This window comes from Streptomyces arenae, assembly GCF_022343545.1.
Taxonomy (GTDB): domain Bacteria; phylum Actinomycetota; class Actinomycetes; order Streptomycetales; family Streptomycetaceae; genus Streptomyces; species Streptomyces humi.
On record NZ_JAKQYH010000043.1, the window covers coordinates 1 to 56,966 of the forward strand.

Annotated in this window: 49 protein-coding genes, 1 tRNA gene and 2 pseudogenes (1 of these 52 running past the window's edge); 29 read left to right on the top strand and 23 right to left on the bottom strand. The window is 72.2% G+C overall.

The annotated features are described in order from the left end of the window. Positions 1 to 29: 29 nt before the first annotated feature. Positions 30 to 824 (bottom strand): hypothetical protein, encoded by a 795-nt coding sequence (locus MB828_RS18120; RefSeq protein ID WP_301649137.1) that lies wholly within the window; start codon positions 822 to 824, stop codon positions 30 to 32. Positions 825 to 826: 2 nt separating this feature from the next. Beyond that, on the bottom strand, positions 827 to 1,354 hold the full coding sequence (locus MB828_RS18125; protein ID WP_133021893.1) for an RNA polymerase sigma factor: 528 nt from the start codon (positions 1,352 to 1,354) through the stop codon (positions 827 to 829). A 297-nt stretch (positions 1,355 to 1,651) separates the two neighbouring features. On the opposite strand from MB828_RS18125, the gene MB828_RS18130 reads away from it, so the two are divergent. The 3 genes from MB828_RS18130 to MB828_RS18140 all read left to right on the top strand — a co-directional run bounded on the left by MB828_RS18130 (position 1,652) and on the right by MB828_RS18140 (position 6,147). Then, entirely contained in the window at positions 1,652 to 2,668 is a 1,017-nt protein-coding gene (locus MB828_RS18130) for an aspartate-semialdehyde dehydrogenase (protein ID WP_301649138.1), read from the top strand. A gap of 180 nt (positions 2,669 to 2,848) precedes the next feature. Continuing rightward, entirely contained in the window at positions 2,849 to 5,422 is a 2,574-nt protein-coding gene (pepN, locus tag MB828_RS18135; RefSeq protein WP_301649139.1) for an aminopeptidase N, read from the top strand. 266 nt (positions 5,423 to 5,688) lie between these two features. After that, positions 5,689 to 6,147 carry a DUF5707 domain-containing protein gene (locus tag MB828_RS18140; protein ID WP_301649140.1) on the top strand — a complete coding sequence of 153 codons (459 nt, stop codon included), beginning with the start codon at positions 5,689 to 5,691 and terminating at the stop codon, positions 6,145 to 6,147. A 36-nt stretch (positions 6,148 to 6,183) separates the two neighbouring features. Here MB828_RS18140 and MB828_RS18145 read toward each other — a convergent pair whose 3' ends face one another. Further along, the gene (locus MB828_RS18145) at positions 6,184 to 7,617 is read right to left on the bottom strand and encodes an FAD-dependent monooxygenase (RefSeq protein ID WP_301649141.1); all 1,434 of its coding nucleotides are present in this window, start codon (positions 7,615 to 7,617) and stop codon (positions 6,184 to 6,186) included. Between the two features lie 254 nt (positions 7,618 to 7,871). Here MB828_RS18145 and MB828_RS18150 point away from each other — a divergent pair, with 254 nt between their 5' ends. After that, positions 7,872 to 8,471 carry a TetR family transcriptional regulator gene (locus tag MB828_RS18150; protein ID WP_301649142.1) on the top strand — a complete coding sequence of 200 codons (600 nt, stop codon included), beginning with the start codon at positions 7,872 to 7,874 and terminating at the stop codon, positions 8,469 to 8,471. 133 nt (positions 8,472 to 8,604) lie between these two features. Here the strand turns inward: MB828_RS18150 and MB828_RS18155 are convergent, their stop codons facing one another. The 3 genes from MB828_RS18155 to MB828_RS18165 all read right to left on the bottom strand — a co-directional run bounded on the left by MB828_RS18155 (position 8,605) and on the right by MB828_RS18165 (position 11,403). Beyond that, positions 8,605 to 8,871 (bottom strand): hypothetical protein, encoded by a 267-nt coding sequence (locus tag MB828_RS18155; RefSeq protein ID WP_046734661.1) that lies wholly within the window; start codon positions 8,869 to 8,871, stop codon positions 8,605 to 8,607. Positions 8,872 to 9,105: 234 nt separating this feature from the next. Then, positions 9,106 to 11,193, bottom strand: a complete 2,088-nt coding sequence (gene malQ, locus MB828_RS18160) for a 4-alpha-glucanotransferase (RefSeq protein WP_301649143.1) — start codon at positions 11,191 to 11,193, stop codon at positions 9,106 to 9,108. Next, positions 11,194 to 11,403, bottom strand: coding sequence for a hypothetical protein (locus MB828_RS18165; RefSeq protein WP_133021886.1), 210 nt, complete (start codon positions 11,401 to 11,403; stop codon positions 11,194 to 11,196). Positions 11,404 to 11,607: 204 nt separating this feature from the next. Between MB828_RS18165 and MB828_RS18170 the strand changes: the two genes are divergently transcribed. From MB828_RS18170 to MB828_RS18180, 3 genes are read left to right on the top strand one after another with little or no spacing between them, the layout of a single operon-like run. After that, on the top strand, positions 11,608 to 12,141 hold the full coding sequence (locus MB828_RS18170) for a PadR family transcriptional regulator (protein WP_301649144.1): 534 nt from the start codon (positions 11,608 to 11,610) through the stop codon (positions 12,139 to 12,141). After that, positions 12,138 to 12,836 (top strand): ABC transporter ATP-binding protein, encoded by a 699-nt coding sequence (locus MB828_RS18175; RefSeq protein ID WP_301649145.1) that lies wholly within the window; start codon positions 12,138 to 12,140, stop codon positions 12,834 to 12,836. The genes MB828_RS18170 and MB828_RS18175 overlap by 4 nt, the downstream gene beginning before the upstream one ends. Further along, complete coding sequence (locus tag MB828_RS18180; RefSeq protein WP_301649146.1) at positions 12,833 to 14,191, top strand: FtsX-like permease family protein; 1,359 nt, start codon at positions 12,833 to 12,835, stop codon at positions 14,189 to 14,191. Before MB828_RS18175 ends, MB828_RS18180 begins: the two co-directional genes overlap by 4 nt. An 87-nt stretch (positions 14,192 to 14,278) precedes the next feature. Here MB828_RS18180 and MB828_RS18185 read toward each other — a convergent pair whose 3' ends face one another. After that, positions 14,279 to 14,815 (bottom strand): HNH endonuclease, encoded by a 537-nt coding sequence (locus MB828_RS18185; RefSeq protein ID WP_046734416.1) that lies wholly within the window; start codon positions 14,813 to 14,815, stop codon positions 14,279 to 14,281. Positions 14,816 to 15,179: 364 nt separating this feature from the next. Between MB828_RS18185 and MB828_RS18190 the strand changes: the two genes are divergently transcribed. The 15 genes from MB828_RS18190 to MB828_RS18260 all read left to right on the top strand — a co-directional run bounded on the left by MB828_RS18190 (position 15,180) and on the right by MB828_RS18260 (position 35,631). Continuing rightward, positions 15,180 to 16,283: a mechanosensitive ion channel family protein gene (locus MB828_RS18190; RefSeq protein ID WP_301649147.1), complete on the top strand. Its 1,104-nt coding sequence runs from the start codon at positions 15,180 to 15,182 to the stop codon at positions 16,281 to 16,283. A 279-nt stretch (positions 16,284 to 16,562) separates the two neighbouring features. Beyond that, positions 16,563 to 17,393 carry a hypothetical protein gene (locus MB828_RS18195; RefSeq protein WP_301649148.1) on the top strand — a complete coding sequence of 277 codons (831 nt, stop codon included), beginning with the start codon at positions 16,563 to 16,565 and terminating at the stop codon, positions 17,391 to 17,393. Positions 17,394 to 17,657: 264 nt separating this feature from the next. Beyond that, on the top strand, positions 17,658 to 18,869 hold the full coding sequence (locus MB828_RS18200; RefSeq protein ID WP_133021881.1) for an ROK family transcriptional regulator: 1,212 nt from the start codon (positions 17,658 to 17,660) through the stop codon (positions 18,867 to 18,869). A gap of 57 nt (positions 18,870 to 18,926) precedes the next feature. Beyond that, positions 18,927 to 20,279 carry an ABC transporter substrate-binding protein gene (locus MB828_RS18205; protein WP_301649149.1) on the top strand — a complete coding sequence of 451 codons (1,353 nt, stop codon included), beginning with the start codon at positions 18,927 to 18,929 and terminating at the stop codon, positions 20,277 to 20,279. Between the two features lie 2 nt (positions 20,280 to 20,281). Further along, entirely contained in the window at positions 20,282 to 21,223 is a 942-nt protein-coding gene (locus tag MB828_RS18210; protein WP_301649150.1) for a carbohydrate ABC transporter permease, read from the top strand. A gap of 2 nt (positions 21,224 to 21,225) precedes the next feature. Then, positions 21,226 to 22,122, top strand: coding sequence for a carbohydrate ABC transporter permease (locus MB828_RS18215; RefSeq protein WP_133021878.1), 897 nt, complete (start codon positions 21,226 to 21,228; stop codon positions 22,120 to 22,122). Positions 22,123 to 22,128: 6 nt separating this feature from the next. Beyond that, positions 22,129 to 23,397: a 6-phospho-beta-glucosidase gene (locus tag MB828_RS18220; protein ID WP_301649151.1), complete on the top strand. Its 1,269-nt coding sequence runs from the start codon at positions 22,129 to 22,131 to the stop codon at positions 23,395 to 23,397. After that, positions 23,388 to 24,359, top strand: a complete 972-nt coding sequence (locus MB828_RS18225) for an N-acetylglucosamine kinase (protein WP_301649152.1) — start codon at positions 23,388 to 23,390, stop codon at positions 24,357 to 24,359. Before MB828_RS18220 ends, MB828_RS18225 begins: the two co-directional genes overlap by 10 nt. Before the next feature lie 289 nt (positions 24,360 to 24,648). Further along, positions 24,649 to 26,061 carry a hypothetical protein gene (locus tag MB828_RS18230; RefSeq protein ID WP_301649153.1) on the top strand — a complete coding sequence of 471 codons (1,413 nt, stop codon included), beginning with the start codon at positions 24,649 to 24,651 and terminating at the stop codon, positions 26,059 to 26,061. Positions 26,062 to 26,075: 14 nt separating this feature from the next. After that, positions 26,076 to 27,113, top strand: a complete 1,038-nt coding sequence (locus MB828_RS18235) for a glutamate ABC transporter substrate-binding protein (protein WP_301649154.1) — start codon at positions 26,076 to 26,078, stop codon at positions 27,111 to 27,113. Between the two features lie 47 nt (positions 27,114 to 27,160). Then, on the top strand, positions 27,161 to 28,492 hold the full coding sequence (locus tag MB828_RS18240; RefSeq protein WP_301649155.1) for a hypothetical protein: 1,332 nt from the start codon (positions 27,161 to 27,163) through the stop codon (positions 28,490 to 28,492). Beyond that, complete coding sequence (locus MB828_RS18245; RefSeq protein WP_301649156.1) at positions 28,489 to 30,993, top strand: serine/threonine-protein kinase; 2,505 nt, start codon at positions 28,489 to 28,491, stop codon at positions 30,991 to 30,993. The genes MB828_RS18240 and MB828_RS18245 overlap by 4 nt, the downstream gene beginning before the upstream one ends. A gap of 3 nt (positions 30,994 to 30,996) precedes the next feature. Next, positions 30,997 to 32,493: a PP2C family protein-serine/threonine phosphatase gene (locus MB828_RS18250; RefSeq protein WP_301649157.1), complete on the top strand. Its 1,497-nt coding sequence runs from the start codon at positions 30,997 to 30,999 to the stop codon at positions 32,491 to 32,493. Between the two features lie 136 nt (positions 32,494 to 32,629). Continuing rightward, complete coding sequence (locus MB828_RS18255) at positions 32,630 to 33,970, top strand: vWA domain-containing protein (protein WP_301649158.1); 1,341 nt, start codon at positions 32,630 to 32,632, stop codon at positions 33,968 to 33,970. A gap of 77 nt (positions 33,971 to 34,047) precedes the next feature. After that, positions 34,048 to 35,631 carry an FHA domain-containing protein gene (locus tag MB828_RS18260; protein ID WP_301649159.1) on the top strand — a complete coding sequence of 528 codons (1,584 nt, stop codon included), beginning with the start codon at positions 34,048 to 34,050 and terminating at the stop codon, positions 35,629 to 35,631. 197 nt (positions 35,632 to 35,828) lie between these two features. On the opposite strand, the gene MB828_RS18265 is transcribed toward MB828_RS18260, so the two are convergent. After that, positions 35,829 to 36,815: a methyltransferase domain-containing protein gene (locus tag MB828_RS18265; RefSeq protein ID WP_301649160.1), complete on the bottom strand. Its 987-nt coding sequence runs from the start codon at positions 36,813 to 36,815 to the stop codon at positions 35,829 to 35,831. A 77-nt stretch (positions 36,816 to 36,892) separates the two neighbouring features. Here MB828_RS18265 and MB828_RS18270 point away from each other — a divergent pair, with 77 nt between their 5' ends. After that, positions 36,893 to 37,297 (top strand): globin, encoded by a 405-nt coding sequence (locus tag MB828_RS18270; protein ID WP_301649161.1) that lies wholly within the window; start codon positions 36,893 to 36,895, stop codon positions 37,295 to 37,297. A 31-nt stretch (positions 37,298 to 37,328) separates the two neighbouring features. Here MB828_RS18270 and MB828_RS18275 read toward each other — a convergent pair whose 3' ends face one another. From MB828_RS18275 to ettA, 3 genes are read right to left on the bottom strand one after another with little or no spacing between them, the layout of a single operon-like run. Beyond that, a complete protein-coding gene (locus tag MB828_RS18275; protein ID WP_301649162.1) occupies positions 37,329 to 38,054 on the bottom strand; it encodes a hypothetical protein in 726 nt (241 codons plus the stop codon). Continuing rightward, positions 38,051 to 38,464, bottom strand: a complete 414-nt coding sequence (locus MB828_RS18280) for an acyl-CoA thioesterase (RefSeq protein ID WP_046731534.1) — start codon at positions 38,462 to 38,464, stop codon at positions 38,051 to 38,053. The genes MB828_RS18275 and MB828_RS18280 overlap by 4 nt, the downstream gene beginning before the upstream one ends. Positions 38,465 to 38,470: 6 nt before the next feature. Further along, positions 38,471 to 40,135: an energy-dependent translational throttle protein EttA gene (gene ettA, locus MB828_RS18285; protein ID WP_133021866.1), complete on the bottom strand. Its 1,665-nt coding sequence runs from the start codon at positions 40,133 to 40,135 to the stop codon at positions 38,471 to 38,473. 239 nt (positions 40,136 to 40,374) lie between these two features. On the opposite strand from ettA, the gene MB828_RS18290 reads away from it, so the two are divergent. Continuing rightward, on the top strand, positions 40,375 to 40,899 hold the full coding sequence (locus MB828_RS18290) for an HAD domain-containing protein (RefSeq protein ID WP_301649163.1): 525 nt from the start codon (positions 40,375 to 40,377) through the stop codon (positions 40,897 to 40,899). Here MB828_RS18290 and MB828_RS18295 read toward each other — a convergent pair. Further along, positions 40,889 to 41,273, bottom strand: a pseudogene (locus tag MB828_RS18295) (GntR family transcriptional regulator); the annotation flags it as partial. The gene MB828_RS18290 and the pseudogene MB828_RS18295 sit on opposite strands and share 11 nt — an antisense overlap. A 10-nt stretch (positions 41,274 to 41,283) precedes the next feature. On the opposite strand from MB828_RS18295, the pseudogene MB828_RS18300 reads away from it, so the two are divergent. The 3 genes and pseudogenes from MB828_RS18300 to MB828_RS18310 all read left to right on the top strand — a co-directional run. Further along, positions 41,284 to 41,487: pseudogene (locus MB828_RS18300) on the top strand (IS5/IS1182 family transposase); the annotation flags it as partial. A 165-nt stretch (positions 41,488 to 41,652) separates the two neighbouring features. Continuing rightward, positions 41,653 to 42,153 (top strand): hypothetical protein, encoded by a 501-nt coding sequence (locus MB828_RS18305; protein WP_301649164.1) that lies wholly within the window; start codon positions 41,653 to 41,655, stop codon positions 42,151 to 42,153. Positions 42,154 to 42,394: 241 nt separating this feature from the next. Next, on the top strand, positions 42,395 to 43,222 hold the full coding sequence (locus MB828_RS18310; RefSeq protein WP_301649165.1) for a hypothetical protein: 828 nt from the start codon (positions 42,395 to 42,397) through the stop codon (positions 43,220 to 43,222). A gap of 106 nt (positions 43,223 to 43,328) precedes the next feature. Here MB828_RS18310 and MB828_RS18315 read toward each other — a convergent pair whose 3' ends face one another. The 5 genes from MB828_RS18315 to MB828_RS18335 form a co-directional block, all read right to left on the bottom strand. Next, positions 43,329 to 43,694 (bottom strand): hypothetical protein, encoded by a 366-nt coding sequence (locus MB828_RS18315; protein ID WP_301649166.1) that lies wholly within the window; start codon positions 43,692 to 43,694, stop codon positions 43,329 to 43,331. Between the two features lie 31 nt (positions 43,695 to 43,725). After that, entirely contained in the window at positions 43,726 to 45,075 is a 1,350-nt protein-coding gene (locus tag MB828_RS18320) for a Cys-Gln thioester bond-forming surface protein (protein ID WP_301649167.1), read from the bottom strand. Positions 45,076 to 45,479: 404 nt separating this feature from the next. Next, the gene (locus tag MB828_RS18325; protein ID WP_301649168.1) at positions 45,480 to 45,947 is read right to left on the bottom strand and encodes a single-stranded DNA-binding protein; all 468 of its coding nucleotides are present in this window, start codon (positions 45,945 to 45,947) and stop codon (positions 45,480 to 45,482) included. Between the two features lie 239 nt (positions 45,948 to 46,186). Continuing rightward, positions 46,187 to 48,295, bottom strand: a complete 2,109-nt coding sequence (locus MB828_RS18330) for a YfjP family GTPase (RefSeq protein WP_301649169.1) — start codon at positions 48,293 to 48,295, stop codon at positions 46,187 to 46,189. A gap of 453 nt (positions 48,296 to 48,748) precedes the next feature. Then, on the bottom strand, positions 48,749 to 50,356 hold the full coding sequence (locus tag MB828_RS18335) for a dynamin family protein (RefSeq protein WP_133021862.1): 1,608 nt from the start codon (positions 50,354 to 50,356) through the stop codon (positions 48,749 to 48,751). Positions 50,357 to 50,677: 321 nt separating this feature from the next. Between MB828_RS18335 and MB828_RS18340 the strand changes: the two genes are divergently transcribed. Next, positions 50,678 to 50,750 (top strand) — tRNA-Arg (locus MB828_RS18340). A gap of 242 nt (positions 50,751 to 50,992) precedes the next feature. Here MB828_RS18340 and MB828_RS18345 read toward each other — a convergent pair. Both MB828_RS18345 and MB828_RS18350 read right to left on the bottom strand, forming a co-directional pair. Continuing rightward, positions 50,993 to 53,194 (bottom strand): ATP-binding SpoIIE family protein phosphatase, encoded by a 2,202-nt coding sequence (locus tag MB828_RS18345; RefSeq protein ID WP_301649170.1) that lies wholly within the window; start codon positions 53,192 to 53,194, stop codon positions 50,993 to 50,995. 164 nt (positions 53,195 to 53,358) lie between these two features. Beyond that, positions 53,359 to 54,048 carry a GAF and ANTAR domain-containing protein gene (locus MB828_RS18350; protein WP_301649171.1) on the bottom strand — a complete coding sequence of 230 codons (690 nt, stop codon included), beginning with the start codon at positions 54,046 to 54,048 and terminating at the stop codon, positions 53,359 to 53,361. Between the two features lie 230 nt (positions 54,049 to 54,278). Between MB828_RS18350 and MB828_RS18355 the strand changes: the two genes are divergently transcribed. Then, positions 54,279 to 54,563, top strand: a complete 285-nt coding sequence (locus tag MB828_RS18355) for a chaplin (RefSeq protein ID WP_133021859.1) — start codon at positions 54,279 to 54,281, stop codon at positions 54,561 to 54,563. 105 nt (positions 54,564 to 54,668) lie between these two features. Here MB828_RS18355 and MB828_RS18360 read toward each other — a convergent pair whose 3' ends face one another. The 4 genes from MB828_RS18360 to MB828_RS18375 form a co-directional block, all read right to left on the bottom strand. After that, the gene (locus tag MB828_RS18360; protein WP_301649172.1) at positions 54,669 to 55,535 is read right to left on the bottom strand and encodes a tyrosinase family protein; all 867 of its coding nucleotides are present in this window, start codon (positions 55,533 to 55,535) and stop codon (positions 54,669 to 54,671) included. Next, positions 55,519 to 56,028, bottom strand: a complete 510-nt coding sequence (locus MB828_RS18365; RefSeq protein ID WP_301649173.1) for a tyrosinase family oxidase copper chaperone — start codon at positions 56,026 to 56,028, stop codon at positions 55,519 to 55,521. The genes MB828_RS18360 and MB828_RS18365 overlap by 17 nt, the downstream gene beginning before the upstream one ends. A gap of 129 nt (positions 56,029 to 56,157) precedes the next feature. Continuing rightward, on the bottom strand, positions 56,158 to 56,673 hold the full coding sequence (locus tag MB828_RS18370) for a hypothetical protein (protein WP_301649174.1): 516 nt from the start codon (positions 56,671 to 56,673) through the stop codon (positions 56,158 to 56,160). A gap of 140 nt (positions 56,674 to 56,813) precedes the next feature. After that, a protein-coding gene (locus MB828_RS18375) for a vitamin K epoxide reductase family protein (RefSeq protein WP_133021855.1) crosses the window boundary here: on the bottom strand, positions 56,814 to 56,966 show its final stretch. The gene runs 432 nt beyond the window's last position; only the last 153 of its 585 coding nucleotides appear in the window; its start codon lies off the right edge, out of view; the stop codon is at positions 56,814 to 56,816.

Genomic DNA, 56,966 nt, shown 5'->3' on the forward strand with positions numbered 1-56,966 from the left:
GGGCGGGCCGGGGGCTGGGGGGCGGGTGTTCAGTTCTGGCAGGGCTGGGTGCGGGATGTGGGGAGGTCGCGGATGATCCAGGTCCGCTCCGGGGCGATCTCCGACTCCCCCACCGCCAACCGGTCGGGGGTCTGCTGTCCCCGCGTGATGCCGACGAGGAGACGGACGCCCACCCGGATCCGGGTGTCGGTGCCGGAGGCGAGCGGGAACCGCACCTCCTCGGCGGTCTTCGCCGGCTTATAGGCGCGGGTCACGCGCAGGGTGACCCGCGCCTCGCCGACGTCCGGGATCTCCCGTACCGCGGTCACCGTGCCCTCCACGACCAGCCGGGCGCAGGCGAGGTAGCCGGGGCCGCCGGCCTGCTCCTGACCCTTGGCCCCGGACGCGCTGCCGGCCGCGGCGTCACTGCTCGCCCCCTTCGACATGGACTCCGAGCCGCTGTGCGACGCGAGCCACCCGATGCCGAACACGGCCGACGCGAACGCGGCGGCGAGGGCACCGGCCAGGCCCAGCGCACGCACACCGGGGTGCAGCCGGGGACGCGGACGCCCGACCGGACGCGACTGCGGTTGCGGGGGCTGCGGCGGAACCGCGAGGGCGTCCCCCAGGATCCCGAGCCGCGCCCGCAGCAGGGCCACGTCGGCGGCGGCGGCACGATGCTCGGCCATGAAGACGGGGTCGGCACGCTGCACATCGCTGAGCTCCCCGTCCATGAGCACGGCAAGCAAGGCATCGTCCTCGACACCCCGCCCGCTGCCGCCGTCGTGGTCACCCACGTCGCCCCGGCTGTCGTGCCGCTCGTGTCCGTCGTGTTCGGCGGGCATGGTCACACCACCTCGTCCTCGTGCAGGCGGGCGCGCAGGGCCCGTACCGCCGTGTGCAGCCGGCTCTTGACGGTGCCTTCGGGGATGCCGAGCCGCTCGGCTATCCCCCGTACCGGCAGGTCGGCGTAGAAGCGCAGGACGAGTATCTGACGCTGGGCGTCGGGCAGTTCGTCCAGGCCGCGGGCGACGGCGGCGGAGAGCAGGCTGCTGTCGTCGCCCACGGCGTGGTCGGGCCCGCGGAGGGCGGCCAGCCGTTCGCCGAGGCGTTCCTGGCGGCGCTTGGCACGATGCCAGTCCATGGCGAGGTTGGAGGCGACCACCGCCGCCCACGCCGAGACGTCCCGCGGTGCCTCCCGGCCGCCCGCGGCCCGCTCCAGCAACCGCAGCCGTACCTGCTGTACCCCGTCCGGCAGGTCCGCCTGCGGTACCCCGCCCAGCGCGAGCACCGCCCGCACCCGGCGTTCCTGGTCCGCGTCCAGGGGGTCACCGTGCTGATCCCCCTCGACGCGGCGGGCCTTTCTGCGCAGCACGACCCACCCCCCTCACGCGTTTCCCCTACGACGCCGCGGGCCCCGGAAACGTTCGGCCGGAGCCGGGATTTGTTTTCCGAGGCGTACGTCACACCAGCGCGCCGCGCAGCACAGCTTGCGGCACGACGGCCACGTGGAGGTAATTTCTGCAGCTCAGCGCGGGTGCGGGCGGGAGTTCCACAGGCCGGTTGATCCGGTCGGCGGGTATGCCGCGCAAAGAATTGGACAGGCTGACCCGGGTCGGCCGCATGATGGAAAGGCCGCAGACACACGTCAACGTACGCAGAGGGAGTCACCGTGAGGGTCGGAATCGTCGGAGCCACCGGTCAGGTGGGCACGGTCATGCGCAGGATCCTCACGGAGCGCGACTTCCCGGTGACCGAGCTGCGCCTGTTCGCCTCGGCGCGTTCCGCCGGCACCGTGCTCGACGACGTGACGGTGGAGGACGCGGCGACCGCCGACTACACCGGCCTCGACATCGTGCTGTTCTCGGCGGGCGGCGCCACCTCGAAGGCGCTGGCCGAGAAGGTCGCCTCGCAGGGTGCCGTCGTGATCGACAACTCCTCCGCCTGGCGCAGGGACCCCGAGGTGCCGCTGGTCGTCTCCGAGGTCAACCCGCACGCGATCGCCGACCGCCCCAAGGGCATCATCGCCAACCCGAACTGCACCACGATGGCCGCGATGCCGGTCCTGAAGGTGCTGGACCGGGAGGCCGGTCTCCAGGCCCTGGTCGCCACCACCTACCAGGCGGTCTCCGGCTCCGGTCTCGCGGGCGTCGCCGAGCTGCACGGCCAGGTGCAGAAGGTGGCCGCCGACGCGGAGAAGCTGACCCACGACGGTTCGGCGGTCGACTTCCCCGAGCCGCAGGTCTACAAGCGGCCCATCGCCTTCAACGTGCTGCCCTTCGCCGGCAACCTCGTCGACGACGGTCTGAACGAGACCGACGAGGAGCAGAAGCTGCGCAACGAGTCCCGCAAGATCCTGGAGCTCCCCGAGCTGAAGGTCTCCGGCACCTGCGTGCGCGTCCCGGTGTTCTCCGGCCACTCCCTCCAGATCAACGCGCGGTTCGCCCGGCCGCTCTCGCCGGAGCGGGCGACCGAGCTGCTGTCCGACGCGCCCGGCGTCGAGCTGTCCGACATCCCGACCCCGCTGCAGGCGGCCGGCCAGGACCCCTCGTACGTCGGCCGGATCCGCCGGGACGAGACCGTCGAGAACGGGCTGGCGCTGTTCGTCTCCAACGACAACCTCCGCAAGGGGGCCGCGCTGAACGCCGTCCAGATCGCGGAGCTGGTGGCGGCGGAGCTGTCGAAGTAAGGCCGTGCGCCTCAGGGGGGCCGCAGTCTGCCGTCGAGCGGGTGCGGGTGCGTGGGGGGCTGGTCGCGCAGTTCCCCGCGCCCCTACGGGGCAGGGCAATCTCTCGGGTTTTCCCTCGACGCCCCGGGCACTGTCCCATGGAAGGATGGCGCAACCCACACATAACGAGGAGATGACCGCGTGCCTGGCACAAACCTGACTCGCGAAGAGGCACAGCAGCGGGCGAAGCTGCTCACCGTTGACTCGTACGAGATCGATCTCGACCTCTCGGGCGCGCAGGAGGGCGGTACCTACCGGTCCGTGACCACGGTGCGCTTCGACGTCGCCGAAAGCGGCGCCGCGTCCTTCATCGACCTGGTGGCCCCGGCGGTCCACGAGGTCACCCTGAACGGTGACTCGCTGGACCCCGCCGAGGTCTTCGCGGACTCCCGGATCGCGCTGCCGGGCCTGCTGGCGGGCCGCAACATCCTCCGGGTGGTCGCGGACTGCGCCTACACCAACACGGGTGAGGGTCTGCACCGGTTCGTCGACCCGGTCGACGAGCAGGCCTACCTCTACACCCAGTTCGAGGTGCCGGACGCCCGCCGGGTCTTCGCCTCCTTCGAGCAGCCGGACCTCAAGGCGACCTTCCAGTTCACGGTCAAGGCGCCCAGCGGCTGGACGGTGATCTCCAACTCGCCGACGCCCGAGCCCAAGGACGACACCTGGGTCTTCGAGCCGACGCCGCGCATCTCGTCGTACATCACCGCGCTGATCGTCGGCCCGTACCACTCCGTGCACAGCGTGTACGAGAAGGACGGCCAGTCGGTCCCCCTCGGCATCTACTGCCGCCCCTCGCTGGCCGAGTTCCTCGACTCGGACGCGATCTTCGCGGTGACCCGGCAGGGCTTCGAGTGGTTCCAGGAGAAGTTCGACTACGACTACCCGTTCAAGAAGTACGACCAGCTGTTCGTGCCGGAGTTCAACGCGGGCGCGATGGAGAACGCGGGCGCGGTGACCATCCGTGACCAGTACGTCTTCCGGTCCAAGGTGACCGACGCGGCGTACGAGACGCGTGCCGAGACCATCCTGCACGAGCTGGCCCACATGTGGTTCGGCGACCTGGTCACCATGGAGTGGTGGAACGACCTGTGGCTGAACGAGTCGTTCGCCACGTACACCTCCATCGCCTGCCAGGCGTACGCGCCCGGGTCGCGCTGGCCGCACTCGTGGACCACCTTCGCCAACTCCATGAAGACCTGGGCGTACCGGCAGGACCAGCTGCCCTCCACGCACCCGATCATGGCCGAGATCCGCGACCTGGACGACGTCCTCGTCAACTTCGACGGCATCACGTACGCCAAGGGCGCGTCCGTCCTGAAGCAGCTGGTCGCGTACGTCGGCATGGACGAGTTCTTCACCGGCGTGCAGGCGTACTTCAAGCGGCACGCGTACGGCAACACCCGCCTGGCCGACCTGCTGGGCGCCCTGGAGGAGACCTCCGGGCGCGACCTGAGCACCTGGGCGCGGAAGTGGCTCCAGACGGCGGGCATCAACATCCTGCGCCCGGAGGTGGAGACGGACGGCGACGGTGTCGTCACCTCCTTCGCCGTCCGTCAGGAGGCCCCGGCGTTGCCGGCCGGCGCCAAGGGCGAGCCGACGCTGCGTCCGCACCGGATCGCGATCGGCCTGTACGACCTCGACGAGGCGAGCGGCAAGCTGGTGCGCACCGACCGGATCGAGCTGGACGTGGACGGCGAGCTGACGGCCGTACCGCAGCTGGCCGGCCGGCCCCGCCCGGCGGTGTTCCTGCTCAACGACGACGACCTGTCGTACGCCAAGGTCCGCCTCGACGAGGAGTCCCTGCGGTTCGTCACCGAGCACCTGGGCGACTTCGAGTCCTCGCTGCCCCGCGCGCTGTGCTGGGCGTCCGCCTGGGACATGACCCGGGACGCCGAACTCCCCGCCCGCGACTACCTGTCCCTCGTGCTGTCCGGTATCGGCAAGGAGTCCGACATCGGTGTCGTGCAGTCTCTGCAGCGGCAGGTGAAGCTGGCCGTCGAGCTGTACGCCGACCCGGCCGCCCGCGAGGCGCTGCTCACCCGCTGGACCGACGCCACGCTGGCCCACCTGCGGGCGGCCGCGCCGGCGAGCGACCACCAGCTGGCCTGGGCCCGCGCGTTCGCGGCGACCGCCCGCACGCCGGAGCAGCTGGACCTCCTGGACGGCCTGCTGGACGGCACCCAGACCGTCGAGGGTCTGGCCGTCGACACGGAGCTGCGCTGGGCGTTCGTGGAGCGGCTGGCCGCGGTCGGCCGGTTCGACGAGGCGGACATCGCGGCCGAGTACGAGCGGGACCGGACCGCCGCCGGTGAGCGCCACGCGGCCACCGCCCGCGCCGCCCGGCCGACCGAGGAGGCGAAGGCCGAGGCGTGGGCGTCGGTCGTCGACTCCGACAAGCTGCCGAACGCCGTGCAGGAGGCGGTGATCGGGGGCTTCGTCCAGACCGACCAGCGTGACCTGCTGGCCCCGTACACCGACAAGTACTTCGAGATCCTGAAGTCGGTGTGGGACTCCCGGTCGCACGAGATCGCCCAGCAGATCGCGATCGGTCTCTACCCGTCCCTCCAGGTCTCCGCGGAGACCCTCACGAAGACGGACGCCTGGCTGGCCTCGGCCCAGCCGAACGCGGCCCTGGCCCGTCTCGTCTCGGAGTCCCGCGCGGGCGTCGAGCGCGCCCTGAAGGCCCAGGCGGCGGACGCGGCCGCGCAGTAGCGGCCGGTACGACAGGGAGGGCGCCCGGTGTCCGGCACCGGGCGCCCTCCGTGGTTCTCCCTGGTTCTCCCTGGTTCTCCGTGGTCCCCCTGGTTCTCTGTGGTTCTCCGCCAGGTACGTGTCTTCCGCCCCCCATCACCCAGGCGGAGTTGAGTATCCGTGCTCAGTTCCGGGGTGCCCGCGAGTTGCGAGCATCGTTGCGACGGCGCGGAACGGAGCGCCGGCCCTTCCAGCCGCAGCACTCAGACACTTACGGAGAACCTGCCATGTCCCGTCGTATCGCACTGTCCGTCGTCGCCGGCGTCGTCGTTCTGGGAGGTGCCGGCGCCTTCGCTCTCGCCTACGCCGGGGACCAGGACAAGGCGCCGGTGCTGGCACACAGCTCCGCCCGCTACACCGCCCCCGCCGGCGGCCACGGCGGCTCGCTCTCCTTCACCACCGAGGTCACGGCGTCCTCCGGGGTGAAGAGCCTGAAGGTGCTGGCCTGGCCGGAGAAGTCCGAGCTGGCCGGGAAGCTGCCGACGGCCAAGGAGATGACCGAGGTGGAGTCGGCGACCTGCACGCCGGCCGGCGGGCACACCGCGCGGTGCGTGTACGAGGTGGCGGTGCCGGCCGCCGACGCCGCGTCGTCGCCGCACGGCGCCTGGCACGTCGCGGTCCTCGCCACCGCGGTGGACGGCAGCACCACCCTGGACCACAAGGCCGCCGGCTTCACCGTGCGCTGAGCCGGAGCCGGGGCCGGAGCCGGGCGGCGCGGACGGTCAGCCGACGTGGGCGGCCAGCGCCCGCTCGACGTCCGCCGCCCGCGCGTCCTCGGCCGCCCAGGCCGCGTAGCCGTCGGGGCGGACCAGGAGGGTCGTCCGGCGGTCGCTCGCCCAGTGGGCCGCCGTCAGACGGTCCGCACGCGCCGGGTCCACCTCGTACGGCCCCGGGGTGACCAGGACGAACCGGCCGCCGCGCAGGGCCTCGTGGAGGCGGCCGCCGCCGGCCAGCGCGAGGTCGGGGACGCGGGCGCCGGTGAGGGGGTGGGCGCCCCTGGGGGCCCGGTACCGGTAGCCGATGCCGGTGACCTGGCCGATCGCCCGGCGGCGGGCCGGCGGGAGGTGGTTCAGGGCGGTCGCGAGCGCCGCCCGCACCGGCAGCTGCCAGCCCTTCGCCATCGCGAGGCGGACGATCGCGCCGCTGCTGCGCAGGACCGTCCTGCCCACGGGGTGGCGTTCGCTCTGGTAGGTGTCGAGCAGGGCGGGGGCCGCGTGCCCGCGCAGGACGGCGGCGAGCTTCCAGCTGAGGTTGGCCGCGTCCTGGAGGCCGGTGTTCATGCCCTGGCCGCCGGCCGGGGTGTGCACGTGCGCGGCGTCACCGGCCAGGAAGACCCGGCCGACCCGGTACTCCGGGACCTGGCGCTCGTCGCTGTGGAAGCGGGACATCCAGCGGGCGTCGTGCATCCCGTAGTCCCGGCCCAGCGCCAGCCGGGTGATCTCCTTGATCTCGTCGAGTCCGACCGGCTCGTGGTCGGGGACGTCACGGCCGCGGTGCCAGCAGATCACCCGGTGGTAGCCGTCGCCGAACGGCACGAGGAACGCGAACGCGTCGCCGACCGCGGCGGCCGTGAGCACCGTCTCGGGCTGCTCGGCGAGCAGCACGTCGGCGAGGACGACGGACCGGATCGCCGACCGCCCCGGGAACGGCATCCCGACCGCCTCCCGCACCGCGCTGCGCATCCCGTCGGCGCCGACGACGTACGCGGCACGCAGGCTGTCGGCACCCCTGACGTGCACGGTGACCCCGTCGGCGTCCTGGGTCAGGCCGGTCACCTCGCACTCGTTGCGGAAGTCGACGCCCGCCGCCACCGCCCGGCGCTCCAGCACCTTCTCGACCTCGTACTGCGGGAGGACGAGGACGTGGGGGAACCGGGAGGGGAGCGCGCCGAGGTCGAGGGTGAGGCCGTCGAAGAGGTTCAGGCGGGTGATCGGGCGGCCCACCGCCTCGAGCTCGTCGGCGGCTCCGCGGGCGTCGAGCTGCTCCAGGGCGCGGGCGTGCAGGACGAAGGCGCGGGAGAGGTTGCTGATGCCGTGCGGGCGTTTTTCGAGGAGGGTGACCGGAATGCCGGCGACGGCGAGGTCACCGGCCAGGAGCAGCCCGGTGGGGCCGGAGCCGACGACGATCACGCGCGGCGGTTCGGTGGTGCCGTTCATGAGGACCTCCTGGGTACCGGCACTTGCGGGCCAACGGGTGTTGGCGAACGCTTGTGGGCCAACGGGCGTTGGTCAACGTCCGCAGGTCAACGCTTGTTGGTCAACGCCTGTTGGCAAGCGTAGGTCGACGCGACGGCGTGAGTCAACACCTGTTGGCCCACACTCGTTGACCCACATCCGTTGGCCCACGCCGGTGGCCCACACCTGTTGGCCCACACTTGTTGGCCCACGAATGTTGGCCTACGCTCGTTGGCATGACCGGCACCTCCAGTAGAGACACCGCGCCCGTGGGCGGCTCGGCGGCGCGCCGCTCCGATGCCAGCCGCTCCGCCATCCTGGCCGCCGCCCGCGAGCGCTTCGCCGCCGACGGATACGAGCGCGCCACCATCCGGGCCATCGCCAGGGACGCGCACATCGACCCCTCCATGGTCATGCGCTACTTCGGCAACAAGGACGGCCTGTTCGCCGCCGCCGTCACGCTCGACCTGCGGATGCCCGACCTGTCACAGGTACCGCGTACCGAGGTCGGGCACGCGCTGGTGGGGCACTTCCTGGCCCTCTGGGAGGAGAACGAGGAGCTCACCGCGGTGCTGCGGGTCGGCATCACCAACGCGGCGGGGGCCGAGCGGCTCCAGGGCATCTTCCGGAACCAGGTGGTGCCGGTGGCCCAGCGGGTGTGTCCCGATCCCGAGCAGGTGCAGACGCGGGCGGGGCTGTGTGCCGCGCAGCTGATGGGGCTCGCCCTCACCCGCTATGTGCTGCGGCTGCCGCCGGTCGTGGCGCTGGGCCGGCCGGAGATCCTGGCGTGGCTCGGGCCGACCGTCCAGCGGTATCTGACGGCACCGAGCCCCTGAGAGGGCCGGGACCGGCCGGGACCGGCCGGGGAAGCACTGAGGGCGCGGGCCGGCTCCCGTACGCCGCGTCGCGGTCCGTACGGAAGGCGGCCTGCGCCCTCGGTGGAGAAGTGGGGAAGTGGAGAAGCCGAGGTCAGACCTTGGCCTTGGCCTTCGCCGAGCCGGGCTTGACGACCCGCACCGTGGACTTGTCCAGCACCATCACCAGGCCGGCGATGACCGCGAACAGCACGAGCGGGGCCAGGACGTAGAGGCCCAGCGTCTCGATGACGCTCAGGCCGTTGCCGGGGTCGTCACCGTCGTCGCGCGTGAGCGCGAGCGCGGGGGACGACATGAGCAGCATCATCAGCGTCGTACCGGCAGCCAGGGCGCCGGCGCGCAGGGCGTTCTTCTTGTCCACGATCCCCAAGTTAGCGGGCCGACTTCGGGGACGCGCGCCCGGGGTCCCCCTAGCCGCCTCCGGACGCCGGGCCGACGGACGCGGAAACCTCCGCCCCCGCCCTCACCGACCGCCTCCCGCCACCTCCTGCCGTCCCCAGCCCCCCTGCCGTCCCCGACCCCTCCTCCGTCCCCGACCTCTTCCGCCGCCGACCGACCGTCCCCGTCCGTCACCGGCCGCTCCTGGACCCCGGCGTCACTCGGGCCCGGTCCGCCCCTCCTGCCCGCGGTCCTCGGACGGGTCGCTCTCCCGGAGCACCTCCAGCATTGCCCGTACCCTCCGCGATCCCCGCAGTTCCTCCAGCGTCACCGGCCGGCCCTTCGCGTCGGCGATCGGCAGGCGCCAGTTCGGGTACTGGTCCCAGGTGCCGGGCAGGTTCTGCGGGCGGCGGTCGCCGATGGTGTCGGGGAGCCAGACGCCGATCATGCGGGCCGGGGTGCGGAGCAGGAAGCGGTGCACGGCCCGGATCTCGGCCTCCTCGTCGCCGACGTCGGTCCCGGCGAGCATGCCGAGGCTGATCAGCAGGGCCAGCCACTCCGCCGTGTCGGCCTTCGCGTCCGCCAGTTCCTGTGCCGCCGGCCGGGTCAGCAGGCCCAGCCGGTCGCGGAGTTCGACGTGTTCGCCGGTGAGGCGGGCGGCGGTGGGCGGCAGGTCGTGGGTGGTGGCGGTGGCGAGGCAGTCGGCGCGCCAGCGTTCCGGGGGCAGGGGGCGGCTGTCGCCGTCCCAGTCCCGTTCGAACCAGAGGACGGACGTGCCGAGCACCCCGTGGCGCTGGAGCGTCTCGCGGACGCCCGGTTCCACGGTCCCCAGGTCCTCCCCGATCACCACCGCGCCCGCCCGGGTCGCCTCCAGGGCCAGCAGGGCGAGCATGGCCTCGGCGTCGTAGCGGACGTAGGTGCCCTCGGTCGGCGGGCCGCCCTGGGGGACCCACCAGAGCCGGAACAGGCCCATCACGTGGTCGATGCGCAGGGCGCCGGCGTAGCGGAAGAGGGCGCGCAGCAGGTCCCGGTAGGGGGCGTGGCCGGAGGCGGCGAGGCGGTCGGGACGCCAGGGCGGCAGGCCCCAGTCCTGGCCGCGGGCGTTGAAGGCGTCGGGAGGGGCGCCGACGGACATCCCGGCGGCGAAGAAGTCGCGCTGCGCCCAGGCGTCCGCGCCCTGGGGGTGCACGCCGACGGCGAGGTCGTGCACGATCCCGACGGGCATCCCGGCCGCGCGGGCGGCCCGCTGGGCGGCGGTGAGCTGGGTGTCGGTGAGCCAGGCGAGCCGGGTGTGGAAGGCGACCCGGTCGGCGAGTTCGGTACGGGCGCGGGCGGTCTCGGGCGAGCGGGGGTCGCGCAGCGCCTCGGGCCAGTGGTGCCAGTCGGAGCCGTGCCGTTCGGCGAGCGCGTACCAGGTGGCGTGGTCCTCCAGGGCCTGGCCCTGTTCGGTGCGGAAGGCGTCGTAGGCGGCCTGCCGTGCGGGGTCGAGCGGGACGGCGGCCGCCTCCTCCAGCGCCTCGCGCTTCAGTGCCCACACCGCGTCCCGGTCGATGAGCGCGCCCTGGTCGAGGACGGCGGAGCGCAGCTGGGCGGCCCGTTCCGCGAAGGCGGCCCCGTGGCCGTACTCGGGGACGGCCTCAGGTCGCAGGTGGACCGGGTCGGGGAAGCGGCGGGACGAGGGGCGGTACGGGGACGGGTCGGTGGGGGCGCCGGGCACGGCCGCGTGCAGCGGGTTGACCTGCACGAATCCTGCGCCGGCGGTGCGTCCGGCCCAGTCGGCGAGGTCGGCGAGGTCACCGAGGTCGCCCATGCCCCAGGAGCGCTCGGACAGGAGCGAGTAGAGCTGGACGAGGAGTCCGTAGGAGCGGTCGGCGGGCGTGGGCAGCCGGTCGGGGGCGACGACGAGGTGGCAGCGGCCGCTGCGGCCGTCGGGCGCGGTGGCGGTCAACAGGTGCACGCCGGCCGGCAGGTCCTGTACGTCGCCGCGGGTCTGCCCGTCCTCCGTGCGCACCTCGACGCGGGTGCCGGCGGGCAGGCCGAGGGCGATGTCGCCGCTGCCCGTCCAGTGGACGAGGGTCGGCGGCAGCAGTCGTTCGGCGAGGTGGCGCTCACGGTCGGCGAGGGCGGCGCGGACGGCCCGCGGATCGCTCGCGTCGACGCCCAGGGCGCCCAGCACGGCGATCACGGCGGAGGCCGAGGCGGGGACCGTGCGGTCCGGGGAGGGGCTGTAGGAGGTGGCGACGCCGTGCAGCTCCGCCAGCCGGGACAGCTCCCCGTCGAGGGGAGCGTCGAGGGCTCCGCTCATCTACAACCCCGGCTCGCTGGTCAGCGGGGCGGCGTCGGCGAGCGGCGGTTCGCTGGTCAGGGGTTCGGCGTCGGGCAGCGGCGGCTCGCTGGTCAGCGGCGCCTCGACGCGGACGGCCTCGGCGCTGAACACGCACGGGCAGAGTTCGTCCACGGTCTCCACCAGGGGTTTGAACTGGGCCGGGATCGGATGATGAACCGTTGCGGCCACGGTGGCCTCCTTGTCGGTACGTCGGGTAACGGCGGTCTCGGCCGGATCGGCGGTGTCCGGTTGACGGTGTCCGATCGGCGGTGTCCGCCGGACCGGCGCTGTCCGCCGGTCGGGAGAGGCCTACCCAGTGAACCGGACCGCACGCGTGGCGGAATCCGAACTGACTATTCACTCGGTACATATATTCAGTGCATACTGATCTCCATGAGCACCCGGCACATCCTCCTGGGGCTGCTCGAGGCCGGGCCGAGTCATGGCTACGACCTCAAGCGGCGCCACGACGAGCGCTTCCCACAGGCCCGGCCGCTGGCCTACGGGCAGGTCTACACGACCCTGCAACGCCTGGTCCGCGACGGCCTGGCGGAGGTCGAGGGGACCGACGCCGACGGCGGACCGGAGCGGACCCGCTACCGCTCGACGGAGGCGGGCGCGCGCGAACTGGCCGGATGGGCGGGCGCGGTCACCCCGCCGGCGCCCTTCGTGGCGAACGAGATCTTCGTCAAGGTCGTGGTGTCGATCCTCGCCGGCGGTGACCCGGCCGCCTACCTCGGCGCCCAGCGCGCCGCGCACATGGAACGGATGCGGGAGCTCACCGCCGTCAAGACGGCTCCGACCGCCGATCTGACGACCGTGCTCTCGGCGGATTTCGCCCTCAACCACCTCGACGCCGACCTCCGTTGGATGAACACGACGGCGGCCCGGCTCACCACTCTGACCGCGGAGGTCGACTCAGCATGAGCAACCAGGGGGGCACCCCGCCACCGCTGCTGGCGGGCCGGGACCTGGCCAAGGCACACGGCAGGACCGAGGCCCTGCGCGGAGCCTCGGTCGGGCTGCGCGCCGGCGAGATCCTCGCCGTGACCGGCACCAGCGGCAGCGGCAAGTCCACGCTGCTGCACTGCCTCGCCGGGATCGTCCGGCCGGACGCGGGCTCGGTGACATACGCCGGGGAGCGGCTGGACCGGCTGCCGGAGAAGCGGCTGAGCGAGCTGCGGCGGACCGACTTCGGGGTGATCTTCCAGTTCGGGCAGCTGATCCCGGAGCTCACGGCGCTGGACAACGTGGCGCTGCCGCTGATGCTCGCGGGAGCGACGCGCGCGGACGCCCGGACGCGGGCCGGGGAGTGGCTGGAGCGGTTCGGGGTGCGTGGCCAGGGGGAGCTGCGGCCGGGCGAGATGAGCGGCGGGCAGGCCCAGCGGGCCGCGCTGGCCCGGGCGCTGGTGACCGGCCCGAAGGTGGTCTTCGCGGACGAGCCGACCGGGGCACTGGACTCGCTGGCGACCGAGCAGGTGATGACCGCGCTGGCGCACACGGCCCGGGAGGCGGGCACGGCCGTCCTGCTGGTCACGCACGACGCCCAGGTGGCGGCGTACGCGGACCGCGAGGTGCGGCTGAGCGACGGGGCCGTGCTGCCTTCGGAGGTGACCGCGTGAGGGCCGATGCCCGGCTCGCCTGGCTGCTGACGCGGGGGTCGGACCGGCGGGAGTGGTGGCGGATCGCGCTGACCGCGCTCGGGGCCGGACTCGCGACCGGGTTCGCGCTGGCGGCCGTCGCCCTGGCCGCGGTGCACGGCACCTACGACATCGGGCTGGCGCACGGCCTGCTGGACCGGCCCGGGGAGCGTTCCGGGGTGGTGTTCAGCCTGCTCCTGCTGCTGATCCCGGTGCTCGGCTTCCTCGGCCAGAGCGCGCGGATCGGTGCCGTCCACCGTGACCGGCGGCTGGCCGGGCTGCGGCTGGCCGGCGCCACGTCCTGGCAGGTCCGCCGGATCGCCGCGCTGGAGACGGGCCTGGTCTGTCTGCTGGGCTCCGGGCTCGCCACCGTGGTCGCGGTCCCGGTCCTGCTGTCCCTGTGGTCGCGGCCGACCGCACTCGCCTGGGCGGGGATCGTCCTGGTCGCCCTGGGTGTGCCGGTGCTGGGGGCGGCGGCGAGCGCGCTGGCGCTGCGCCGGGTGGTGGCCTCGCCGCTCGGCCAGGTCCGCCGGACGCGGTCCGCGCGGCCCCCGGGGCGGCTGTTCCTGGTGGTGACCGGTCTGAGCACGGTCCTGGTGCTGCTGACCGTCCTGACCCCCGACAACGGCGACCGTCTCGCCTCCTCCCCGGCCCGGCTGCTGGTCTTCGCGCTGATCGCGCTGGCCGGTGTCGCCGTGGTGTGGCTGCCGGGCTGGTGGTCGGGGCTGCTGGGCCGGGTGCTCGCGGACCGCGCGGGCCGGCCCGCGCTGCTCATCGCGGCCGAACGGCTGCGCGACGACCCCTGGGCGGCGGCCCGCACGAACGCGGCCGTGCTGCTGGTGACGCTCGTGGGCACGGGCTTCGCCGGGATACGTCAGGTGCTGCTCGCCGATCTGCACGCCATGCGCCGCGACGGCTCGCTCGGCACGGACCTGTCCTTCTACACGACGGGGATCGACCTGACGGGCGCCGCGCTGCTCGTCGCCCTGGCGATCGTCCTCTCCGGTCTCGCCGTCGGCACCGCGGAGTCCGTGGCCGCCCGGCGCCGTGGACTGGCCGCGCAGACCGCCGCCGGGGTGCCGCGCGGGGTGCTGGTCCGGGCGCTGCTGTGGGAGACCGCGCTGCCGCTGGCCCCCGGTGTCGTGCTGGCGGGCGCGGGCGGGACCGCGATCGGTGTCTGGTACGCGGCGCTCGCCACGCAGCACACCGCCGTGGGGGTGCCGTACACGGCGCTGCTGGTCCCGGTGGCCGTGTACGCCTGCTGTCTGCTCGCGGCGGCCACCTCGCTGCCTCTGCTGCGCCGCTCGGTGCGCCCGGCCGAACTGCGCTACGCGTGACGGCCGGCTGAGCGTCCGGTCCCGGGGGCGCAGGGGACTCCCGGGGCCGGGGCCCACGTGTGCTCGGGTATGCGAAGGCCCGGGTCGTCAGGCGGAGATGCCGTCGATCCGGGCCAGGGCGTCGTCCGCGCCGTACGGCTGCAAGTAGGGCAGCCAGCGCGGGTCCCTATGGCCGGTGCCGATGATCCGCCAGGCCAGGCCGGTGGGTGGGGCGGGCTTGTGCCGCAGCCGCCAGCCGATCTCGACGAGATGGCGGTCGGCCTTGACGTGGTTGCAGCGGCGGCAGGACGCCACCACGTTGTCCCAGACGTGCTGACCCCCGCGACTGCGCGGGATGACGTGGTCGACGCTGGTTGCGACGCCACCGCAGTACATGCACCGGCCCCCGTCGCGCGCGAAGAGCGCCCTGCGGGTGAGAGGAACGGGCCCCCGGTAGGGAACCCGTACGAATCGCTTGAGCCGGACCACGCTGGGTGCGGGGACTGTGACGGTCGCGCTGTGCATATAGGCGCCGGAATCCTCCAAGGCGACTGCCTTGTTCTCCAGGACGAGGACGAGCGCGCGGCGGAGCGGTACGACGCCGAGCGGCTCGTACGACGCGTTGAGGACCAGGACATGCGGCACGGGTGCCTCCTTGGGCGTCGGCGGCGCGTGGCTCGCGCCGGGACGATCTGTGGCCAGTCTCCCCTCTTGGCTGGTGGCCGCGCCACCATGTCCGCGTAACGGGCTGGGAGTGTTTTCGACCACATCGCATTCATCCCCCGGTCACCCCCCTCTTCAAGCGGGCTGTTCATGCGGGCTGTTCATGGGGGCTGTCCGAGCGGGAGTGAGCGCGGTCTCTCCTTCACGTTTCGGTGCGGTGCGCACACGATGCGCCGTTAGTGTGGTGATCCTGCCCGTCCGGTGACCTTTTCGTGACCTTGACCGCCGTATCCGACCGTGATCGCCGTGCCGGAGGGCAGCACCGCACCGCCTGGAGGTACCCGCCGTGTCCTTGCCCGCCGTCCTACTGGCCGCCGGTTCGTCGCCGTCGCCGACCCCCTCGGGATCGTCGACCCCGGCGGTGCCCACGCTCCAGGACGCCCAGGAGAGCGCCACCAACGCCGCGAGCTGGGTCGAGCAGAACTGGTCGACCTGGCTGGCGATAGGGCTGAAGGTGCTGCTGATCCTGGTGATCGCGGTGGTGCTCAGAAGGGTCGTGCTGCGGGCGATAACGAAGCTCATCGACCGGATGAACCGGACGGCCGAGTCCGCGGAGGGCACCACCCTGGGCGGGCTGCTGGTCAACGCGGAGCGGCGGCGGCAGCGGTCGCAGGCGATCGGGTCCGTGCTGCGTTCGGTGGCGAGCTTCGTGATCCTCGGCACGGCCGCGCTGACCGTGCTGTCCGCCTTCCAGATCAACCTGGCACCGCTGCTGGCCTCGGCCGGTGTCGCCGGTGTGGCGATCGGTTTCGGCGCCCGCAACCTGGTCACGGACTTCCTGTCCGGCGTCTTCATGATCCTGGAGGACCAGTACGGCGTCGGTGACACGATCGACGCGGGGGTGGCCTCCGGCGAGGTGATCGAGGTCGGTCTGCGGGTGACCAAGCTGCGCGGCGACAACGGCGAGATCTGGTACGTCCGCAACGGCGAGGTCAAGCGCATCGGCAACCTCTCGCAGGGCTGGGCCACCGCCGGGGTCGACGTCACCCTGCGGGCCAGCGAGGACCTGGACCAGGTCCGGGCCACGCTCGACGAGGTCGCCGAGAAGATGGCGAAGGAGGAGCCCTGGAACGAGCTGCTGTGGAGCCCGATCCAGATCCTCGGCCTGGACTCCGTCCTCATCGACTCGATGGTGGTGCGGCTCTCCGCCAGGACCATGCCGGGCAAGGCGCTGACCGTGGAGCGCGAGCTGCGCTGGCGGATCAAGCGGGCCTTCGACGCGGCGGACATCCGGATCGTCGGCGGGGCCCCGACCGCCCTCTCCGAGGAGGAGGCCGCGGATCCGGTGGCGGCGGTGGCGGCTCCGGCGGCCTTCGCCGACGCGGACTCCCCGCAGGTGGCGGCGACGACGCCGATACCGCCGCAGCGCTCGACGACCCCCGGGAAGTAGCGGACCGTTCAGCACACTCGTTCGAGTGAGGGGTGGGGCATGCCGGCGCGGGCAGCGCGCCGGGTGCCCTCGACACCGCCCCGTTCCTGGCCGACCGACCGGGGTTCGCCACGAGGGGGCCGTCGGCCGGGATTCAGAAGACCTTCGGATTCAGAAGGAAGACCTTCACAGGTCCTCCGCATGTCCGGCGCACCCCGTGATCATCTAGGGTCGCCCCACCACGGGTCCTTGTTCTGGAGCGCGACGCCGCCCGGGGACCCGTGGCGAATGTGGGGACACATGAGAAAGCCCGCCATAGGCACCGCCGCCCTGTCCGGTGCCCTGGCCCTGGCCGGCCTCGCGGCGCCCGCCGCCTCCGCGGCCACTCCGAACCTGGTCTTCTCCGACGTGACGGTGAACAAGGGCAAGGCGATCGTCGTCGGCACCACCAGGACGGTGGACGTGCCGGTGACGTACACCCTGACCCGGCCCGCCGGCCTGGTCCTCGACAACAGGAAGACGTTCGCCGCGGTGATGCTCTACCGCGGCACGCTGAAGTCGCTCGCCAACGAGCTGGACCCGGACATCATGCCCACCTGCACGACGACCGCCACCACGGACACCACGGTCACCGAGAGCTGCACCGAGACCATCCCGGTCGACCCGAGCAACTCCCTGTACGAGGCCGCGGACGCCACCACGTGGAAGGCCGCCGGCCTGTACGCCCACGTCGACAGCACCGTCTCGGACGACTTCCTCAGCTCCGAGACCGACGTCGCCATCTGGGGCAACCTCGGCACCGCGAAGGCGCAGCGGGCGGCCAAGCTGACCGCCGACGCCTCGCCGGAGCCGGTGGCCAAGGGCAGGACGATCACCGTCAAGGGCAAGCTGACCCGCGCGGACTGGGACCTCACCCGTTACAAGGGCTACCCGGACCAGAAGGCCGTCCTGCAGTTCCGTCCCGCGGGCAGCAGCACGTACGCGAACGTCAAGGGCATCACCTCCGGCACCGGCGGCGCCCTGTCCACCACGGTGAAGGCGTCGAAGAGCGGCTACTACCGCTACGTCTTCGCCGGTACGACGACCACCGCGGCCACGAAGGCCACGGGCGACTACATCAAGGTGAAGTAGCCCCGAGGCCGCCCCCGCGGTCCCCGCGCCGACAGGCCCGCCCGGTCTCCCGGGCGGGCCTTTCGCATGTCCGTGTCCAGGTAACGACTGGGTTGCCGCACCGGCGGGCTATTGACGCCCTTCTCCCGGCGGCCTACTTTTCCAGCCAACAGGAAACTTTCCTAACAGTGATCAAGGGAAGCCGGTCCGGTCGTCCCACCCGGCTGGACCGATCACCCGGGTCACTGGGAAACTGAGCGGCTGGAAAGGCAGGTGTCGAACCACATGGCAGGAACCGCCGGTACGCCGGGCACCCCTCGCGTGCTGCGCGCCATGAACGACCGCGCCGCACTGGACCTGCTGCTGGAGCACGGCCCGCTGTCCCGCACCCGGATCGGCAAGCTGACCGGCCTCTCCAAGCCCACCGCCTCCCAGCTGCTGGCCCGCCTGGAGGCGGCCGGACTGGTCCTGGCGACCGGCACCAGCGAGGGCCGACCCGGCCCCAACGCCCAGCTGTACGCGGTGAACCCGGCCGCCGCGCACGCCGCCGGACTCGACGTCAGCCCCGACCGGATCCGGGCCGCCGTCGCGGACATCACCGGCCGCACCGTCGGCGAGTACGAACTCCCCACCCCGGGACGGCGCTCCGCCCACCCCGTCGTACGCCAGGTCACCGACGCGCTCGACGGCGCGGTGAAGGCGGCCGGGCTGGCCAGGGACGACGTCCGCCGGCTGGTCATCGGCACCCCGGGCGCCTTCGACCCGAACACCGGCCGCCTGCGCTACGCCTCGCACCTGCCCGGCTGGCACTCCCCCGCGCTGCTCGACGAACTCGCCGCCGCGCTCCCGATGCCGGTCGAGTACGAGAACGACGTCAACCTCGTCGCCATCGCCGAGCAACGGCTCGGCGCGGCCCGCGGCCACGGCGACTTCGTCCTGCTGTGGAACGAGGAGGGCCTCGGCGCCGCCCTGGTCCTCGGCGGCCGGCTGCACCGCGGCTGGACCGGCGGCGCCGGCGAGGTCGGCTTCCTGCCGGTGCCCGGCACCCCGCTGGTGCGCCAGGTCACCAAGGCCAACAGCGGCGGCTACCAGGCCCTCGCCGGCTCCCAGGTGCTGCCCGGGCTGGCCGCGGAGCTGGGCATCGACGACGTGCCCACCGGGTCGCGCGCCGAGGCCGGTGCCGCCCTCGTGGCCCGTGCCGCCGACCACGGCACCGGACCGCACCGCGAACTCCTGAAGACCTACGCGACCCGGCTCGCCACCGGTCTCGCCTCCCTCGTCTCCGTCCTCGACCCCGAACTCATCGTCCTCAGCGGCACCGTGCTGACCTCCGGCGGCGAGGTGCTGCGCGCCCTCGTCCAGGCCGAACTGGAGGAGCTGGCGGCCGCCCGGCCGCGGCTCGTCGTCGGCGACGTCCGTGAACACCCCGTGCTGCGCGGCGCGCTGGAGAGCGCCCTCGCGACCACCCGCGACGAGGTCTTCGACACCTCGCGCTGACCGGTTCCTGGTTCCTCCCCTTCCGTATCCCACCGCCCGCCCCTGGGAGATCCCGTCATGCCCACACGCACGTCCCCGACCGCCCGAAAGACGGCTTTTGCACTGACCGTCCTGACCAGTTCACTGGTCCTGCTCACCACCGCCTGCACCGGGCAGTCCTCCTCCGGCGCCTCCGACGACGCCTCCGCGGACACCACCATCAACTTCTGGCACGCCTGGAGCGCCCCCAACGAGGTGAAGGCGGTCGACGCGCTGATCGCCGGCTTCGAGAAGGCGCACCCCAACATCCACGTCAAGGTCGTCAGCAACATGACCGACGACAAGATCAACCAGGCGCTGCGCTCGGGCGGCGACAAGGCCCCGGACGTCATCTCGTCGTTCACCACCAACAACGTGGGCAAGTTCTGTTCCTCGGGCGCGCTGGTCGACCTCAACCCGTTCTTCAAGAAGTCGGGCATCGATCCGCAGACGACGTTCCCGAAGGCGATGAACGAGTACACCCAGTTCGAGGGCGACCGCTGTTCGGTGCCGCTGCTCGGGGACGCGTACGGGCTCTACTACAACAAGACGGCGTTCAAGGCGGCCGGCATCACCAGCCCGCCGAAGACCTGGTCCGAGTTCGAGGCCGACGCGAAGAAGCTGACGATCACCCAGGGCGACAGCTACAAGCAGCTCGGTTTCATGCCGGACTACCACGGCTGGGAGACCACGACCGAGCACTACCTCGGTCAGTTCTCGCCGACGTACTTCGACAGCAAGGGCACGTCGGAAGTGGCGAAGGACCCGGCGTTCGAGAAGGCGTTCACGCTCCAGAAGCAGTTGGTCGACCAACTCGGCGGCTACCAGAAGCTGGAGAGGTTCCGGGCCACCCTGGGCGACGAGTGGGGCCCCAAGCACCCCTTCCAGACCGGGCAGGTCGCCATGCAGCTCGACGGTGAGTGGCGGCTCGGGATGGCCCTGGACGCCAAGCCGAAGTTCGACATAGGCGTCGCCCCGCTGCCGGTCCCGGACGACCAGGCCGCCCAGTACGGCAAGGGCTACATCACCGGCACCATCGCCGGTGTCGCCGCCACCAGCAAGAAGCAGAACGCGGCCTGGGAGTTCGTGAAGTACATCAGCACCGACACGGACGCGGTGGTGAACTTCTCCAACGCCATCCACAACGTGCCCTCCACGCTGGCCGCCCTCAAGTCGCCGAAGCTGAAGTACGACCCGCGGTTCAAGACGTTCCTGGACATCGCCGCGAACCCGGACTCCACCACGGCGCCGGCCTCCGTCAACGGCGGTGTGTACCTGACGACGATCCAGCAGCTCGGCTACGACTACGAGAGCGGCAAGGTCACCGACCTGAAGGCGGGCCTGAAGCAGGCCGCCGCGCAGATCGACACGGACATCGCGCAGGCCAAGTAGCGATGAGCACCGTCACATTGGCGTCGAAGCGCCGCCGGTCGGCGCTTCGTACGGCCGCCTTCATGTCGCCCTGGCTGATCGGCTTCGCGGTGTTCTTCGCGTATCCGCTGATCTCGACGGTCTATTTCTCGTTCATGCACTACGACGGTTTCCGGCCGCCGACGTGGAGCGGCACGAAAAACTGGACGTACGTCTTCGAGCACTATCCGTTCTTCTGGCCCGCGATGCGCAACACCCTGTGGCTCGTCGTCGTGATGGTCTCGCTGCGGGTCGTCTTCGGACTCGGCATCGGGATGCTCATCACGAAGATAAAGACGGGTACCGGTGTCTTCCGCACCCTCTTCTACCTGCCCTACCTGGCTCCGCCGGTCGCGGCGACCATGGCGTTCGCCTTCCTCCTCAACCCCGGTACCGGCCCGGTCAACTCGATCCTCGAAAAGGTCGGCATCCCGGCCCCCGGCTGGTTCAACGACCCCACCTGGTCGAAGCCGGCGCTGACCCTGCTGGCCCTGTGGGGTGTCGGCGACCTGATGGTCATCTTCATGGCCGCGCTGCTCGACGTACCCACCGAGCAGTACGAGGCGGCGGAACTGGACGGCGCGTCGGCGTGGCAGCGGTTCCGGTTCGTCACCCTGCCGAACATCTCACCGATCGTGATGTTCGCGGTCGTCACGGGTGTCATCCAGACGATGCAGTACTACACACAGCCGTTGATCGCCGGAAAGGTCGCCTCGGGCGTCATCCAGGGCGCGGGAACGCAGTTCGAGCCCGGTTATCCGGAGAAGTCGACGCTCACCCTCCCGCAGCTCGTCTACAACCTCGGTTTCCAGCGCTTCGACTACGGCTCCGCGTGCGTCGTCGCCCTCGTCCTCTTCGCCCTGTCCATGGCGTTCACCGCTCTCCTGATGCGGCGCCGGGGCGGTCTCATCCAGGCAGGTGACTGATGATGACCCAAGTGCTGGACCGGCCGGCCGAACTGGCCCCCGAGCCGCTGTCGGCGGCCGAACGCACCGCCCGCCGCAAGGCGTTGCTGAACTGGGTGGCGGTGCACTCCCTCGGCGTCGCCGCCGCCCTGTTCTTCACGCTCCCCTTCGTGTTCGTGTTCCTGACCTCGCTGATGAGCGACACCCAGGCACTGAGCCGGGACCTGATCCCGCACACCTGGGAGTGGGGCAACTACCGGAAGGTCTTCGACACCCCGGGCTTCCTGACCTGGTGGAAGAACACCCTGCTCTACGCGGGCCTGGGCACCGTCCTGACCGTGGTCTCCTCGCTGCCGGTGGCGTACGCGCTCGCCAAGTTCCGCTTCCGGGGCCGCAATCTCTCCCTGATGCTGGTGATCTCGATGATGATGCTGCCGCCGCAGGTGGTCGTCATCCCGATGTACCTCTTCTGGGCGAAGCAGCTGGACCTGTCGGGCACCCTGTGGCCGCTGATCGTGCCCATGGCGTTCGGTGACGCGTTCTCCATCTTCCTGCTGCGCCAGTTTCTGATGACGATCCCGAACGAGTACCTGGACGCGGCGAAGGTGGACGGCTGCGGGGACCTCAGGACCCTGCTGCGGGTGGTGCTCCCGATGGCGAAACCCGGTATCGCCGCGGTGGCGTTGTTCCAGTTCTTCTACGCCTGGAACGACTACTTCGGTCCCCAGATCTACGCCTCGGAGAACCCGGGCGCCTGGACCCTCTCCTACGGCCTGGAGTCGTTCAAGGGCATGCACCACACCGACTGGAACCTCACCATGGCCGCGACCGTACTGGTCATGGCCCCCGTGATCCTCGTGTTCTTCTTCGCCCAGAAGGCGTTCGTCGAGGGCGTCACGCTCACCGGAGTGAAGGGTTAACCAAGCATGAAACTCACTGTGGTCGGCGGAGGCTCGACCTACACCCCCGAACTCGTCGACGGCTTCGCGCGGCTCAGGGACACCCTGCCCGTCGAGGAACTGGTGCTGGTCGACCCGGCCGCCGAACGCCTGGGACTGGTGGGCGGACTGGCCCGCCGCATCTTCGCCAAGCAGGGTCACGGCGGCCGTGTCGTCACCACCTCGGACCTGGACGCGGGCGTGGAGGGCGCCGACGCGGTACTGCTCCAGCTGCGCGTCGGCGGGCAGGCGGCCCGGCAGCAGGACGAGACGTGGCCGCTGGAGTGCGGCTGCATCGGCCAGGAGACCACCGGCGCGGGCGGCCTGGCCAAGGCGCTGCGCACGGTCCCGGTCGTCCTGGACATCGCAGAACGGGTCCGCCGTACCAACCCGAACGCCTGGATCATCGACTTCACCAACCCGGTGGGGATCGTGACCCGCGCCCTGCTCCAGGCCGGCCACAAGGCGGTCGGGCTGTGCAACGTGGCGATCGGCTTCCAGCGGAAGTTCGCGAACCTGCTCGGGGTCACGCCGTCCGACATCCACCTCGACCACCTGGGCCTGAACCACCTCACCTGGGAGACCGCGGTCCGCCTCGGCGGCCCCGAGGGCGAGAACGTGCTGCCCAAGCTGCTCGCGGAGCACGGCGGGACGATCGCCGCGGACCTGAAGCTGCCGTCGGCCCTCCTCGACCGCCTGGGGGGCGTGATCCCCTCGTACTACCTGCGCTACTACTACGCGCACGACGAGGTGGTGCGGGAGCTGCGCACCAAGCCGTCCCGCGCCGCCGAAGTGGCCGCGATGGAGGAGCGGTTGCTGGAGATGTACGGCGACCCGACGCTCGACGAGAAGCCGGAGCTGCTCGCGAAGCGGGGCGGCGCCTACTACTCGGAGGCGGCGGTGGACCTGACGGCGGCGCTGCTGGGCGGTGCCGGGAACCCCTACCAGGTGGTGAACACGTACAACGGCGGCACGCTGCCCTTCCTGCCCGACGACGCGGTGATCGAGGTGCAGGCGGCGGTCGGCGCGAGCGGCCCGGTGCCGTTGCCCGTCCCGGACGTCGACCCGCTGTTCGCGGGCCTGGTGGCGAACGTGACCGCGTACGAGGAGCTGGCGCTGGAGGCGGCGCTGCGCGGCGGCCGGGACCGGGTCTTCCGGGCCCTGCTCGCCCACCCCCTGGTCGGCCAGTACGAGTACGCCGACGCCCTGACCGACCGACTGATCGCGCACAACCGGGAGCACCTCGCGTGGGCCTGACCGCAAGTGTCCTCGCCATCGACGCGGGCAACAGCAAGACCGACGTCGCGGTGGTGGCGGCGGACGGCGAGGTCCTCGCCACGGCCCGGGCCGGCGGCTTCCGGCCGCCGGTGGTGGGTGTGGAGCAGGCCGTGGACGAGGTGGCCGGGGCGGTCGGCGAGGCGTACGCCGCCGCCGGGGTCACCTCGGTCGCCCATGTCTCCGCCTGCCTCGCCAACGCCGATCTGCCGGTCGAGGAGGAGCAGTTGGCCGCCGCGCTGGCGGCCCGTGGCTGGGGCGGCTCGGTGACCGTCCGCAACGACACCTTCGCCATCCTGCGGGCGGGCGTCGCCGAGCCGCGGGGCGTCGCCGTGGTGTGCGGCGCGGGCATCAACTGCGTCGGCATGCGCCCCGACGGCCGTACCGCCCGCTTCCCGGCGATAGGGCGGATCTCCGGTGACTGGGGCGGCGGTTGGGGCCTGGCCGAGGAGGCGCTGTGGCACGCGGCACGGGCGGAGGACGGCCGGGGGGAGCCGACGGCCCTGGCCCGCACCCTGCCCGCGCACTTCGGACTGACGTCCATGTACGCGCTGATCGAGGCGCTCCACCTGGAGCACGTCGGGCACGGCCGCCGGCACGAGCTGACGCCGGTGCTGTTCGCGACGGCGGCGGAGGGTGATCCGGTGGCGCGGGCGGTCGTGGACCGGCTGGCGCAGGAGGTGGTGACCATGGCGACGGTGGCCCTGACCCGGCTGGAACTCCTCGAAGAGGAGACGCCCGTGCTGCTGGGCGGCGGGGTCCTGACCGGCGGCCACCCCCAACTGGACGACGGCGTGCGGGAGCTGCTGGCGGCCCGCGCCCCGAAAGCGGTCCCGAGGGTGGTGACGGCCCGCCCGGTCCTGGGCGCCGCGCTGCTGGGCCTGGACACGACAGGAGCAGGACCGGACGCGCAGGAAAGGGTCCGGGCCCACTTCGAAGGCTGACGACGAGCTGACGCGCCCCGTCAGGGGCGCTGGGGGTGCCCCCGGCCGAAGGCCGGGGGAGGAACTGCGCGAGCACCCCCCACCCACCCGCGCCCCGCCACGAACCGTCACCACCCCTCCCCGGCCCGAACAACCCCACACCACCCCTCCGGAACCGAACCGAATCCCCCGGCGTATTCATGGGCAGGGGTTCCGCTGCGATCCGATCAAGATCCAGTGAACGCCGGTGCCGAATGTCAGTCCGGGCGGCGATACTGGGCGGCGACCGGATGACCATGGGGGAGGTCGAGTGACACACCCGCCGACAAGCAGTACGGCACCGCCAGGAGCAGGCCCCGCCCTGCCCGTCCCGGCCCCCCGGACCACCCCGGCTCCCCAGCCCGCCCCGCGCCGCTCCGCGTTCGTGGAGGGCGCCGACCGCCTGCGGGCCGCCGCCACCACGGAGCCCGGCCGGCTGCGCCTCATCGGCGCCGTGCTCGCCGCGCTGATCGTCGCGTTCGGTGCCGTCACCGCCTGGCAGATGAGCGACCGCGCGGCCGCCGCCGACGACGTGCTGCACCGCAGCCAGCCGCTCAGTTCGAGCGCGGCGGACATCTACCGTTCCCTGGCGGACGCCAACACGGCGGCCTCCAGCGGCTTCCTGGCCGGCGGCCAGGAGACGGCGGCCTCCCGCACCACCTACGAGCAGGACATCCGGAACGCCGCCGAAGGACTGGTCAACGCCGCCGCCAACTCCGAGCCCGGCTCGCCCTCCGAGGCGGCCGTGGCGAAGCTGAACAGACTGCTGCCGGAGTACAAGGGGCTCGTGGAGCGGGCCAGGGTCTACAACCGGCAGGGCTACCCGGTCGGCGGCGCCTACCTGCGCTACGCGAACGACAAGATGCAGCACGAGATGCTCCCGGCGGCCCAGCAGCTGTACACGAAGGAGAACGCGCGGCTCGCCTCGGACTACTCGGACGCGACGCCGTACCCCTGGGCGGCGATCGCCCTCGGGCTGCTGGCGCTCGCCGCGCTCGCCTGGGCCCAGCTGCGCCACTACCGCCGTACCAACCGGGTGCTGAACCACGGCCTGGTCGCGGCCTCCGCGGCGACCGTCGTCACGCTGCTGTGGCTGGTCGTCGGCCACAGCATCGCGCGCGCCGGCCTGGACGACTCCTACGACCACGGCGTCCGCTCGCTGAACGTGCTCCAGGACGCCCGGATCGCCTCCCTGAAGGCCCGGGGCAACGAGAACCTGAGCCTGGTGGCGCGCGGCGCCGAGACCGTCAAGGTCGGCGACCAGACGTACGACACGTACTACTACGACTTCGACAAGGACATGGACGCCCTCGGCAAGGGCCTCGCCCGGGCGGCGGCGCTCGCGGACGACCCGGGTGGCCGCAAGCCCGTGGTGGCGGCCCAGGGGAACATGAAGGTGTGGAAGGAGCGGCACGCCGGCGCCCGCCACTCGGACGAGGACGGCGACTACGCGGCGGCGCTGGCCAAGGTGATCGGCCCGAAGGACGCGACCGGCGAGTGCTTCGACAGCGTCGACGCCAACCTGAAGACCGCCCTGGACCACGAGCAGCGCGAGTTCCAGCAGCAGGCCGCCGACGGGCGGGACGCGATGTCCGGGCTGCCGATCGGTACCGCCATGCTGGGGGTCGCGGCGGCGGCGGGCGCGCTGTCCGGCATCGGGCGCAGGCTTTCGGAGTACCGGTGAGAGGGGGCGTGGCGATGTTCGTACGAAGGCTGCGGTTGGCCCTGCGCGGCTGGGGCGGGGTGGGCGCGATGGCGGTCGGCTGCGTGCTGGCGCTGGCGTTCGTGCTGCTGCTGCCGCTCACCCAGTCGCACGGAGAGGACGGCGGCGACAGCGCGTCCGGCGGCGGGAAACTGGCCACCGGCCGCCAGGCGCGCGCCGGCGACTGCGTGGACTCGCAGGTGCAGAACGACACCTGGGCGCCGTCGGGCGCCGACGGCGTGACGATCGAGGCCATCAAGGCCCGTAAGGGCTCCGCGCGGAAGCTGGTCGTGGGCGTCGACCAGAACAGCTACCGCTGGGGCTACCGCAACCCGAACAACTCGGATGCGGACCTGGAGGGTTTCGACATCGACCTGGCGCACCGGATAGCCAAGGACATCCTCGGCGACGCGAAGGACGTGACGTTCAAGGCGATCCCGACGAGCCAGCGGATACCGGCGCTCCAGCAGGGCCGGGTCGACATGGTGGTGCGCACCATGACCATCACCTGCAAGCGGCTGGACGACGTCGCGTTCTCCGCGCCCTACTTCAGGACCGGGCAGCAGGTGCTGGCTCCCAAGTCGTCCGCGATCAGCGGGTACAACACGACGCTCGCGGACAAGCGGGTGTGCGTGGCCGCCAGTTCGACGGCTCTCGACGACGTGACCGCCGACCGGCAGTCCGGCAAGGTGCCCTCCTCGGTCAGGATCACCGTCGTCCCCAACCAGCTGGACTGCCTGGTGCGGTTGCAGCTCGGCGAGGTCGACGCGGTCATCACCGACGGCGCGCTCGCCGCCAGCCAGGCCGCGCAGGACCCGACGGTCGCGCTCAAGGGTCCGGCGTTCACCACCGAGTACTACGGCGTGGCGATGAACAAGAACGCGACCGATCTGGTACGCCGGGTCAACCAGGTCCTCGTGGACTACCGGTCCGACGGCTGGCAGGACTCGTACACCAAGTGGTTGTCGGCGACACTGGGAGAGCGCTCGACGGCGTCGGAACCGCCCGCGCCGCAGTACCTGCGCAAGAGCTGACCCGCATCCGCGCGGCCATGCCCCGACGAACGAGCGAGAGGTGATCGATGGGCGTCACGGACCCCGCCGGGCCGGTGATGGACCGGGACGAGGTGGACCGTGCGCTGGCGCGGCTCGGCGCGGAGCACGAGGCGATCGAGACCTCGCTGCTCGCCCTTCAGGACCACGCGGGCCGCAGACTCCTCGAAGGCGCCGAGCTGACCGGGACGACCCGGGAGCGGTGGACCACCGCCGAGGCGTCGATCAGCCTGCTGTGGGCGTACTTCGACGCGTACTCGGACGCGTTGCGCGGCGCCCGGGAGATCCGGGCCCGCCGCCGCTGGTCCAGCCGTGAGGACCTGGTGGAGCTGACCGAGCTGCTGCGCGGCGAGTCGGTGACGGTGGCCGGCAGCGCCACGGCGACGGCGAACGCGCCGACGCTGCTGTCGGCGGCGGGCCGGCTCAGCGAGCGTTTCTCGCTGGCGGCCCTGGTCGACCGGATGAACGAGCTGTACGCGACCTCGCTGGACATGGTCGTGACCGCGGACGCGGTCTGGTCGGCGCTGCCCGCGCGGATCGATTTACTCGCCGCGGAGCTGCAGCGCACCCGCAAGCTGGCGCACTCGGTGGGGGTGCGCCCGGGCGAGCACCCGGCCGGTGACGACCTGGAGCGGATCACCCGGATACTGACGAAGCTGCGTGCGGACGTGGTCTCGGACCCGCTGGGCTTCTGGGTTCCCGCGCAGGGCAGTTCGGCCCCGGGCGGCGGCCGTCCGGACACCACGGTGTACGACCGGGAGGCACGGGCGCTGGAGGAGGTGCGGCGCGAGATCGACGCCGTGCTGACGGTGCGGCAGGACGCCGAGGCCCGGCTGATCAAGCTGCGGGACGTGCTGTCCCGCGCGGACCGCACGCTCGCCGAGGCGCGCACCGCGCGCGGTGAGGTGCTGGCGAAGATCGCGGCGACCGAGGTGCCGGTGGTCAGCGGTCCGCCGACCGCGCTGCAGGAGCAGCTGGCGACGGCCGCCGAGTACCGCAGGCAGGCGCAGTGGCACCGGCTGTCGCCGCTCCTGGAGTCGCTGGAGCAGCAGGCGGACGACGAACTGCTGCGCGCCCGCGAGTCGTTGACGGCGGTCACCGCGCCGCTCGCGGTGCGCGCGGAGCTGCGCGGCCGGCTGGACGCGTACAAGGCGAAGGTGGCCCGGCACGGGCTGGCCGAGGACCCGTTCCTGATCGAGCGGTACGACGCGGCGCGCCGGATGCTGTGGAGCGCGCCCTGCGACCTCAGGGTCGCGGAGCAGGCGGTGCTGCGCTACCAGCGGGCGGCGGCCGAGGCGCTGGGGGCGCCGCGGGTGCCGCAGCAGGGCGGGCCCGAGGACCGGAGGGGGGAACAGGTATGAGCCAGGCGGGACAGACGTGCCAGCGGCCGGGCTGCGAGGGGTCGTACGAGGACGTCGGCGGCGGCGAGCTGTACTGCGACACCTGCGGTCTCGCGCCGGTCGTCTCGGCGAAGGGGACGCTCGACTCGCCGCCCACCGGGATCACGGCCGGCGGCCGGGACTCGGCGGGCAGCGGGAGTTCGCGCGCCACCGGCCGCAGTTCGCGTACGTCGTCGCAGTCGTCGAAGTCGCGGCGCTCGGTCTCCGGGCGGCTGTCGCGGTCCCTGTCGGGCCGGTCGACGGGGCGTTCGGTGTCGGTGCGCAGTTCGGGTTCGTCGGCCGGCACGTCCGGGCGCAGCAGGCTGGGCGCGGGCCTGGTGGCGGTGCCGCAGGTGCCGAGGCCGGACCCGCGCGAGATGGTCCTGGACAACCCGGAGGTGCCCGAGCGCAAGCGGTTCTGCTCGCGCTCGGACTGCGGGGCGCCGGTGGGGCGGGCCCGGGGCGAGCGGCCGGGGCGGACCGAGGGGTTCTGCACCAAGTGCGGCAACCCGTACTCGTTCGTGCCCAAGCTCAAGGCCGGTGACGTGGTGCACGGCCAGTACGAGGTGGCGGGCTGTCTGGCGCACGGCGGCCTGGGCTGGATCTACCTCGCCGTGGACAAGGCGGTGGCGGACCGCTGGGTGGTGCTCAAGGGCCTCCTGGACACGGGTGACCAGGACGCGATGGCCGCCGCGATCTCCGAGCGGCGGTTCCTCGCGGAGATCGAGCACGCCAACATCGTGCGGATCTACAACTTCGTCGAGCACCTCGACAAGCGCACCGGTTCCCTCGACGGCTACATCGTCATGGAGTACGTCGGCGGCAAGTCCCTCAAGGAGATCGCCAACGCCCGGCGCACCCCGGCGGGCCGCCGTGACCCGCTGCCGGTGGAGCAGGCCTGCGCGTACGGCATCGAGGCCCTGGAGGCGCTCGGCCATCTGCACAGCCGCAACCTCCTGTACTGCGACTTCAAGGTCGACAACGCGATCCAGACCGAGGACCAGCTCAAGCTGATCGACATGGGCGCGGTGCGCCGGATGGACGACGAGGAGTCGGCGATCTACGGCACGGTCGGCTACCAGGCCCCGGAGGTCGCCGAGGTCGGCCCGTCGGTCGCCTCCGACCTGTACACCGTGGGCCGCACGCTGGCCGTGCTCACCTTCGACTTCCAGGGCTACACGACGGTGTTCGTGGACTCGCTGCCCGACCCGGACAACATCGAGGTCTTCCGGCAGTACGAGTCCTTCTACCGGCTGCTGGTGCGGGCCACCGACCCGGACCCGGCCCGCCGGTTCGCCTCCGCGCAGGAGATGGCCGAGCAGCTGACGGGGGTGCTGCGGGAGGTCGTGTCGGTGCAGACCGGCCGGGCCAGGCCCGCCCTGTCGACGCTGTTCGGGCCGGAGGTGAAGGTCACGGACACGGAGTTGTTCCCGAAGCTGGACGGGGAGGTGTCCCGGCTGGGCGGCCGGGCGGTGGCCTCCAGAACGCTCGCGCTGGAGCCGCCGGGCGGGTCGGCCTCCGCCGGCACCGCGCCCTCCCTCGTGAAGGGTGTCGCCACCCCGGCCGCCGGGCTCGCCCTGCCCGTCCCGCTGGTCGACCAGAGCGATCCGAACGCGGGTCTGCTTGCCGGTCTGATGATGACCGCGGCGCCGGGCGAGCTGCTCGGGGCGCTGGCCGCGGCGCCCACGCAGACCGTGGAGACCCGGCTGCGGGGGATCCGGGCCCGGCTGGAGGGCGGCGAGCACGAGGCCGCGCTGACCGCGCTGGGCGAGCTGGAGGGCGAGCGGCCCGACGACTGGCGGGTGGTCTGGTACCGGGGGGTGGCCGCGCTGGTCACCGGTGACTTCGAGGGCGCGGCGCTGTCCTTCGACGCGATCTACGACGCGTTCCCCGGCGAGAGCGCGCCCAAGCTGGCGCTCGGCCTGTGCGCGGAGGTGCTGGGCCAGCTGGACAACGCGGCCGAGTACTACCGGCTGGTGTGGGCGACCGACCCGAGTTTCGTGAGCGCGGCCTTCGGGCTGGCCCGGGTGCAGCTGGCGGCCGGCGACCGGCGGGGTGCCGTGAAGACGCTGGAGTCGGTGCCTGAGGCCTCGATCCACTACACGGCGGCCCGGGTGGCGGCCGTCCGGGCGCGGTTGCGGCACCGGACGGCGGCGCTGGACGACACCCCGTTCCTGGACGATCTGACGGCCGCCGCCGGGCAGATCGAGGGGCTGGACGCGTACGGTCTGGATCCGGCCCGGCGCGAGCAGTTGTCGGCGGAAGTCCTCGGCTGCGCGCTGGACTGGATACTCTCCGGGGGCCAGGGCGTACAGCCCGCCACCGGTGGCCGGGTGCTGCTCGGCAGCGGTCTGGACGAACGGGGCCTCCGCTTCGGCCTGGAACGCTCGTACCGCACGCTGGCCAGACTGGCGACCGGCGGTGAGGAGAGGATCGACCTGGTGGAACGGGCCAACCGTTACCGCCCCCGGACGTGGGTGTAGTTGATGTCGCAGATGCCCCAGCAGGCCGCACCGGCGAAGTGCCCGAGCTGCGCGGAGCCGCTCGAATCGGGTGACCTGTTCTGCGGTGCGTGCGGGTACGACCTGTCGGCCGTGCCCGCCGCGCCGCAGGACCACCCGACCCTCACCATGGGCGCCCCCGGTGTGGGACCCTCCGGTGTGGACTGGCCCCCGCCCGAGCCGGAGAGCTCCTCGACGCCCGCTTCCCCGCATCTGCCGACCGATCTGCCCGGCACCGACTCGGGCGGCAAGCCGCTGCCCGCTTCGGCACCGCACGGCTCACCGGTACCGCCCGGTTCACCGGCGCCGCACGGTTCACCGGTACCGCCCGGTTCACCGGTACCGCCCGGTTCTCCGGCGCAGCACGGCTCGCCGGTGCCGTCGGCGGCCGGGGTGCGGTTCGACCGGCCGCCGGCGCCCGACGACGACTACGCGTTGCAGGCGCCGGACCCGCGGGTGGCCGCCTCCGCCGGCGGGAACGCCGAGGACGCCGGGAACGCGGCGGGCGCCGGGGAGGCAGCGGGCGCCGGGAACGCGACGGGCGCCGAGAGCACCGGGTCCGGTGCGGCGCAGGTGTGCGTGGCCTGCCGGGCGGGCCGGGTCGATGACGACGGCTACTGCGAGAACTGCGGGCACGCCCAGCCCCGCGAGCGCGACCACATGGAGCAGGAGTCGGGGCCGGTGGCCGCCGTCAGCGACCGCGGGCTGCGCCACCACCGCAACGAGGACGCGTTCGCCGTCGGCCACACCGCGCTGCCCGACGGCACCCCGGCGGTGCTCGCGGTCGTCTGCGACGGGGTCTCCTCGGCGACCCGTCCCGACGAGGCCTCGATGGCCGCCTCCCGGGCCGCCAACGAGGCGCTGCTCGCCGCGCTGCCGCAGGGCACCCATCCGCAGGCGGCGCTGCACGAGGCGATCGTCGCCGCGTCCCACGCCGTCAACGCGCTGGCCGACGAACCCACTTCGGCCCGTGAGCACACTCCGCACCAGAACGCGCCGGCCTGCACGATCGTCGGTTCGGTCGTCACCTCGGGCCTGCTGGTCGTCGGCTGGGTCGGCGACAGCCGCGCCTACTGGGTGCCGGCGGACCGCAGTTCACCGCCGGCCCGGCTCACCGAGGACGACTCCTGGGCCGCGCAGATGGTGGCCGCGGGGCTGATGAGCGAGGCGGAGGCGTACGCCGACGAGCGGGCCCACGCGATCACCGGCTGGCTCGGCGCGGACGCCTACGAACTGGAGCCGCACACCGCCTCCTTCAAGCCGGACCGGCCCGGTGTGGTGGTGGTGTGCACGGACGGCCTGTGGAACTACGCGGAGACGGCCGAGGAGATGTCCGAGATCGTGCCCGCGGACGTGGCGCTGCGACCGCTGCACGCGGCCCGCGTCCTGGTCGGCCACGCCCTGGACGGCGGGGGCCACGACAACGTAACAGTGGCGCTGCTCCCGTTCCCGGCGCCGCCGCAGGGGGCAGGATCCGCCTGAGGCCGCCGCAAAACGGCCGTAAACGGGAGAGCGGAACGGGGCAGGGGAAGCACAGGGGAAGCAGAAGCGGACCGGAGGGGACCGGTCCGCACATCGTCAGCACCCGTCACGCGGGTGGAGGGGGACCGGAGCAGTCATGGCCAATTTCTCGAAGTCGAACGTGCCGCAGTTCTCGGTGGACGTGTACCAGAACGAGTACCTGCCGGACGGCGGCCGCGAGGTCAACGCGATCGTCACGGTGACCTCGACCGGCGGAGGCACCGTCGGGACCGCGGTCGGGGCGTCGTACGCACCCGGGCAGGGGCCGTCGGCCGGTGTGGTGGTCATGGTCGACTGCTCGGGCTCGATGGACTACCCGCCCACCAAGATGCGCAACGCCCGGGACGCCACGGCGGCCGCGGTCGACACCCTGCGCGACGGCACCCACTTCGCGGTGGTCGGCGGCACGCACGTGGCCAAGGAGGTCTATCCGGGCGGCGGGCGGCTCGCGGTGGCCGACCGCACCACCCGGGAGCAGGCCAAGCAGGCGCTGCGGAGACTGAGCGCGGGCGGCGGCACGGCGATCGGCACCTGGCTGCGCCTGGCCGACCGGCTGCTCTCCTCCGGGGACGTCACGATCCGGCACGGCATCCTGCTCACCGACGGCCGCAACGAGCACGAGTCGCCGGAGGACCTGAGGGGCGCCCTGGACTCCTGCGCCGGACGGTTCACCTGTGACGCCCGCGGTGTGGGCACGGACTGGGAAGTGAAAGAAGTCACAGGGATAGCCTCCGCGCTCCTCGGCACCGCCGACATCGTCGCCGATCCCACGGGTTTGGCCGCCGACTTCACGCAGATGATGGAGACGGCGATGGGCAAGGAGGTCGCGGACGTGGCGCTGCGGCTGTGGACCCCGGTCGGCACGACCATCAAGTTCGTCAAGCAAGTGGCGCCCACGGTGGAGCAGTTGACCGACCGGCGCACCGAGGCCGGGCCGCGCGCCGGGGACTACCCGACCGGCTCCTGGGGAGACGAGTCGCGCGACTACCACGTCTGCGTGGAGGTCCCCTCGGCCGGTCTCGGCCAGGAAATGCTCGCCGCCCGGGTCTCGTTGGTGGTCCCGCAGCCCGACGGCAGCGCCCAGAACCTGGGTGCGCAAGGCCTGATCAGGGCGGTCTGGACGGACGACATGGCGGCCTCGACCTCCATCAACCCGCAGGTCGCCCACTACACAGGCCAGGCCGAACTGGCACAAGCCATCCAACAGGGTCTCGATCTGCGCAAAGCGGGCGATATGGACGGAGCAACCGCCAAACTGGGTCGGGCCGTTCAGTTGGCAAGCGCTTCCGGGAACGCGGATACTGCGAAACTGCTTGCGAAGGTGGTGGACGTGGTCGACGCCGCGACAGGTACTGTGCGACTGAAAGCGAAGGTTGCGGAGGCCGACGAGATGACTCTCGAGACAAGGTCCACAAAGACTGTTCGTGTAAAGAAGTGACCTGAGAACGGACCCAGCAGTACCGCAGGACACCCAGACAGGCTCAGGACGAACCTGACAGAGAGGGAAGCGCCGACATGCCGACCTGCCCGAACGGACACCAGTCGGGTTCCGACGACTGGTGCGAGGTGTGCGGTCACCGCATGGCCGGTGCCGTACCTCCTCCGCCGCCCCCGCCGACCGCCGGCGGCGGCTACGGCTTCCCGCCGCCCGCGCCCGGCGCCCCGGCCGGCGGCCCCGGGGGCGGCCCCGGTGGCCGTCACCTCTCGGCCGTGCCGAACGGCTCCGAGGCGGAGCTGTGCCCGCAGTGCCGTACGCCCCGGGAGGGCGGTGCGCCGTTCTGCGAGGAGTGCCGCTGGAACTTCCTGACCAACACGGCCACCTCGTACACCCCGGCCGCGCCGCGTCCGCCAGCGCCCGGTGCGGGGCCGCCCACCTTCCGGCCGCCCGCCCCGCCGTCGTACGGCGGCAACACCGACTCGTACGAGTACCAGGGCTCGCGGCCCTCGCAGATGAACCGCCCCGCCGAGCCGATCCCCTCCTTCGGCAGCGAGCCCTCGGGCCCGACGCCGTTCGGGGGCGAACGCGGCGGCCGCCCGGCGGGCCCCCCGTCCCCTCCGGCGTTCGGCGGCGAACGCGGTCAGTCCGGTCCCCCGCCCTTCGGCGACGACCGCGGCCAGTCCGGCCCGCCCCCGTTCGGCGGCGAACGCGGCCAGTCCGGTCCCCCGGCCTACGGTGACCGCGGCCAGTCGGGCCCCCCGCCCTTCGGCGGTGAGCGCGGCCAGTCCGGTCCGCCTCCTTTCGGTGGCGAACGCGGGTCTTCGGCCTTCGGCGGCGGTCCGGGGCAGAACGCGGGCGGTCCCCCGCCGTTCGGCGGCGCGCCCGGCACCGGTCAGGCACCCGGCACCGGTCAGGCGTCCGGCCCCTACACCCGCGACCCGGCCGGAGGTCCCGCGGGCGGCCCCTTCGGCGGCGACCCGTCCCGGCCGCCGGTGCCGCCGCCCGGCGGTCCCGGTGCGACCACGGGTGGCGCTCCCGGCGCCTACCAGCAGTCCGCCCCGCCGGCCCCGCCCGGTTTCCCGCAGGAGACCCGGCCCCCGGCCGGCGGTCCGTCCTTCGGCGGCGGTGACGACGACTGGGTGATCTCCCCGCCGTCGGGCGGCCCCGGCGCCCCGGGCGCCCGCTCCGGCGGCTACGGCTACCCGCAGCCCGGTGCCACGCAGGCCCCGCCCGGCCCCGGTTTCCCGCAGGGCCCGGCGACCTGGACGGCGACGATCGGTCCGGACCGCGAGTACTTCATGGCGATGATGCAGCGCTCGGGCCCCGAGGCGGCCGGCCTCAACCTGCCCGCGTACTCCCCCGAGCAGCAGCGCACCCTCACCGGCAACCAGGTCACCATCGGCCGCCGCCGGCACTCCACCGGCGACACCCCCGACATCGACCTGTCGGTGCCGCCGGAGGACCCGGGCGTCTCGCACCAGCACGCGGTCCTCGTCCAGCAGCCGGACGGCAGCTGGGCGGTCGTCGACCAGAACTCGACGAACGGCACCACGGTGAACGGCGGCGAGGAACCGATCCAGCCCTTCGTCCCGGTGCCGTTGCAGGACGGCGACCGGGTGCACGTGGGCGCCTGGACGACGATCACCGTCCGCCAAGGCTGAGCCGGAGCGCCCCACAGGGGGGCGGGGACTGCGCGAAAGACCCCCACAGGGGGGCGGGGACTGCGCGAAGGACCCCCACACGGGGGCGGGGACTGCGCGAAGGACCCCCACACGGGGGCGGGGACTGCGCGAAGGACCCCCACACGGGGGCGGGGACTGCGCGAAGGACCCCGCCGGCGCGCAGCCGAAAGCAATGCTCAGGCCGGGAGCGGCCAGGCGAACGGCCCCTCCCGGTCGTCCAGCCACGCCCACTCCCCGTCCGCCTCCACGGTCACCCCGTACCGCTCCCGCCCCGGCCTGTCCTCCCCCACCCACACGGCATAGGCCTCCTCCGGCGCGAGCACGCCCCGGGTCAGCTCCGCCAGGAACTGGAACGACTCGTCCTCCAGGGCCCAGGTCGGCACCCCGCCCGCATCCCCCGCCCCGGCCCTCGCCAGCCCCCGCAAGGGCACGAAGAACGCCGCCGACGCGAGGAACCGTCCCTCGGCACTGCCCGTGCCCGCCACGGTCAGCGCCAGCAGCCCGGTGGACACCGGCGTGAGGATCCGCGCCCCCGCTCGGCACTGCTCGACCCACGCCCGTGGCACGCCCGGCAGCGCGCACGTCGCGATGATCCGGTCGTACGGCGCCCGTTCCGGCACCCCGCGTGCCCCGTCCCCCGTGACGACGGCCGGCCGGTACCCCGCCGAGGCCAGGTGCCGCCGTGCCGACTCGGCGATCTCCGGCTCCACGTCGACGGTCGTGACCAGGCCGTCGTCCCCCAGCCGGTGCGCCAGCAGCGCCGCGTTGTACCCGGTCCCCGCACCGATCTCCAGCACCCGGTCGCCGTCGGCGACCCGCAGCGCCACCAGCATCCGCGCCATCAGCGACGGCTGGCTGCTGGAGGACAGCAGCTCACCGTCGCGCAGCCGGGTGGCCAGCGGAACGTCCTCGTAGGCGCCCCGCACCCACCGCTCCCGCGCCGCCCGGTCGGGGCTCTCGCCCCAGCGGCGCTCGTACCCGCGGGCCCCGGCGACGTAGTAGTACGGCACGAACAGATGCCGGGGCACCGCCTCGAAGGCCGCCCGCCACACCGGGTCCGCCGCCCAGACCCGCTCGGCGTCGATCTCCCGCACCAGCTCGCCGCGGGCCACGGCGGCGAGCTCCTCGATACCGGCGGCGGTACCCGCGTCGTAGGCGCCCATACCCCAAGCCTAGGCACCCCCGGCGGTCCGGTCCTACGTCTCGAGTCCTGGGTCACCCCGTCTGAGACCATGTAGGGGTGACAGAGATTCGGCGCGGCACGCTTCAGGAGAAGTCCTTCTACGAGCAGGTCGGCGGGGAGGAGACGTTCCGCCGGCTGGTCCACCGTTTCTACGAGGGCGTCGCCGGGGACGAGCTGCTGCGGCCGATGTACCCGGAGGAGGATCTGGGCCCCGCGGAGGAACGGCTGACCCTGTTCCTCATCCAGTACTGGGGCGGCCCCACGACGTACAGCGACAACCGCGGCCACCCCCGGCTGCGGATGCGGCACGCCCCGTTCACGGTGGACCGGGCGGCGCACGACGCGTGGCTGAGGCACATGCGGGTGGCGGTGGACGAGCTGGGGCTCTCCGAGGAGCACCGGGAACAGCTCTGGAACTACCTGACCTACGCGGCCGCCTCGATGGTCAACGCCCCCGACTGACCCGCCGGGGAGCAGACGGAGCGGGGCGGATTCAGCGGACGCTGACGTCCAGCGCCCCGAGTCCCGCCCGGCGCACGGCGATCGACCCGAACGGTGTCCGCAGCCGCAGCCAGGCCCCGGCCGACAGCAGGACGACCTCGTCGGCGGTGTCCGGGCCGGCCGGATCCGCCGGGGACACGGCGGCCCGGCCGGTAGCGCCGGCCGGCCGCAGGAAGCCCAGCGACTGGGCGGCGTGCACGGCCCGCACCGGGAGTCCGGTGGTGCCCACGGTCCGGGACCAGATGTCCCGGCCGATCCGGTCGAGCGCGCCGCGGGTACGACCGTCCGGCGCCAACTCGGCCGTACGGGACCGGAATTCACCCACCGCGGCAGCCACGGTGGCACGCAGGTCCTGCGGCGCGGGCAGGCCGGGCTCCGGCCGCCAGCCGCTCCGCGGCGGCAGCACACCGGCCCACGGCGGCCCGGTCACGGACCCGGGCACGGCGGCCGTACCGGCCCGCTCGTCCACCGACTCCAGCAGTTCCCCCGCGGACACGGTCACGTCAAGGGTGACGTCGAGACCGTCCTCGTACGGCTTGGCCAGCCGCACCGCGCGGACCGCCAGCACCTCGAAGGACGGCGGCCGGCCGAAGACGGCCAGCGCGGTGCCGGCCGCCTGGAGGCGGACCGCGGCGGACCGGTCGTAGTGGAGCAGCCGGGAGAGGAAGGCCGCGAGGTCCGCCGCCTCCCCGTCGTCGGCCAGGTGGAGCTCCGTCATGCGGCGACGGCCTCCTCCTTGTCGTCGTCCCGGTACTCCGCCAGGAAGTCACGTTCCTCGGCGGTGAGCCGGCGCGGCCGGCCGGCCTCGAAGTCGAACGGCACGACCACCGTCGAGGCCCGGACGTAGACCAGCTCGTCGTCCTTCACCTCGTAGGTGACGGTGAAGGACGCGGCCCTGATCTCGGTGACCCACAGCTCGATGTCGACCGGGTGGTGCCGGTGGACGAGCTGCCGCTTGTAGTCGATCTCGTGGCGCGCCACCACCGACCCCTGCTTGAACTCCTTGTCCGGGCGGAACAGCCAGTCGATCCTGGCCTCCTCCAGGTAGCGGACGAAGACCGCGTTGTTGACGTGGCCGTACGCGTCCATGTCGGACCAGCGCAGGGGGCAGCGGTAGATGTGACGCAAGACCGATCAGCCCCGGGTCAGCTTCTTGTAGGTGGCGCGGTGCGGACGGGCGGCGTCCGGACCGAGCCGCTCGATCTTGTTCTTCTCGTACGACTCGAAGTTGCCCTCGAACCAGAACCACTTCGAGTCACCCTCGTAGGCGAGGATGTGCGTGGCGACCCGGTCCAGGAACCACCGGTCGTGGGAGACGACCACGGCCGCGCCCGGGAACTCCAGCAGCGCGTTCTCCAGGCTGCCGAGGGTCTCGACGTCGAGGTCGTTGGTCGGCTCGTCGAGGAGCAGCAGGTTGCCGCCCTGCTTGAGGGTGAGGGCCAGGTTCAGCCGGTTGCGCTCACCGCCGGAGAGGACGCCGGCCGGCTTCTGCTGGTCCGGGCCCTTGAACCCGAAGGCGGAGACGTAGGCGCGGCTCGGCATCTCGACCTGGCCGACGTTGATGTAGTCGAGCTCGTCGGAGACGACCGCCCACAGGGTCTTCTTCGGGTCGATGTTGGCGCGGCTCTGGTCGACGTACGAGATCTTGACGGTCTCGCCGACCTTGATGTCACCGGAGTCCGGGGTCTCGAGGCCCTGGATCATCTTGAAGAGGGTGGTCTTGCCGGCGCCGTTCGGGCCGATGACGCCGACGATGCCGTTACGGGGCAGCGTGAAGCTCAGGTCGTCGATCAGGACCTTGTCGCCGAAGCCCTTGCTGAGGTTGGTGACCTCGACGACGACGCTGCCGAGCCGCGGGCCCGGCGGGATCTGGATCTCCTCGAAGTCCAGCTTCCGCATCTTGTCGGCCTCGGCGGCCATCTCCTCGTACCGCGCGAGACGGGCCTTGGACTTGGCCTGCCGCCCCTTGGCGTTCGACCGGACCCACTCCAGCTCTTCCTTGAGCCGCTTCTGCCGCTTGGCGTCCTTCTGGCCCTCGACCTTGAGGCGGGTGGCCTTGGTCTCGAGGTACTTGGAGTAGTTGCCCTCGTAGCCGTGCAGGCGGCCGCGGTCGACCTCGCAGATCCAGCCGGCCACGTTGTCCAGGAAGTACCGGTCGTGGGTGACGGCGACGATGGTGCCGTCGTACTTGGCGAGGTGCTGCTCCAGCCAGTTCACGGACTCGGCGTCGAGGTGGTTGGTGGGCTCGTCGAGGAGCAGCAGGTCAGGGGCTTCGAGCAGCAGCTTGCAGAGCGCGACGCGGCGCTTCTCACCACCCGAGAGGTTGGTGACCGGCCAGTCGCCGGGCGGGCAGCCGAGGGCGTCCATGGCCTGCTCCAGCTGGGCGTCGAGGTCCCACGCGTTGGCGTGGTCCAGCTCCTCCTGGAGCTTGCCCATCTCGTCGAGCAGCGCGTCGGAGTAGTCGGTCGCCATCAGCTCGGCGATCTCGTTGAACCGGTCGAGCTTGCCCTTGACCTCGGCGACACCCTCCTGGACGTTCTCCAGGACGGTCTTGTCCTCGTTGAGCGGGGGCTCCTGGAGCAGGATCCCGACGGTGTATCCCGGCGACAGGAACGCGTCGCCGTTGGACGGCTGGTCCAGCCCCGCCATGATCTTCAGAATGGTCGACTTACCGGCACCGTTCGGGCCGACCACACCGATCTTCGCGCCGGGCAGGAAGTTCAGCGAAACGTCATCAAGGATCACCTTGTCGCCGATTGCCTTGCGCGTCTTGCGCATGGTGTAGATGTACTCAGCCAAGAGAAACCGTCCGGCAGCTTGAAATCAGGCAGTGGGCAGATACACCCCATCTTGCCTGACGTCCAGCCTCGGGTGTTAACCCGTTTGCTCCGGGGGCTGTGAGCTGGGGTTTCGCCAATGACAGCGGCTTGCCCGTCGTTCGCTGTCGGTAGCTGCCGAGTGACTTCGGGAAGCCTCGGACAGCCCAGGGACGGTCCTGGAAGCTGAGTCCTCCCCTGCTCCGGGGCTATCGTGCGGCTGTGACAAGCGCAGCGGACCGCCCGATCCTCTTCCTCGATGTCGACGGCCCGCTCATCCCGTTCGGTTCGTCGGGTGGTCCGCCGCGAGCCGCTGTTTCCGCCCCCTCCGCGTCTCTCGATCAGGGGAACCCGCTGCTCGATCGGCTGGATCCCGAAATCGGACCGCGCCTCCTGGCCCTGGGCTGCCATCTCGTGTGGGCCACGACATGGATGGAGGACGCGAACGAGGCGGTCGCACCGCGCCTGGGCCTGCCGAAGCTCCGCATGGTGGAGTGGCCGGACCCCGGCGCCGACGACGGCCCCCGCGGCCTGCACTGGAAGACCCGCCCTCTGGTCGAGTGGGCCGACGGTCGGCCGTTCATCTGGGTCGACGACGAGATCAGCGCCATGGACCGTGTCTGGGTCGCCGCGCAACACCCTGGGGCGTCGCTGCTCCATCGCGTCGACCCGACCAAGGGACTCGTGAACGCCGACTTCTCCGCACTCTCTGCTTGGCTCGACGCCGGGGCGCCGACTAGCGGTTGATCGGGATCTCGTACACGATCCCGCAGTGAGTCGCGGGCGCCACGATGTCCGCCGTCGCCACGGGCCGCCCTCGGTCGCTGCAGTAGGTCCGAGTAGATCCGCCAGAGTGGGTGACAAGCGCGGCCTTCTGGTGCCGAGGAGCGTTGCTTCCTCGGCGGTGACCTGTCGAGGCTCCGGCTGCTCCACGGCGTGACTGACGGTGATCCCGACGGCGGCCATGCGGTTCAAGACGCGGTCCGAGCGTGCGGGCCTCCCTCGGGGAGGATGACGAGGGTGCCGGGTGAGGTCGTAGCCCTCCCACGCGGAGAGCTGCACGGCCTGCAGTCGGCCAGGAATTGACACGAGGTCCGCATGTACAAATCGCCTTCGGCGACCCTCCACGAACGAGGCATCCGCCCTCGGATCGTCCGCAAGGGCATCGAGTCGTCAAAGCGCCTGGGCCGGCACCGCTGGGTGGTCGAGCGCACGGTGTCATGGCCGGCCGGGTGTCGTCACCTGCACCCACGATACGAGCGCAAGGCCGAGCACTTCCTGGCTTTCGTCGGCATAGCCGCCGCCCTCGTCGGCTACTGCCGACTCAGCAGCTGAGCCGACCCCAGCCCGCTCTGTCGGTGGCAAGCCATAAGGTGCACGCCGCGTCTCCGTAGAGGGGGTCCCCTGGGTTTTTCGGGTCAGCTGGTCTTTGCTCGTAGCCAGCGTCCGCTGCAGGAAGCACTCGCGTTCGACAGCATCAATCAGGAGCTGAAGGACACCGTGCATTCGTGGTGGCCGCGGCCGGGCGGTTGGCAGACCCTCCAGTTCGACCACGGACTATGGGAGGACGACTACCTGTCCGTCCTGGTCGGTTGGAGCGGCGCACCTGCCTGCGTCGCAGACGTCTCTGACAGCGACATCTCCCTCGTGACCGGGCTGGAATCCAACGGGCAGCACTGGCAGGCCTGGCTCAACCTGGACAACACTGCGGCATTCCTCACCGAGGAACCCGAGGATCTGGACGACGTGAGCTTGTGGGTAGGCACACCCGAGTTCAACGAGGCGGTGAGGAGCAAGCGCGCGGAGCTCGAAGTGAACGTTCCAGCCGCCGCTGAAGGCGCCCTCGCTTGGGCTGCAGCGGCTGGCATCCCAGCCACAGCGCAGCAGCCCCGGATCGAAGACCTACTCCGCTCGCGCGAGACCTTTACGGAGGACCTCTTCAGCGCGCTGCTGGACGAGTTGGGCTTTCCCCAGGCCACCCAGCCCTCACGAGAACCATAAGAAACGGCGTCTAAATATCTGAGCCGGATCACCGGTCGCAGAACAGGTCGGATGTCGCCTCCCCCTCCTACACCCATAGAAGACGCTGGCCCAAGCTGCAGATGGTCGACGCCGTCCAGAGCTGTTTGCGGTTGGAGACGACTGCCGTCGTAGAGGTCACCTGTGGATGACAAAGCAGCCCTGGGACTGGCGTGTTGTGAACTGAACCTGCCGCTGCCTGCAGCTCCACGACCTGCCGCCCTTGATCACCCTTGTAGATCTCTACATCGTGGTTCACCCGGCTTGGCCAGGGGAAAACTTCACGAAGTATCTCTGGATCAATACACGTCAAATTTTAATGTTGGCCACACAGAGAATGGTCGCGATAGAGAAGATGCTCGAATTTGGACTCAATCTTCTGTTCGGTGCAGTAGGCATCGTCGGCTTCGGTTTTGCCGTATGGCAATGGAAGCAGAGTGAGACGACGAGAAAAGTCATGAATAGGAGCCTGGAAGCCTTAGTGAGCAACGCACAGTTATACGAAATGTTGGCCGATTCTCAAGCGGGAGAGATGTTCGCAAGTCAGGTGCAGCGCCAATGTGCCGCACTGATATCGCAACCGGTTCAAGTGGGTCGATATTTTGTCCGATTCTTCCCCGGTGAAGAATCTTCATGTTGGCTCACGGAGCTTGGGCTTCCGCAAGTTGAACCCGGAGAGAGGGGAGCTTCTAGTCAGAGAATAACCTTATGGGGAAAGGCGTTGCGTGATGGTACGGACAAGCTTGTGTACGGTCCGCACGAGACCCTTCCTCTACGCGGGAGCTACCGAGTCGATTTCAGATTTGCAATAAAGGCGGGTCCGGACAACGAGATGTTTCGCCCCATGGTGAGGATAGACGTAAATGGAGCGGATTCCAGGCTGGCGGAAAAGGTTTTATTGGGGTCGCAAGTCTCCAACGAGTATGAATGGTATTCCCTCACTTTCCGCTACGCGGACATCAAGGAGAAATTGGAGTACAGAGTAGCGTTGCTCCAAAAAGACACCGAGGGGAAAATATATGATGTCATCGTGCGGTATTTAGGTGGTTGAGCGCGCGGGAAATGCGGTACGCCATGGCCTGACGTCCAGCCTCGGGTGTTAACCCGTTTGCTCCGGGGGCTGTGAGCTGGGGTTTCGTGGTGCGGGGCCGGGGCTGTCAGCGGGTTCTGCCGGGGTGGCCCCGGTGCGTGCGGGTGTGGGTCAGGGCGAGGGCGGTCGCCGCTGTCGCTCCGGCCAGGGCCGTGGCTCGGAAGGCGTGGGAGGAGCGCCAGGAGAGGATCGACCAGCGGGACTGGGCGGAGAGGACGGATCCCGTGCTCAGCCAGGAGCCCGCCGAGAGCAGGGACAGGGCCGAGCCGACGGAGGCCGCCGACAGGGCGCTGCCGATCGAGCCGATCGAGAGGGCCGAGCCGACCGAGCCGATGGAGAGCACGGAGCCGACCGAGCCGATCGACAGCACCGAGTCCTGCGACCACAGGGACAGGACGGAGCCCGAGGACGAGGCGCGAGAGGGGTTCGTCATGACGTCATCGTGCCCCGTGCCGTGACCCCGGTCAGTCGATTTGCTCGTTCTCCCGGCGGCGGAGGATCACCAGGACCGCGCCGCCGACGACCACCAGGCCGATGGCCACGCCCGTGATCACGCCGGTGGCGGAGTCGCCGCCGGTGGCGGCCAGGTTGACGTCGGCCGCGGTGCCGCCGACCGAGGCGGGGCTGGGTTCGCTCAGGGTCTGGGTGGTGAGGCCGGCGTCGGTGCTCTGCGTCTTGCAGTCGAAGACGCCGGTGAAGCGGCGTTCCAGGTCGTGGGGGCCCGTGATCGTGAAGTCGTAGGGCTGGTCCTCCTGGAGCGGCACGGTCACCGTCCGCCGGGCGCCCGCGGGGATCGTGTACTCGGTGCCCATCACCTCGAAGGTGAACGGCTTGTCCCCGGTGTTGGCCGCGGTGATGTCCAGGCCGCCCTTGGCGCAGTCCTTCTCGGCCGACAGCGCCGGTACGGCGCCCTCGTCCGCCCAGGTGGCGTTCGCCGTCGCGGCCACCGTGGACTCGCTGGAGCCCGCCAGGATCTGGGTCTGGCTGCGGCTCTCCGAGGTGAGGGCGCGGCCGACCGGCACGGTGGTGGACGCCTGGAGGGTCAGTTCGGCGGTGCCGTCCTGCGCGTCGTCGGGCACCTCGAAGTACAGCTGGGTGCCGTCCTCGGCGGTGGTGACGGGCTTGCCCGCCTTGTCGGTGATGCGTACGCCGCTGAGGGCCGCGTCGGCCGGCGGGACGACGGTGACGGAGCGCGCGTTGGTGTGGACCGTCACCGGGCCGAGCAGGTCGCCGGGCCGGCCGGAGACCGCGGGCGGGGAGAGGGTGAGGGAGGCCTGCGGTTCGTTCTGGCCGCCGGCGCTCTTCTCCAGGTAGTCGGCGAGCTTCTCGGCCTGCGGGTCGACGGCGTCGACGTCCGCTCCGTCCGAGTAGCGCCAGATCGCCACCTGGGTGCCCGCCGCCGCGTCCTGCTCGGTGAGGCTGCCGACCCCGGCCTTGCGGGCGAGCGCGGCGAGGTCGTTGACCTGCGGGTAGGAGTTCTGCAGGATCCAGCGGATGTTGCCGGCGTGCTTGTTGGCGCCCAGCGAGGTGCCGCTCCAGGACGTCTCGTGGTACTTGGCGTCCCGCTGGGTGGGGTTGTGCAGGTCGACGCAGTACGTCTGGAGCATGCCGCCGCCGTCCACGGACATCTCGAACAGGCCCGCGGCCACCTGCTCGTCGCCGCTGTCGCCGTGCACCACGGCCTCGCCGTAGGTCTTCAGGCCGTTCATGGTGGCGGACACACCGCTCTGGCTCTGCGTGGTCCCGTCGTCGGCCGCGGCCCGGCCGGCACCGGTCAGCACGGCGGCGGCCACCAGGCCGGACGCCAGTGTCACGGCGGCGAGGCGGGCCACGCCTCTCGCGGACCCGGCCGTACCGGAGTGCCTGGTGGACGCGCGGGGCGCCGAGGGACCAGAAAACGCAGCGAGCACAGAATTCCCCTTCGAGCAGGACCCGTTGGACGCGGGGGGTGGTCCCACCAGCAGAATCAGCGGCCCCAGGGGCCATGCCCGGCATCCTATGGATCAGCCGGACCGGCCTTTCGCGGTGAGATGGTCCGATGAGCGATCCGATCCGCAATCGTTATCGCGGGCGCGTGGACGATCGGGACTTGTCGACAAATCCGCTCGGTCGGCATGGAGGGTGCTGACGGGCGCATTCGCCGACAAGCCGTCAACGGGTGTTCAGGCGTGACCGGTTCGGGGCGGCGTGCGTGAACTCGACTTGTCGGGTGTTGGTTTCACGCCACCGGTACCGGTTCCGGCTGTTGCGTCGCCGGGGTGTCGGCGGGTGCCGCCGGTGTCTCCCAGTCCGGTTCCGGCCTCGGCGGTGCCGGGGCCGCCGTCTCCGGCCTGTTGGGGCGTCGGAAGGCCGTCGTACCGCGGGCCAGGTCGTGGCCGATCGCCACCGCGTCGATGTCGGCGGAGGTCCACTGCTGGCCTTCCCTGGTCTCGGTGCGCACCTTCAACCGCCCCTGTACGACGACCGGGTCGCCGACGGACAGCGAGGTCGCCGCGTTGGTGGCGAGCTGCCGGTTGGCCCACACCGTGAAGAAGTTGGTGTGGCCGTCCGTCCAGGTGTTCTTCTCGCGGTCCCAGTAGCGCGCGGTCACCGCCAGCCGGAAGCGCGCCGACGCCCCCGCCGCGAGCTCCCGGTACACCGGCTGCGTCGCCACGTTGCCCACCACGCAGATCGTCGTCTCGTTCATCAGGCACCCCTCCCTCGTCCGGCCACCGGGGCCGGGCGGGTCCGCGTACGGGCCCGTCCCGTACGGCTGTCCGTCGCGGCGGTCGCCGCGGGACTCACGGCGGATCCCGCGACACTCACGGTGATCGCCGCGGAACCAGAGTGCCGCCGCCGCGCCGGACCCGCCGAGGCCTGTGGACAGCCGTCCGGGCGGTGGAGAACCCCACCACCCGGACGAGTGACCCACGCCCCCGAACGACCTCACCCCACGCCCGCCCCCGTCCGCGTCACCCTCCCGTACTGCTCGCGCACCTCCTGGTAGCGCAGCAGCTCCGCCGCCACCGGATCCAGCACCCGGGCCCGTCCGCACCCGGCCGCCGCCTCCCGCAGCCGGCGTTCCGCGTCCAGGCCGTACCGCCGGGCCGGTCCCCGTGCCGCCATCCGGCAGCCCCACTCGACCAGCGGACCGCCGACGATCCCGGCGACCATCAGCAGCACCGGGACACCCAGGTTGGGTGCCGTCACCCCGGCGATCTGCGCCACCAGCCACAGCCCGCCGACCACCTGAAGGAGCGTCATCGACGCCTGCGCGAGCACCGCCACCGGCCACCAGCCCGGACGCGGGGGCCGGCCCGGCGGCAGCCCCGCCCGCTCGGCCAGTTCGTCGAGCGCCTCCGGCAGGCCCTGCGAGCCGCGTACGGCCGCCTCGCGCACCGCCTGCGCCCAGGGCGCCGGCAGTCCGGCCGAGGCGCTGTCGCAGACCGAGCGCACCGCCTGTTCGACGCGCTGGCGCGCGGTCGCCTCCTCCTCCGGAGGGGCCGGCTGGAGCCGCCCCGTGGGCGGTTCGCCGCGGCCCTGGCGCCAGCGCCACAGTCGCAGCCAGGGGGTGCCGCAGGCCCGGTTGGCGTTGCGCCGCCAGGCCCGTTCGGCGGCGTCCCCGGCGGCGGTGGCGCCGACCGCGTCCGCGAGCCGGGCGGCGAACTCCTCGCGGGCCTCCTCGGTGAGCCCGGCGCGGCGCCCGGTGGCGTAGACGGGCCGCAGCCGGGCCGCCGCGGCGTCCACGTCGGCCGCGACCCGCCGGGCCGCCGCGCCCCGCTCGGACACGAACTGGCCGAGCGCCTCCCGCAGTTCGCCGACGCCGTCGCCGGTGAGCGCGGACAGCGCGAGCACGGTCGCGCCCGGGTCGCCGTACTCGCCGAGCGCGACGCCGTCGTCGTCGAGGAGTCTGCGCAGGTCGTCCAGGACCTGGTCGGTGGCCTCGCCGGGGAGCCGGTCGGTCTGGTTGAGGACGATGAACATGACCTCCGCGTGGCCGGCCATGGGCCGCAGGTAGCGCTCGTGGAGGACGGCGTCGGCGTACTTCTCGGGGTCGACGACCCAGATCACCGCGTCGACCAGCTTCAGGATCCGGTCGACGTGTTCGCGGTGCTGGACGGCGGCCGAGTCGTGGTCGGGCAGGTCGATCAGGATCAGGCCGCGCAGAGCCGCGTCGGCCTCCGGGTTGTGCACGGGGCGGCGCCGCAGCCGGCCGGGGATGCCGAGCCGGTCGATGAGGGCCGCGCTGCCGTCGCTCCAACTGCACGCGATGGGGGCGGCGGTGGTGGGCCGTCGTACGCCGGTCTCCGAGATGGCCACGCCCGCGAGCGCGTTGAAGAGCTGCGACTTGCCGCTGCCGGTGGCGCCGGCGATGGCGACCACGGTGTGCTGGCCGGAGAGCCGGCGGCGGGCGGCCGCCTCGTCCAGGACCCGGCCGGCCTCGGCGAGGGTGTGGCTGTCGAGGCGGGTGCGGGAGAGGCCGACGAGTTCGCGCAGGGCGTCGAGGCGGGAGCGCAACGGGCCTTCGTACGCCAGCGGGACGGGGGTCGGGGCGCCCGGGCCCCGGGTCTCCGACACGGGGACGGCCGGTTTCGCGGTGACTTCGGTGCTCCGGCGGGCGATGAGACCGTCGTCCCAGGCGTCGTCCGCCGTGCCGCCGGCGGTGTCGGCCGGGGTGGTGCCGGAGTCGGCGTTCGGGGTGCCGTCGGTGCGCTCGCGTTGTTCCTTCACGCGCGCGTGCGGCACCCTGTCGGCCTCGGTGGCGATCTCGGCGAGGTCCGTGAGGTCCGCGTCCGGATCCACGTCCGCGTTCGCGTTCGCGCCCGCACCGGCGCCCACGCCCGCGCCCGTGCCCGCGGCCGGTTCGGCGCTGCCGCCGCCGTCCCGGGCCCGTGGAGCGACCGGCACGGCGTCCCGCGCGGGGCCACCGGCCCGGCCCTGGACGGAATCCCGGCCGAAGTCCCGGCCGAAGTCCCGGACCGAGTCCCCTCCGGTATCGCGGCGGGAGTCCCCGCCGGAGTCCGGCGCCGGCTCCGGCACGGGGCCGTCCGTCACGGCACGCTCCCTCGCGGCACGTTCCCTCACGACACGCTCTGTTGCCGCACGCTCCGCCGCGGCACGCTCCGTCGGCCCGCGCTCCGCAGGGACGCGGTCCTCCGTAGGACGGTTCCCCGTAGGACGGTTGCCCGTGGAGCGCTCCACCGTAGGACGACCCTCCGTAGGGCGACCCTCCGTAGGACGGCCCCCCGTAGGGCGGCCCCCCATGGAGCGTTCCCCAGCCGGGCGGTCCGCCTCGGAGCCCTCCGCTGCGGGGCCTTCCGTCGCGGAGCCTTCCGTCGCGGGGCCCTCCGTCGTGGAGTGCTCTGTCGTGGAGCCCTCGGCCATGGGACGGGCCCGTGCGGAGTCCGTTGCGGGCAGGCCGCTTTCGAAGTCGCTGGTGTAGTCACTGGTGTGATCCATGCGTTTCAGGTGATCCGTGTGGTCGTGGTCAGTGACGGCGGTCACCGGTCACCTCTCCTTCTGGAGGACGGACAGGGCAGCGATGAGTTCGGCCTGGGGTTCGGGATGGATGTCGAGGGCGTCGAGCGGGGCGAGGCGGCGCTCGCGTTCGATGTGCATGACGCGGTCCATGTGCTCGGTGAGCAGCCGTCCCGCGCGGTCGCGCAGCCGCAGCGCCCCGTGCGCGCCGATCCGCTCGCCGAGCCGCTCCCCCGCCGCCCGGGTGCGGCGCCCGCCCAGCAGCGCGGTGGCCACCAGGGCGGCGACGGCCTCGGAGTCGGGCGCGACGCTGCGGTCGAGTTCGCGCACCTCGTCCTCGGCGTACTCCTCCAACTCGCGCCGCCAGCGCCGGACGGCGAGACCGATGCGGTGCTCGGCGCTCTCCAGGGCGGGCTCGCGGTCGGTGAGCCCGGCGGCGCCGGAGGCGGGTTCGCGGCGCCACGCGTCGTCGATGCGTTCGTCGGCCGCGGTGACGGAACACAGCAGCAGCGCGGCGAGGCTCTCCACCAGCGCGTCGAGGAGTTCGCCGGGGGTGCAGTCGAGCGGGAAGGCGCGCCAGCGTTTGAGGGCGTCGCCGGCGAGGACGGCGCCGCTGTGCAGCCGGCCGCGCAGCCGCGCGTGTTCGCTGTCGTACGCCGCGTCGACGGCGCCGGTCAGGCGTAGCGCGGCGGCGTACTGGGCGGCGGCGGCACCGGCCAGTTCGGGCATCCGGGCCTTCAGGGAGTCGAGGACGCCGTGGGCGGTGCGGGCCAGGGTCTGCCGGCGGGCGCCGGGATCCTGCGCCTGGTGCACGAGCCACGCCCGCAGCGGGGCGACGGCGGTGGCCGGGAGCAGTCCGCCGCCCCAGGCCGACTCGGGCAGTTCGGGCACCGTGAACCGGGGTACGTCGCCGAGCCCGGCCTTGGTCAGCAGCGCGCCGTACTGCCGGGAGACCTCGGAGACGACCGTGTGCGGAACCCGGTCGAGGACGGTCACCAGGGTCGCGTCGTACTCCTTGGCGGTGCGCAGCAGGTGCCAGGGGACGGCGTCGGCGTAGCGCGCGGCGCTGGTCACCATCACCCAGACGTCGGCGGCGCACATGAGTTCCGCGGCGAGCACGCGGTTGCCCACGACCAGGGAGTCGATGTCGGGGGCGTCGAGGAGGGCGAGGCCGCGCGGAAGGCTGTCGGCGGTCTCGATGCGCAGCACGTGCCCGGGGTCCTCGGCGGGCAGGATGGGTTCGTCACCGGGTTCCCGGTGCGGTTCCCACACCCGGGTCAGGTCGGGCAGCACGCGCATCCCGCTGAACCAGTGGTGGTCTTCCGGATGGCAGACCAGAACCGGTGTCCGGGTGGTCGGGCGCAGTACGCCCGCCTCGCTGACCCGGCGCCCCACAAGGGAGTTGACGAGAGTCGACTTGCCGGCGCCGGTGGAGCCGCCCACGACGGCCAGAAGCGGCGCTTCGGGCTCTTTGAGGCGGGGCACCAGATAGTCGTCGAGTTGCGCGAGGAGTTCGTCGCGGTTGGCGCGCGCGCGTGCGGCCCCCGCCAGGGGCAGCGGGAAGCGTGCGGCCGCGACACGGTCGCGCAGGGCGGAAAGTGTGTCGAGCAGCTGAGGCCGTACGTCCAAGGTCACCACATGCGAAGAATGCCCAATTTTAGGGGAATTCTGAAGCATATAGACATGTCTGCGCGCCGATAGAACACAACGGACGGAAGGGACGACTGGGACGGAGGCACAGTCCAGGCATAACGAGTGCACAACACCCGGTGCGTCGGGCGCGAAAAGCGATGCACGATTCGTACCTGCCTGCGATTATCAGGACCGCTTCACCGAACCTCCACATTGAGCCACGGAGGCGAAGCAACAGGGACGAGGAGCGGGGAGTTCTATCCTTGTCCCCGGCAACGTGACGGACCCGCCCGCACCAGGGCGGTACGTACGAGGCCAGCACAGCCGGCCCCCGTAGCTCAGTGGATAGAGCAGGCGCCTTCTAAGCGCTTGGCCGCAGGTTCGAGTCCTGCCGGGGGCGCCCATCCGAGAGTCCTCCGTTTCCCGCTCTTCCCGCGAAACCGCAGGTCACATCCGCGTGTCCCGGATCGCGCCGCCCGTGGGCGCACGCGTCGCCGGCCTACCCGTCAGGTCGCGGGCCGTCCCGCCAAAAGGGCTGGTTGTCGACGGCGGCCGGGCCGCCGGCCAGAGGACGGCGGCCGGGCGGCCGGCCAGAGGGCGGCGGGCGGGCGGCCGGCTAGAGGGCGGCGGGCGGGCGGGCGGTCAGAGGGCGGCGGCCAGGTCCGGGAGGGGTGCCGCGGGTTCGCTCTCGTCGAGTTCGGCCCAGACCGTCTTGCCCTGCCGGGCGTGCCGGGTCCCCCAGCGTGCGGCGAGCCGCGCGACCAGCAGCAGACCGCGTCCGCCCTCGTCATAGGTGCGGGCCCGGCGCAGATGCGGGGTGGCACCGCCGGCGTCGGACACCTCGCACAGGAGTCCCCGGGCGTCCGCGTGACCCCGAGCGTCCGGACGCCTCGGTCCGGCCCGTGGCCCGGTGCGGATCAGGCGGAGCCGGATGGGGGGCCGGCCGTAGCGGACGGCGTTGGTGACCAGTTCGCTGACCACCAGCCCGGCGGCGAAACCGAGCTCCTCCAGTCCCCAGGCGGTGAGCTGCCGCGCGACGTCCGCGCGGGCCGGGCCGACGGCCGCCGGGTCGGGGTCCAGGTCCCAGACGGCGACCTGGCCGTCCCCGAGGGTGTGGGTGCGGGCCAGCAGCAACGCCACGTCGTCCCGGGGCCGGTCGGTGGGCAGCAGGGCGTCCAGCACCGTGTCGCAGGTGTCCTCCAGGGAGCCGGCGGGCCGTGCGAGGGCATCCCGCAGGCTGGCGAGGCCCTCGTCGACGTCGTGGCCGTGGGCTGCGATCAGGCCGTCGGTGTACAGGGCGAGCAGGCTGCCCTCGGGCAGTTCGGCCTCCACCGCCTCGAAGGGCAGCCCGCCCAGACCCAGCGGCGGCCCGGCCGGCAGGTCCAGCAGCGCGGCGATGCCGTCGCGGTCCAGCACGGTGGGCAGCACGTGCCCGGCGCGGGCGAGGCAGCAGCGGCCCGCCACCGGGTCGTAGACGGCGTACAGGCAGCTGGCGACGATGTCCCCGCAGGCCACCCGGTCCGGGTCGGCCGAGCCCTCCGAGGCCAGCCGGATCACCACGTCGTCCAGGTGCGTCAGCAGTTCGTCGGGCGGCAGGTCGAGGTCGGCGAGGGTGCGTACGGCCGTGCGCAGGCGGCCCATCGTGGCGGCGGCGTGGATGCCGTGGCCCACGACGTCACCGACGACCAGGGCGACCCGGGCGCCGGACAGCGGGATCACGTCGTACCAGTCGCCGCCCACCCCGGCCCGGGCGCCGGCCGGCAGGTAGCGGCAGGCGACCTCGACCGCCGACTGCTCCGCCGTACGGTGCGGGAGCAGGCTGCGCTGGAGGGTGAGGGCGGTGGCCCGGGCGTGCGTGTAGCGGCAGGCGTTGTCGACGGCCACCGCCGCCTTGGCCGCGATCTCCTGGGCGAGCAGCAGGTCCTCGTCGTCGTAGGGGTCGGGGTCGCGGTACCGGGAGAAGCGGGTCACGCCGAGCGTGGTGCCGCGCGCGCTCAGCGGCACGACCAGCCAGGACCGGGTCCCCCGGGTGTGCCGGGAGGACTGTCCGGTGGCCAGCGCACGGGCCTCCGGCGACCCGTCCGGGCAGCTGTGGACCCGGGCCCGGGCCTCGGCGGGGACCGGTCGCGCCGCCGCGGCCGCCGCTTCCGGGGCGCCGTCCGCCCGGGCCCCGCGGGCGAGCCTGCGCAGCAGGAAGGGCTCGGCCGTCGGGGTGTCGTGGCCGCGCAGCATGGCGTCGAGCAGGTCGACGGTGACCAGGTCGGCGAAGTGCTCGGCGGCGAGGTCCGCCAGTTCCTGGGTGGTACGGGTGATGTCCAGGGTGGTCCCGATGCGCAGCCCGGCGTCGTTGACCAGGGACAGCCGCCACTGCAGCCGGCGGTCCCGTTCCTCCTGGAAGGCGAGGACGCCCTGCTCGGAGGCGCGGTCGACGTATCCGGTGGCCATCGCGAGCAGCCGGCGCGAGACCGCGTCGATCAGTTCGGGGTCGTCCGTCAGCCGGGGCAGCTCGGCGAGGAAGCCGTCGAGGATGACGCCCTCGCCGAGCCGGTGCGCCCGCAGCATCGCGGTGACGGGGGTACCGCGCCGGGCCAGCCGGCGGGCCCGATCCACGTCGGACGGCGGCGGCTCCAGGGCGCCCGGGTCGGCGCCGCGGCCCAGTCCGGTGAGCACCCCGACGACGTGCTCGGTGATGTTCTCGGACGTCATCCGGGTGAGCTCCGCGTCCTGCCACAGCTCGGGGATCTCGGCGCGCAGGCACCGGGTGACGTCCGCGATCAGCTCGTCCGCCCGGGGGACGAGTTCACGGGCGACCCGGGAGAGGAACCCGTCGGCGGTGCCGTCCACACAGTCGACGGTACGCCCTGAGGGTCGCCCCCTCACCCGGCGGTGCCGGCCCGGAGCCTGAGCGGACCTGCGCCCGGCGCTGGGGAACTCGCGCCCGGCGGTACCGGCCTGGAGCCCTGCGGCGACTCGCGCCCGGAGGGGGGCCCGGCGCCGTTTCCCGGGGTTCAGCCGAGGCTGCCCTGTTCGCAGACCCGGCGGGCGACCTCGTTGAGCTTGATGTTGTTCTCCTGCGAGTAGCGCCGCAGCACGTCGAAGGCCTGTTCCTCGGTGAGCCGGTGGCTGCCCATGAGGATGCCCATGGCCTCGCCGATCAGATGGCGGGTGGCGACGGCCCGTTCCATCTGGGCGTGGGTGCGGGCGCTGGAGAAGGCGACCGCCGCATGTGACGCCAGCAGCCAGCCGGCCAGCTCACTGGCCTCGGTGAAGGCGCCGGGCGACCGGGAGTAGATGTTCAGCGCGCCGAGTTCCTCGTCCTCGGTGTACAGCAGGAACCCCATCATGCTGCCGATTCCGAGGCGGTGGGCCGCGGGGGCGTAGGCGGGCCAGCGCGGCTGCTCCTGGCCGAAGTCGCGGATGCGGAAGACCCGCTCGCCCTCCTTGGTGCGGGCGGCGTCGAAGCACGGCCCCTCGCTCAGCCGCTCCTGGAGCCGGTCGCTGTCGACGACCAGCCGGCCGGTGGGGGCGAGCGTCTGCACCTTCCCGCCGTGCAGCACCAGGATGCCGGCCGCCTCGCAGCCCTCCACGAGTTCCACGGCCGAGCCGGTGATCCGGGACAGGGTGCTGTCGACGGAGTCCTGTGCCAGCAGGTCCCGCGCCATCGCCGCCAACTGCTGCGCGAACCGAGCCCAGTCCATCGTCCGTTCCAACTTTCGGTAGGTTCCGCTCAGCATGGCACGCCGACGCCTCGGGGACCGTCGGGCGCCTTCGTCACTTCGTCCGGAGTGCCCGCGTCCGCTCCGGCCCTTGGAGTGATCGTCCGCTGATCTGCGTGACCAGCCGCAGGGGGCGGCGTTGAACGGGGAGTGCGGCGGCTGGTCCTGCCGCCGCACTCCCCGAGCAACAAGGCAACAAGAAGGAGAACGTGATGTCTCGCATCGCGAAGGCCGCCGTCGTAGCCCTCGGCACCGGCGCTGTGGTGATCGGCGGAGCCGGCCTGGCGCTGGCCGACGCGGGTGCCAACGGCGAGGCCGTCGGCTCGCCCGGCGTGCTGTCCGGCAACGCCATCGAGGTCCCGGTCAACATCCCGGTGAACCTGTGCGGCGACACCGTCGACGTGATCGGCCTGCTGAACCCGGCGTTCGGCAACCACTGCACCAACGAAGGCCACCTGAAGAGCGGTGACGGCAAGAACGGCGGCTACGGTTCCTGAACCACGGCCGCTGAAGAGCCCCGGCGCCCAAGGCGCCGGGGCTCTCCCCTTGTGAGGGCACCCCTTGAGGGCAGCCCCTCGTGAGGGCGCCCCCTTGAGGGCGCTTCACGCGTACCGGTAGATCCGGCTCACGTCCTCCAGCGACTCGGGGGTCACGTCCCACGGCGGCAGCTTTCCGCCCCGGGCGACGATCCGGCCGTGCTGCGCGTCACCGGGGCCCGGCGGCCTCGCCGGCAGGTAGCGCTGCCCGCGGTGACGGGACCGCCAGCGCTCCCACTGGAGGTCGATGAAGGCGTGGTGCAACCAGAAGACGGGGTCGTTGACCGAGGCGCCGCTCAACATCGCCCCGCCGACCCAGCGGTGCACCCGGTTGTGGTTGTGCCAGGACGCCTTGCCGCTGCCGCTCCCCCAGCCCTCCAGCCGGTTGCGGAAGCCCCGGGTGACCGTCGAGTCCCACGGCGGGACGTCGTAGACGGGGTCGTCCAGCGCCCGGTCGAGCTCGGCCCTGGTCGGCAGGTCGATCGGGTCCCGGGCGCGGCCCAGGTCCCGGGCCAGGAACTCACCGTCGGTGATGCCCTCCCGGATGGTCCAGTGCCCCGCCGCGTAGGCGAAGGGCCCGGTCATCACCTGCTGGTCGCGCGCCCGGCCGTTGCCGCCGAGCAGGTCCTTCGTCCACGGCACACCGGACGCCGACCGTTCCCGCGTCCAGTCCCAGTACGGCACCGTCACCGACCCGTCCACCCGGCGCAGGGCCCGCTCCAGGTCGAGCAGGAAGCGGCGGTGCCAGGGCAGGAAGGAGGGCGCCATGTGGGCGGCGCGCAGTCCGTCCTCGCCGTCGGGGGTGTAGTAGTCGATGTGCATGCGCACGAACTCGTCGTACTCGCCGCGCCGTTTGACCTCGAGGAACGCCTTCACCAGTCGGCCCCGCTCGGCGGCCGTGAGCCTGCTGACGTCCTTACGCACGTACGCCATGGTCTCCCCCCATGTGCAGGTGTCCCCCGTGTTCCCCGTGTCCCCCGCCCGCCGGGCCGGGCGCCGGCTCGCGCAGCCGCTGTCCCGGGCCCATCTCGTCGACGGCCGCCCGGGTCGCCGCCAGCGGGGTCGGGTAGGAGCTGTAGTGGTCGACCATGCTCAGCCAGCTGCCGTCGGCCCGCCGCATCAGATGCAGCGGCCGGCCGTCCACCGTGACCTGCCACTCGCCGTCGTCGACGGCCCGCACCGCCGGTACCGGTGCCCCGCGGATGCGGCGGCCCCGGTAGGTCTCGTCGAAGGAGGTGCCGGCCGGTCCGCCGGCCGGGAGCACCGGGCGGGAGGCGGCGACCACCGGGGCGAGCGCGAGGGCGGCCAGGGAGGCGAACAGCCCCCGGGTCAGCTCGCGCCGCGTCGGTCTGCCCGCCCCGGCTCTGCCGGGCTGTCCGGCGCCCGGCTCCGCGCCCACCGCCACCCCACCGACTCCGACGACCATGCTCACTCCTCGTCCGGTTGACCGACCACTGTCGGTACCGGTAACCGTCCGAGGGGCCGCCCGGTCACCGCCGGGCCGCCATCCGGCCCAGGAACGGGCCGGAAGGGCGGTGCCGGTGTGCGGCGGGAGTCACCGGCCGGGGCCGGCACCCAGGTCGCCGCCGACGACCGTCTGCAGGACCGGGCCGAGCACGCCGGCCTCGGGCATCTTCAGGTTCGGCATGCCGTAGTGCTGCGGGTCGGGCGCGCTGAGGGGGGCGTCCAGTTCCAGGCCGGGGGTGAGCGTGCGCAGGTCGGAGGCGGGGAGGTCGACGCCGACGTGGTCGAAGCCGGGGCCGAGGACGTGCGGGAGCGGCAGCCTGAGGTCGGCGCCGGGCAGGACGCCGTTCATCGGCACCTGCGGCACCGCGTGCTCCGGGATGAGCCGCCCCTGGACGTAGCGTGGCGTCTCGGGGACACCGGGGATCAGCAGCGGCAGCCCCAGGCCGATCTCGGGGACCTCGGTGTGGAGGGACTTCTCGACGCCGTCCAGTGGCACGGGGACGGGGACCGTACCGGTCGCGGCGGCAGGGGTGGCGCCGGCGCCCACGGCCACGGCGACACCCGTGACGACGGCGGCAAGGGTTCCTCGGGTGGTCGGCTTCATGTCAGGTACGGGCCTTTCCGGATGCGAGAGGAGCGACGTCCGTACCGGGTAACGAGCCGGGAATCGGCATCAGCTCACAATTCGCCCGGGTGCAGCATTAGTCGGCCGGTAACCAGTCCTGCATTGTGGAATTCCGGTGTTCAGCTCGTCCAGAAATCCCACCAGCGGGTCAGGATCAGCATGCCGACGATCCCGATGTGCAGCAGCGGGAGGACCCAGGTGAACTCGCCGAGGAATTCCCGCAGCCACCGCGGCGCGGGCAGGAACCGGTGGCGTACGACGAAGGAGGCGAC

What these genes read in the sequence shown, in the direction of transcription:
- MB828_RS18120 (WP_301649137.1), bottom strand. Translation starts at nt 824, where the DNA reads ATGCCCGCCGAACACGACGGACACGAGCGGCACGACAGCCGGGGCGAC.
- MB828_RS18140 (WP_301649140.1), top strand. Translation starts at nt 5,689, where the DNA reads ATGTCCCGTCGTATCGCACTGTCCGTCGTCGCCGGCGTCGTCGTTCTG.
- MB828_RS18145 (WP_301649141.1), bottom strand. Translation starts at nt 7,617, where the DNA reads ATGAACGGCACCACCGAACCGCCGCGCGTGATCGTCGTCGGCTCCGGC.
- MB828_RS18150 (WP_301649142.1), top strand. Translation starts at nt 7,872, where the DNA reads ATGACCGGCACCTCCAGTAGAGACACCGCGCCCGTGGGCGGCTCGGCG.
- malQ (WP_301649143.1), bottom strand. Translation starts at nt 11,193, where the DNA reads ATGAGCGGAGCCCTCGACGCTCCCCTCGACGGGGAGCTGTCCCGGCTG.
- MB828_RS18170 (WP_301649144.1), top strand. Translation starts at nt 11,608, where the DNA reads ATGAGCACCCGGCACATCCTCCTGGGGCTGCTCGAGGCCGGGCCGAGT.
- MB828_RS18175 (WP_301649145.1), top strand. Translation starts at nt 12,138, where the DNA reads ATGAGCAACCAGGGGGGCACCCCGCCACCGCTGCTGGCGGGCCGGGAC.
- MB828_RS18195 (WP_301649148.1), top strand. Translation starts at nt 16,563, where the DNA reads ATGAGAAAGCCCGCCATAGGCACCGCCGCCCTGTCCGGTGCCCTGGCC.
- MB828_RS18200 (WP_133021881.1), top strand. Translation starts at nt 17,658, where the DNA reads ATGGCAGGAACCGCCGGTACGCCGGGCACCCCTCGCGTGCTGCGCGCC.
- MB828_RS18205 (WP_301649149.1), top strand. Translation starts at nt 18,927, where the DNA reads ATGCCCACACGCACGTCCCCGACCGCCCGAAAGACGGCTTTTGCACTG.
- MB828_RS18210 (WP_301649150.1), top strand. Translation starts at nt 20,282, where the DNA reads ATGAGCACCGTCACATTGGCGTCGAAGCGCCGCCGGTCGGCGCTTCGT.
- MB828_RS18215 (WP_133021878.1), top strand. Translation starts at nt 21,226, where the DNA reads ATGACCCAAGTGCTGGACCGGCCGGCCGAACTGGCCCCCGAGCCGCTG.
- MB828_RS18220 (WP_301649151.1), top strand. Translation starts at nt 22,129, where the DNA reads ATGAAACTCACTGTGGTCGGCGGAGGCTCGACCTACACCCCCGAACTC.
- MB828_RS18235 (WP_301649154.1), top strand. Translation starts at nt 26,076, where the DNA reads ATGTTCGTACGAAGGCTGCGGTTGGCCCTGCGCGGCTGGGGCGGGGTG.
- MB828_RS18240 (WP_301649155.1), top strand. Translation starts at nt 27,161, where the DNA reads ATGGGCGTCACGGACCCCGCCGGGCCGGTGATGGACCGGGACGAGGTG.
- MB828_RS18245 (WP_301649156.1), top strand. Translation starts at nt 28,489, where the DNA reads ATGAGCCAGGCGGGACAGACGTGCCAGCGGCCGGGCTGCGAGGGGTCG.
- MB828_RS18250 (WP_301649157.1), top strand. Translation starts at nt 30,997, where the DNA reads ATGTCGCAGATGCCCCAGCAGGCCGCACCGGCGAAGTGCCCGAGCTGC.
- MB828_RS18255 (WP_301649158.1), top strand. Translation starts at nt 32,630, where the DNA reads ATGGCCAATTTCTCGAAGTCGAACGTGCCGCAGTTCTCGGTGGACGTG.
- MB828_RS18260 (WP_301649159.1), top strand. Translation starts at nt 34,048, where the DNA reads ATGCCGACCTGCCCGAACGGACACCAGTCGGGTTCCGACGACTGGTGC.
- MB828_RS18265 (WP_301649160.1), bottom strand. Translation starts at nt 36,815, where the DNA reads ATGGGCGCCTACGACGCGGGTACCGCCGCCGGTATCGAGGAGCTCGCC.
- MB828_RS18275 (WP_301649162.1), bottom strand. Translation starts at nt 38,054, where the DNA reads ATGACGGAGCTCCACCTGGCCGACGACGGGGAGGCGGCGGACCTCGCG.
- MB828_RS18315 (WP_301649166.1), bottom strand. Translation starts at nt 43,694, where the DNA reads ATGACGAACCCCTCTCGCGCCTCGTCCTCGGGCTCCGTCCTGTCCCTG.
- MB828_RS18325 (WP_301649168.1), bottom strand. Translation starts at nt 45,947, where the DNA reads ATGAACGAGACGACGATCTGCGTGGTGGGCAACGTGGCGACGCAGCCG.
- MB828_RS18350 (WP_301649171.1), bottom strand. Translation starts at nt 54,048, where the DNA reads ATGGACTGGGCTCGGTTCGCGCAGCAGTTGGCGGCGATGGCGCGGGAC.
- MB828_RS18355 (WP_133021859.1), top strand. Translation starts at nt 54,279, where the DNA reads ATGTCTCGCATCGCGAAGGCCGCCGTCGTAGCCCTCGGCACCGGCGCT.
- MB828_RS18360 (WP_301649172.1), bottom strand. Translation starts at nt 55,535, where the DNA reads ATGGCGTACGTGCGTAAGGACGTCAGCAGGCTCACGGCCGCCGAGCGG.
- MB828_RS18365 (WP_301649173.1), bottom strand. Translation starts at nt 56,028, where the DNA reads ATGGTCGTCGGAGTCGGTGGGGTGGCGGTGGGCGCGGAGCCGGGCGCC.
- MB828_RS18370 (WP_301649174.1), bottom strand. Translation starts at nt 56,673, where the DNA reads ATGAAGCCGACCACCCGAGGAACCCTTGCCGCCGTCGTCACGGGTGTC.